The sequence below is a fragment of the Amycolatopsis sp. NBC_01480 genome (genome assembly GCF_036227205.1).
Classification (GTDB): domain Bacteria; phylum Actinomycetota; class Actinomycetes; order Mycobacteriales; family Pseudonocardiaceae; genus Amycolatopsis.
Window position 1 is genome coordinate 4,358,297 of the sequence record NZ_CP109442.1, and the last position, 55,893, is coordinate 4,414,189.

Below are 55,893 nucleotides of genomic sequence, written 5' to 3' on the forward strand. Positions count from 1 at the left end.
CCTACTTCCGGTCGGATCAGTAACGCGTGGAACCGGCCCGAAGGCGTGAGCACCCTCATAGCCGGGTGGCCGGATTACCGTCATACTCGCCGGTAACCCAGCGCCGGGAGCCGGCGTCGCCCGCCGAAGGGAGCTGTGATGGCCCGCCTTGCCCAGACCGCCGGCCTGACCGACGTGCAGTCCGAGATCCTCGCGACGGTCCGTTCGTTCGTGGACAAGGAGGTCATCCCGCACGCGCAGGAGCTGGAGCACTCCGACACCTACCCGACGGAGATCGTCGAGGGGATGAAGGAGATGGGCCTGTTCGGGCTCACCATCCCGGAGGAGTACGGCGGGCTCGGCGAGTCGCTGCTCACCTACGCGCTGGTGGTCGAGGAGATCGCGCGCGGCTGGATGAGCGTGTCCGGCGTGATCAACACGCACTTCATCGTCGCGCACATGATCTCCCGCCACGGCACCGGGGAGCAGAAGCAGCACTTCCTGCCGCGCATGGCGACCGGCGAGGTCCGGGGCAGCTTCTCGATGTCGGAGCCGGACCTCGGCTCGGACGTCGCGGCGATCAAGACCCGCGCCCGGCGCGACGGCGACGACTACGTGATCGACGGCGCCAAGATGTGGCTGACCAACGGCGGCAGCTCCAACCTGATCGCCCTGCTGGTGAAGACCGACGAAGGCGCCGAGAAGGCCCACCAGAACCTCACCACCTTCCTGGTCGAGAAGCCCGAGGGCTTCGGTGAGGTGGCGCCGGGGCTGACCATCCCGGGCAAGATCGAGAAGATGGGCTACAAGGGCGTCGACACTACCGAGGCCGTGTTCGACGGCTTCCGCATCGGTGCCGACAAGGTCCTCGGCGGCGCGCCCGGCAAGGGCTTCTCGTACATGATGGACGGGGTCGAGGTCGGCCGCGTGAACGTCGCCGCGCGCGCCTGCGGGATCGCGATCCGCGCGTTCGAGCTGGCCATCGACTACGCCCAGCAGCGCAAGACCTTCGGCAAGCCGATCGCCGAGCACCAGGCGATCGCGTTCAAGCTCGCGGAGATGGCCACCAAGGTCGAGGCGGCGCACCTGATGATGGTGAATGCCGCGCGGCTCAAGGACTCCAGTGCCCGCAACGACGTCGGGGCCGGCATGGCGAAGCTGATCGCGAGCGAGTACTGCGCCGAGGTGACGCAGGAGTCGTTCCGCATCCACGGCGGTTACGGCTACTCCAAGGAGTACGAGATCGAGCGGCTGATGCGCGAGGCGCCGTTCCTGCTCATCGGCGAGGGCACCAGCGAGATCCAGAAGACCATCATCAGCCGCGGCCTCCTGCGTGAGTACAAGGCGAAGTCCTGACTCGCGTGCCTGCGCAGGCGGTGGTGGACTTCGTCGCCCGCTGAGGTCGCCCGCGAGGAGCCGGTGAACGCCCTTCACCGGCTCCTGCGCCGCACGCGGTTCGCACGGTTCGCCGGTTCTTGACAAGATGGAGTTCCCGGTCCGGACGAGTGCGCAGGAGACGATGGTGAGCAGTCCCTTTGGCGGCGGAAGGCCGGCAGCCGGGCTGCCGCGGCTCCCGACCCCGCCCACCGGCTGGCCGATCGGCTCGTACGGCACGTACCACGAAGCCCAGCAGGCGGTGGACTTCCTGGCCGAGAGCGAGTTCCCGGTCACCGACGTGACCATCGTCGGGGTGGACCTGATGCTCGTGGAACGCGTGATCGGCCGGATGTCCTGGGGCCGGGCCCTGGGCGCCGGCGCGGTTTCCGGCGCGTGGTTCGGCCTCTTCGCCGGACTGCTGCTCGGGATGTTCGTGAACCAGGGCTTCCCGTTGCAGCTGCTGACCGGGCTGGTGCTCGGCATACTGGCCGGTCTGCTGTTTTCCGCCCTCGGCTACGGCATGTCGCGTGGCCGCCGCGATTTCTCCTCGGCAAGCCAGCTCGTCGCCGGCCGGTACGACGTGTTGTGCCAGCCGCGCACGGCCGAGCAGGGCCGTGGGCTGCTGGCCAAACTGGCGTTGAAGCCACCCGCCGCGCCCGCCTGACGCCATTCGCGGCGGGCCGGGAATTCCGGCGGAATATCAGTGCCGCGACGCTATTGGTGTTTTCCGATCGGCTTCGGCAAAACCGGGGAAGGGTGCCGCGGTGCGGGTTTTACTGACCGGCTTGCCTATTCGTTCGCATCTCGTGCCGTTGGCGTCTTCGCTGTTCAACGGGTTGACCAACGAGTACGGCGGTTATCTGGCCGCGGAGATGCTCGGCCTGCCGCTGACCGTGCTCGACATCGCGCCGCGGGTCCGAGCTGATGCGCAGCGCCGTGGACGCGCTGGGTTCGCTGCCGGTACGGGCGGTGGCCGTGCTCGGCAGCGACCAGGCCGTGTCCGGGTGGACCGGTCCGCGCCCGGCCAACGTGCACCTGGCGTCGTTCGTGCCGCAGCGCTCGGTGCTCGGCGCGTGCGACCTGCTCCTCACCCACGCGGGGTCCGCGAGGCGTTGTCGGCCGGCGTGCCCATGGCGGCCGTGCCGCTGTTCGCCGAGCAGCCCGAAAACGCGGCCCGGGTCCACGGGCTGGGACTGGGCGTCCACATCGATCCCGCCGGGCTCACGCCGGACGCCTTGGCGACCGGGATCGAACGGGTGCTCGACGAGCCGTCCTACCGTTCCGCCGTGCGCTCCTTCCAGCGCCGCATCCTCGGCCTGCCCGCCCTGGCCGCTTTCACCAGCGCGCTCGCCTCACTCGTTTGAGGTAGTGGGATCGCCGGAATTCCGCGTAACCGCAGAGTTTCCCGCGTTTCACCCGGCACAGGGCTGAATCGTTACCGATACTGCTTGCGGGGTGTGATCGCCCGGCATAGGTTGTCCGACACCAAGTCGGGTGGTCGCAGTTCTGCACTGCGACCGGCCGATCACTGGCACGTCGGGGTGCTGGCGCGGTTTGCCTCATCGCGTCGTGATGCCTGGGGGCGTCACGGTAACTGACGTGCATGCGGGTGAGGAGGCAATTTCATGGGGAAGAAAAGGCTGCGCGGGCGTTCGCCCGCGCGTGCCGCCGCGCTACTGGCCGCAGGGCTGGTGACGACGGGACTGGTGGCCGGCTGCGGGGCCGGCTCCGGCATCAAGATCAACGTCTACTACGCGCCCGAGGACAACTTCCAGACCGTTGTCGACAATTGCAACAAGGCGGCGGGCGGGCGCTACGAGATCGTTTACAACAAGCTCCAGCGCGGCGCCGACGACCAGCGCATCCAGATGGCGCGCCGGCTCGCGGCCGGTGACACGTCGATGGACGTGCTCGGCCTCGACGTCACCTGGGTCTCGGAGTTCGCCGAGGCGGGCTGGGCCCAGGAGTGGACCGGGGCGGACAGGGCGGCGGCGTCGGCCGGGGTGCTGCAAGGCCCGATGGAGACCGCCACCTACAACGGAAAGGTCTACGCCGCACCGAAGAACACCAACATCCAGCTGCTCTGGTACGACGACCGCATCACCCCCACCCCGCCCAAGACGTGGGATCAGATGATGCAGATGTCGCAGCAGCTCAAGAGCCAGCACAAGCCGTACAGCATCGTGTTCACCGGCGCGCAGTACGAGGGCCTGGTGGTCGTCTACAACACGCTGGTCGACTCCCTCGGTGGCCACATCCTCTCCGACGACGGCAAGTCCGTGGTGATGGACGCCGGCGCGGTGCAGGCGCTGCAGCTGCTCAAGCAGGTCTCGTCCTCGGGCATCACCGACCCGTCGCTGACCAATCAGAAGGAGGACGACGTCCGCCAGACGTTCCAGCGCGGTGACGCCGCGTTCGAGCTGAACTGGCCGTTCGTCTACGCCTCCTACGCCAAGGAGAAGCCGCAGGACCTGTCCCACTTCAAGTGGGCGGTGTACCCGGAGGCCAAGGCGGGCATGCCGGCGAAGACCACCATCGGCGGCTATGACCTCGCAGTGAGCACGTACTCGCCGCACAAGCCGCAGGCTTTCGAAGCGGCGCTGTGCCTGCGCAGCGCGGAAAGCCAGAAGTTCTCGGCGATCAACGACGGCGTGCCGCCGACCATCGAGTCGGTGTACCACGACGACGTGCCGGTGGACGCGGCGAAGCCCGCGTCGGCCGACAACCCGAACATGGCGATGAAGTACCCGATGCGCGACACCATCCTGAACGCGCTGAGCACCGCCGCCGTCCGCCCGCTCACCCCCGCGTACCAGAACGCCGCGACGGTGATGGCCAAGATCCTGTCCCCGCCTTCGGACATCGACCCGCAGGCGACGGCGGAAAAGCTGCGGCAACAGCTCAGTGACGCGCTCCAGTCGAAGGGAGTGATCCCGTGACCGTCCAGGACCCCGCAGCGGACGCGTCGGCCACGCATCAGGCGGCGGCCCACCGCCGCAAGGGGAAACCCGCGCTCAGCGAAGGGAAAAAGGCCGAGCGCCGGCTCGGGCTCTGGCTGTGCGCACCGGCCTTCATCGTGATGGTGGCGGTGACCGGCTACCCCATCGTCTACTCGGTGTGGCTCTCGCTGCAGCGTTACGACCTCCGGTTCCCCGCGCAGCAACAGTTCATCGGCCTGTCCAACTACGCGGCCGTGCTGTCCAATTCGTACTGGTGGACGGCGTTCGGCACCACGATGTTCCTGACCGTGGTGTCGGTGGCCATCGAGTTCGTGCTCGGCATGCTGCTCGCGCTGATCATGCACCGCACGTTGGTCGGCCGGGGGCTGGTGCGCACTGTCGCGCTGATCCCGTACGGCATCGTCACGGTGGTCGCGGCGTTCTCGTGGTACTTCGCGTGGACGCCGAAAACCGGCTATCTGGCGAACGCGCTCGCCTCAGGTGGCGCGCCGCTCACCGAGCAGTGGCAGTCGCTGTTCATCATCATCTCCGCCGAGGTGTGGAAGACCACGCCGTTCATGGCGCTGCTGCTGATGGCCGGGCTCGCGCTGGTGCCGGAAGACCTGCTCAAGGCCGCGTCGATGGACGGCGCCACGGCGTGGCAGCGGTTCACCAAGGTGATGCTGCCGGTGATGAAGCCGGCGATCCTGGTGGCGCTGCTGTTCCGCACGCTGGACGCGTTCCGCATCTTCGACAACATCTTCGTGCTGACCAACGGCGCGCAGGACACCGGATCCGTGTCGATGCAGACCTACGACAACCTGGTCAAGGGCCTCAACCTCGGCATCGGCTCCACCATGGCGGTGCTGATCTTCATCACGGTGGCGATCATCGCGTTCATCTTCATCAAGGTGTTCGGCACGGCCGCACCCGGTAGCGACGACGGGGGTAAACGCTGATGGTCATGGGTGGAGCGGTCACGACCGGCCGCAAGATCCGCTGGGGCCTGGTGGACATCCTCGTGGTGGTGTTCGCGCTCGTCCCGGTGCTGTGGGTGGTTTCGCTGTCCTTCAAGACGAAGGACACGCTCACCGACGGTTCGTTCATCCCGAAGGCGTGGACCTTGAAGAACTACGCCGACATCTTCCAGACCTCGGAGTTCATCCGGGCGCTGGTGAACTCGATCGGCATCGCGGTGATCGCCACGGTGATCGCGGTGGCGCTGGGCACGATGGCGGCGTACGCCATCGCGCGGCTCGACTTCCCCGGCAAGCGCGTGCTGGTGGGGCTCTCCCTGCTGATCGCGATGTTCCCGCAGGTTTCGCTCGTCACGCCGCTGTTCAACATCGAGCGCGGCCTCGGCCTGTTCGACACCTGGCCGGGGCTGATCCTGCCGTACATCACGTTCGCGCTGCCGCTGTCGATCTACACGCTTTCCGCGTTCTTCCGGGAAATCCCGTGGGAGCTGGAGAAGGCGGCGAAGATGGACGGGGCCACCCCGGCCCAGGCCTTCCGCAAGGTGATCGCGCCACTGGCCGCGCCAGGCGTGTTCACCACGGCGATCCTGGCGTTCATCTTCTGCTGGAACGACTTCCTGTTCGCCATCTCGCTGACGTCCACCACGGCGTCGCGCACGGTGCCGGCCGCGCTGTCGTTCTTCACCGGGTCCTCGCAGTTCGAGGACCCGACGGGTCAGGTGAGCGCGGCCGCGGTCGTGATCACCATCCCGATCATCCTGTTCGTGTTGTTCTTCCAGCGTCGCATCGTGGCGGGGCTGACGTCCGGTGCGGTGAAGGGCTGATCCATGGCTGAGATCGTTCTCGACAAGGTTTCCAAGAAGTACCCCGACGGCGCGCTCGCGGTGTCCGAAGTGGACATCACAATCGCGGACGGCGAGTTCATCATCCTCGTCGGCCCCTCCGGCTGCGGGAAGTCGACCACGCTCAACATGGTGGCGGGGCTGGAGGACATCTCCTCCGGCGAGCTGCGCATCGACGGCGATCGGGTCAACGAAAAGGCGCCGAAGGACCGGGACATCGCGATGGTGTTCCAGTCCTACGCGCTGTACCCGCACATGAGCGTGCGCGAGAACATGGCGTTTCCGCTGCGGCTGGCCAAAGTGGACGACGCCACGGTGAAGGCGAAGGTGGAGGAGGCCGCGGAGATCCTCGACCTGACCGGCCACCTCGACCGCAGGCCGGCGAACCTGTCGGGCGGACAGCGGCAGCGGGTGGCCATGGGGCGCGCGATCGTGCGCAACCCCAAGGCGTTCCTGATGGACGAGCCACTGTCCAATCTGGACGCAAAGCTGCGCGGCCAGATGCGCACCTCGGTGTCGAAGATCCAGAAGCAGCTCGGCACCACCACGCTGTACGTGACGCACGACCAGACCGAGGCCATGACGCTGGGCGACCGCGTGGTGGTGCTGCGCGGCGGCTACGTGCAGCAGATCGGCTCGCCGCAGTTCCTCTACGACAACCCGGCGAACCTGTTCGTGGCCGGGTTCATCGGCTCGCCGTCGATGAACTTCGTGCCGGCGACGCTGGAGAACGGCGAGCTGCACAGCGCGCTGGGCACCACGCCGCTGACCGACCGGATCCGCCGGATGGCCGAGGCGGCGGACGCGCCCCGCGAGGTGATCATCGGCGTGCGGCCGGAGCACTTCGAGGACGCGTCGCTCATCACCGACGGGCAGGGCAGCGGCGGCACGTTCACCGCGCACGTCGACGTGCTGGAGTCGATGGGCTCGGAGAAGTTCGCGCACTTCACGCTGGAGGGCGAGGCCGCGACCTCGGCCGAGCTGGCGGAGCTGGCCGCGGACAGCGGTTCGGCCGACGTGCCGGGCGCGGAGTCCCAGGTCGTCGCGCGGCTTTCGGCGGCCTCCCCGGCGCAGGAGAACGCCGACGTCCGGATCTGGTTCAACCCGGACAAGATCAAGCTGTTCGACCCGGCGAACGGCCGCAACCTCACCTACAGCGAGTAGCGACCGGGTGCCGTCAAGGCCTCCTTGCCCGCGTCGCACGCGGGTAAGGAGGCCTTAGCGGACTTCACGGGATCTTCGCGAAGACGACGGCCGCGGCGGTGCGGGCGTCGGGGCAGGCCGCGGCGCCGGACGAGCCGCTGGTGTCCACGACGTCGACCTCCGCCTGCTCGCTGCGGCCCGCGGCGCCGGGAGCCGGCTGCACGGTGGTGACGCGGCAGAACGCGCCGTCGGTGCTGACCCGCGACGTCCGCCCGCCGAGCAACTCGGCCGGCCCGGCAGGTGCCGAATCCTCGACCGAGAACTGCACGCTCACCCGGCCGCGGATGCAGGAGTGCCCGGACAGCCCGCCGGACGGCTGGGCGCCGGCACCGCTGGTGGCGTCGAGATCGTGCGCGCTCAGCAGCGCGCACGCGTCGACGCGGCCCCACGAGCGGTCCGCGAAGGCCTGGTGCCGCACCTGCTTCCCGCTGATGGCGGCGAAGACCCCGCCGACGGCCGCGTCGGCGTCGGCGCAGCGGTCGTCGGATGCCGAGGGGCCCGCGGTGTCGGTGACCGCGACGTTCAGCCGGATGCCGTCGGCGAAGGTGATCACCCGGCCGCACGAGGCCGCGGCGTTGAAGCTCGACTGCGCCACGGCCATGCCGTCGGGGACCGCGCCGGCGTAGTCGTAGGGCTTGACGTTCGGGTCGCTGTCGGCGGCCAGCGGGCCGACGGCCACCTGCCGGTGCTGGCCGTTCTGGATGAATTCGCCGTGGCAGGAGTCGAACGACGAGTCGGGCTGGTCGGCCGTGGCGCTGCGCAGGCGGCTGACGTCGAGCAGGCTGCAGTAGTCGAGCGTGGTGAACTCGCCGAGCGCGGCGCTGGCCGTCAGCGGCGTGGGCGGGGAGTCGTCGGGCGCCGCCGCGGGCGTACTGGCACAGCCGGCCAAGGCGAGGGCGCCACCGAGCGCGACGACAACAGGTCCGAGTGGGTTACGCACGGGGTGAAGTATCACCACGAACGGCCGAAAAGCCAGCCTTCAACTTAGGTTGATTTGGCATGGACGGCTTCGAAAAGGGGCCTGGGCCTGGATCCTTGCAGGTCCAGGCCGGGTATTGCGCACGGTAAGGCTTGATCGACTACATGAGGGGTCCAACAGTGACCCTGAGACCAGCGGACTGCTGGTAGCCGTGCCGTGGATAAGAGATTGACAAAGAGGGCGGCCCGGAGCGCTACAGGGGAGCTGGTCGCGGGTCGAACTCAAGGACCACATGACCGCCCAGGTAACGACGGGCGCCGTGGCCGGGATCATGCTCGGCGGCGGCACGTACATCGCGCTCGCCGCGGCGCTGGCCTAAATCTCCGGGCATGTGCGAAGTGCCGGCCTGGTTGGGCCTCGACTGAACGCGGCGGCGCCGCCACCGTGTCCGCTCAGCGGTCCCGCCAGGCCAGTGGGGACACGGTGACGGCGACTTCGGCGATACGTCGGCCGGTCTCAGTCGCGAGCCCCTTGCGGGCAGAGTCGATCCACCCGGCAACACGCTCGACTCCGATGTCCCGGTATTCGACGGCTTGGAGCAGCATTTCGAGCTTGTCCGCGTCCTTCGCGCACCGGGCCTCAGGGGACTGCCGAGTCTCGTACTCGTCGACCGCCGCCCGGACCAGGTCACGGCATGTCTCCGGCAGGGCAGCCGTCTGATCGTTGGTGATCTCGCGCGGCTCGGGCTTGCTCATGTACTTGGCCGCGGTGTGCGGGATGTCCCCGGTGCGGGTCTCCTGCGTGTCGTGCCAGAGAGCGAGGAATGCGGCTCGCTCAGGATTGGCGCCTTCCTCCGCAGCGAGCAAGGCCGCGATCTGCGCCGCGCGCAAACTGTGTTCAGCGACCGATTCCGGGTCCCGGACACCGGCGTGCCACCATCCCGCCCGGCGAATCCGCTTGAGCAACCCGAGTTCGTAGCCAAACGCGGCGAGTGCGGCAGGTTTATCTGACATGAAGGTGTTCTCCCTAACGGTCGGCGAAACGCAGAGCGTAGTGAAGTCCCGGCGACCTGGTCGCGTCCGTTACGAGTCAGCACGTCGCCGGAAGCGAGCGTATCCAGCACTCCTGACAGCGCCTCACGGGCGATGGACGGTGTCCCCAGCAGAGCGGGACGGCTTGCCATGAGCGTGTGCACGGTGTGCAAGTTGAGCGGCAGGTGAGGTGAGGACGGGTCGAGACGGCTCACCAGGTGGTCGAAGAGCCGAACGCCAGACCAAGGGGTCGTGTTGTCTGCGACCATGAAGGTGTCGTCGGTTTGGTCGTCGTTGAGTTCGCCGATCCAGTGCGCCCAATAGTTGAGGTTCGCAAGCTCGGCGTTGGTATCGGCGGTGCGCGCGACGAAGTCGTGCAAGTAAGTCCCATCGCCGGTGGAGGCCAGCGCGATCGACGCGGATCGGGCACCAAGCAGGTTGGTCACGTCGCCATCGGCGATCGGGCGACGGCCGGCGTTTTCCCATTCCTCGCGCAACCACTGCGCCGCCTGGTGGCGTTCGTCGTAGCCCAGCAGGTACACCGCTTGTCGGCGTAGCAGTGCCTCGGCCGGACGCACGCCGCGTTCCGCGACGGTCATCAGGTGATCGAAGAACCGGACCCGCTCGTCGGAGCTCAGCGTGGGACCGGAAGCGACCGGCCCGCGGCGCGGAACCTTCGGTACGAAGCCACGCAGATCAGGCGGCGGGTCTCCGGTGAACGGCCAGGTGACCAGGTTGGTGAGCGTCCTGCGGTGCACGCTCGCGCCTAACGGATGCACGTCAGGGTCAACCCATACGCTACCCGCGGTGACTCCAGCCGAAAGGACAAGATCGGCTTCGACGGACCCGAACGTCATCGAGGCCGACCCGGCGAACGGGTTGCCGTCGGGCGGCTCGTCCTGATCCCCCGGTCGCCGAGCTGTCTCTCCGGCCGGCCCGGCGGCCGGGTTCCACCACTAATGGAGAGGATTGAACATGCGAAAAATATGGATTCTCGCCGACGAAGTCGAACGATCGGACGACGAGTGAGGTTACATCACAAATTCTATCTGTTCGCGGATCTATTCAACTTAGATTTGACTGAAGTATTTCCATTTGCCGCCCGCCGCGCTTTTCCCACTTGTGCGGCGGGCGGCTTCAAAATTCCTTGCACGCCTGGAAAAAACGCCATCTGGAAGGTGTAGAAATGGCCCGAGAAACCTCCAATGACGACACTGAACCGTACTTCGAGAATTACGAAGCAGACACCAGCGACGGTTCCCTTATCGACGAGCCGGTCTGCGGTGGCGACGAGTGAAGCCGCCCTGTCCGGCGTGCTTCAAAGTCGCCCCGGACGACATCGCCCTGCCCGACGGATGGGAGGAAGTGTGCGAATCCTGCGCGCGTTTCGTCGCCCAAATCAGTGGGCTCATGGGCCGGTTCCTGTCCGTCATGCTCGCTGGCTGCCTGGGTGACGCGTCAATCTCCGACGGCACCGCGAACGGCGATAAGGCACCGCGCTCTTGGCCTCCGGCCGCCGCGCAGCTGCACGCCCCTCGACAGTAGTAGGGCGGCCGGGTTCCGGCTTCCTCTTCGGTTCCCGACTTATTCGAATACTCAAGTTGAAATTCCAATTTAATACAATAAAGGAAGTGGACACTAATGAATTTCGGCAGCGACTATTCGAATAACGAGGTCCCTCCGCGTTCGCCGTTGAGGATCACCGCAAAGTGGCTTGGCGGCTCACCAGCGGAGGTTCAGCTATTCATTGTCGAAACGGACATGGGTTTCGCGACCGGCTTGCGCGTTGGTCATGGTCGGCTGGCGATACTCGATGACGCAGCGGTCGCCTGCTTATGGCAACTGCTGGAGGAGAACCGTGCTGCGATCGACGTTGAGAACCGCACGGCTGAGTCTGCCGGTGACGAGTAAAACTGGGCTGCGGTCACATTGAGGGCGAGTCGCAGCTTCGCAACGGGCGCAGCCGGGTGGCCGACGCAGTTCGAAGTACTCCTTTTGGGTGACGGCTAGGTCACTTTTCGGAATCCTGCCTGGTGGGCCGCCTGGGGGCTACACTCGGCAGCCGGACGCACACGGCAACGTGCGGGCAAGGACACCGGCCGCTGTGGGAGGGGGTACCGGGTGGACAAGAGCGCGCGGAAACGGCGCGTGCCGGCGGTTTTGGATGCCGATGAGGTGCATTACATGCCGCCGGAGGTGTGGGTGCCGATCCGGCCACCGGCTGAGGGGGCCACGGAAGTCGCCTTGGAGCTGCGTGAGACGGCGTCCAATGGCCTGGCATTGGTGGCGTTCTCCTCGGCCGAAGCGCTGGTGGCCGGGTGTGGCTCGGGACAGCCGTTCGTCACCGTCCCGGCCGCGGATTTGAAGCGGCTTCGTCACCTGGTGGGTTTCAGCTGTGTGGTGCTGGACCAGGGACTGCCAGAGCAAGCGCAGGATGCGCCGTTGCCGGAGGTCGTCGCCGACGACTCACTCACCTCGGGCATGGTGTATCTGCCGTCCCGGCCGCACCGCCTGGGCGCGAGCCACGCTGACATCAAGCTGTTTGAACTCGAAACCGGTGAGATCGCCATGCTGGCGTATTCGTCGCCTCAGCAGCTACGCGCGTGCCGTGGTGTGAAGCAGCCATGGGTTTCGATCCCGCCCGATACGGTGGAGGAGACGTGCTACCAGCTGGGCGCTGACATCGTGGTCTTCGACCACAAACCGTAACGAGGAGGGGATCCGCCATGACCGGATCTGGCGGCTATCGCGTCGACCCGGGCGGGCTCGATGGATTGGTGCGTGAATTGCACAGCGGCGCGGACGCGTTCAACGGCCTGGCCAACCAGGCACCGGTGACGCCGGACTGCGGAGCGAGCACTGAACTGGTCGGCAAGGCCCTGGCGAAGCTAGTCGGGTCGGGCGCTGGGCTGGGTGGAATCCTGGTGCAGACCGCGGACAAGATCCACCGCTCCAACGGCAGTTACGGCAACGTCGAGAATGTGGCCGCGAACAGGCTCGACAAGGGCATGCACGGCCGCCAGTAGTGAGGAGGGGAACATGGGGAGTTTGATCCTCGACACGCAACTCAAGGGCGACTCGGCGACAGTGCGGGCGACTGCGGACTGGCTCGGCCGCCTCATTGGTGCCGAACACGAGGCCGTCACCGCTTGCAACAACGTCCGGGCTCATTCTCTCCCCGTCTGGGAAGGGCCGGCCGGGGACATCATGCGCCACGATCTCGCCGAAACCACGCAAGGTGGTGACACACTGGTCGACCGGAGCGAGGAGTACCGGCGAGGATTGCTCACGTTCGCTGACCGCCTCGACACCGTGCGCGGCAAAATAAATGACGCTCGCGGCAAGGCCACCGCCGTCGGCCTCAAGGTCACCCCGGGCGAGATCTACCCACCCGCACCCGCGCCTCCAGGCCCGCCGATGGACAGCGGACGTTCACCCCAATAACCGGCCGACGCACAGCGGATGGCGATCGAGCACAACGCGGCCATGGCCCAGTACAAAGCCGACCTCGACCGGGAGAACAAACAAGCTCCCGTGTACAGCGAATGCCGCGACCTCGTGGCCGACGCACGCGAACTCGAACGCACTGCCCACGAGGATCTCGACAAGCTCTCCACCGGCATCGACGGCTGGGTGAAGGACCTCAAAAAGATCAGCCTCTTGGTGCTTGGCGGCGGCCTTGACGCCATCAAAGGCTCCCAAGAAGCGGTTAACGACCTCACCCGACTCTCGGTGGAGCTCAGCGACTCGGCAGAGGTTTTCAACAAGATCGCCAACGGTAAATACCTCACCGACAGCGATAAAACTGTGCTCAGCGCTTGGGAAGCCGACTCCAACGCCAAATCAGGAGCAATGACAGCCCGCGCCGACGGCATCGGCCGCTGGATGAACAAAATCCCCGAAGGAACTCGACAGTTTATTGTCACAAATCCGGGATCACTACTTGGCGAGTCTGCCAATGTGTTCGCGAAGGGTGGTAAGGTTGTCCTGAAGGGACTTCCACTTGTGGGTACCGCCGTTACCGTCACAGGCGCCGTTGCTGATGTAGCGATGGGCGAAGATCTGGGAAAGGTGGCCGTGTCGACCATTGCGTCGACCGGTGGGCAGATCGCCGGAGGGTGGGCCGGAGGTGCCCTGGTGGGCGCTGCGATGGGCTCCGAAGTACCCGTGGCTGGCACAGTGGTTGGTGCCGTTGTCGGGGGCATCATTGGCGGCATGGCCGCTGATAAAATTGTGGAATCGAGCTACGATAATGGCTGAAGATCCCGGCTTCCCTCGTCCGCTTGATCCGCACCAGGGTGAACATTTTGGAGACCATTGGCTCCCAGTTAAGCCCAACTCTGAGACTGGTCAGCCTTTCCCGCCTCACGCACCGGGGTACATGCGGGCAGGCAAGGGAACGCCGGAGCACGACAGGGGGCGTGACACTACGAATTCTCGGAAGCCACGCCCGCCAGCAGGACAGGGGCCGACTCTTGTCTGGTATCGAGCCAGCAAGCGCAAGGCGGTCATTTTTGCGATAGGACTGTTTGTTTTCGTCGGCATCTTCCTGTTTATTTCACGAGGTTTTCAAGTCAACTGGCTACCTTATTGGCAGGTTTGGGTGGCCTTGATTTTCTTTGCTGTGCTGATGTACTTCAGTGCCAAAGCGGCCAACTGCGCGGCAGGGGTCGAGTGGGTGATGGAAGGAAAGTCGTGGGTTCGGGTCTACGAGCTTAAATCCATCAAGGCGTACACTTACGGCAATGACCTAAATTTACATCTTATCGATGCTGACGGCCGTAAAATGCAGGTCAGTGTCACCCTGCTTCAAAGCGACCGTCAAATTTGGGACCTGACCTACAACGGAATCCTGCACTCGGCTATCAAGAACGGCGCGGAAACGAATCAACTTGCTCGTGGCACGCTCAAACTTCCGAGAGAGGGCTAGACCGTCGCTCGGCCAATGAGTGGCGGGAGCTCTTCCGGCATCGATACGTGGCCTCGCATCCTGGCCTACCTGGAGACCGAGGCTGAGTCGAAGGCCGAAGTGATCAGGATCGCGGCCCTACTGGGGGGCGGTCCCGACGACCTGGCGGGGGGAGAACAAGATCAAGGTCTACGCGCGCTACGGCATCGACTTCACGGCAATCCCTGAGTTGAGGTTCTGACCTCAGGACTGGTTACACTCCGCGACTCCGGTTCGTCGTTGAGTGAGAATACGGTTCAGGCTTGCGACCATGTCGGTTGAGGAGCCGCCCGGGATGGCGGCTCTTCAACCGAGCTACAGCTTCTGACCTGCATGAATCCGGCCCGGCCAGCTAGCCCCCTAAGCTGAAACTTGACTAAGCCAGCCCTGACAGGGAAATCCCACTTTCCCTGAGATCGTCTGCGCAGGTCAGCGCCGAAAAAACCGGTAATCGGCGGATGATTCCGCCCGCGCGGCCCGCATCCCTTAGGGGCCCGGATCGTCCCGCGGGGCGATGTGCGCGCCCCGCCTGCCGTGGTCACATGGGAACAAGCACCCAACGGGAGGGGAAGACGATGACCGCATCCGTCACGCGCAGGCTCAGCCGTCCGCGGAACGACCGCATGATCGGCGGGGTGTGCGCCGGTCTGGGCCGCCGCTTCGGCATTTCGGCGGGCAAGGTGCGGTTGCTGGCCCTGCTGTCCTGCCTGCTGCCGGGCCCGCAGTTCGTGGCCTACCTGATCCTCTGGGCGATCATCCCCAGCGAGTGACCTTTACCGGCTCGTGAGTGTTCATGACGGTTAGAACCGGCATAGGCACTCACGAGCCTTTTGTCGCGGCCGGGTGCCGCGGCTGCCGCCACGCGCACATCGCCTCGTCGATCTCGGCCTGGTTCAGGCCCGGGTGGGGCAGGTCGGACGAGCGGCCCGGCTCGGCGCGCAGGCCGTCCAGGATCAGGGCCAGGCAGCGGCGCCACAGGTGCGGCTCGACCAGGCTGGTGTACTCCACGACCGAGCCGACCATCTGGTGGATCAGCGGCAGGTCGGTCGGCACCACGTCGGCGCGCAGCCGGCCCGAGGCCTGCGCCCGCTCGACGAGCTGAGTGATCAACGGCACCATGCGCTCTTTGACCTCGGCGACGTGCCCGTGCCCGAACGCCTTGGACAGCATGACCTCGCGCAGCCCGCGGTCGCACGCGGCCATCTCGGCCGCCTGCCAGATGAACCCGGCGAAGCCCTCCCACGGGTCTTCGTTCTCCAGCGCCTTCGCGGCGAGCTCCGTCAGCTCTTCCATCCGGTCGGCGAACATGGCCTCGACCAGGTGTTCCTTGCTGGGGAAGCGCCGGTAGACGGTGCCGACGCCGAGGCCGGCGTGGTGGGCGACGTCGTCCAGCGTGGCTTCGAGGCCTCGTCGTCGGAAGACGGCGCGCGCGGATTCGAGCATCCGCCGGCGGTTGAGTTCGGCATCACGCCGCAGCGGCCGCGCCGGTGCGGCGGGAGCAGCGTCCCGTGTCATGACGAACAGGTTACCAAATTAAGTCGAGGCATGTTCTCCGCTTTTTGTGTACCTTGGTCGACGTAAGGGGAGGCACCTACTCCACATAGCGCCGCGATCACTATCCGTGAGGTATGCACCGCAATGACTGAGTCAACGGCCACGCTCGAACGTCCGGGGGAGGACGCGCCGAGCCATGCCGACAACCCGCACCACGCCAGACGCTGGCTGATCCTCGTGGTGATCGGCCTCGCCCAGCTGATGGTGGTGCTGGACGCCACCGTCGTGAACATCGCCCTGCCCTCCGCGCAGGCTGACCTGGGCTTTTCCGACGACGCCCGGCAATGGGTCGTCACCGCGTACGCGCTCGCGTTCGGCAGCCTGCTGCTGCTCGGCGGGCGGCTCGCGGACCTGTTCGGCCGCAAGAACGCGCTGCTGGTGGGCCTCGCTGGGTTCGCCGCGGTGTCCGCGATCGGCGGCTTCGCCGGCAATATCGAGATGCTGCTGATCGCCCGGGCGGCACAGGGAGTGTTCGGCGCGCTGCTCGCGCCGGCCGCGCTTTCCCTGCTCACCACCACGTTCACCGACCCGAAGGAGCGCGGCCGCGCGTTCGGCGTGTTCGGCGCGATCGGCGGCGGGGGTGCCGCCGTCGGCCTGCTGCTCGGCGGCGTGCTCACCGAGTACCTGGACTGGCGCTGGTGCATGTTCGTGAACATCGTGTTCGCGGTGGTCGCCTTCATCGGCGGCGCGATCCTGCTGCGCCGCCACGAGTCCGACGGCCCGCGCCCGAAGCTCGACCTGCCGGGCACGCTCACCGCGTCGGCCGGCCTGTTCGCGCTCGTCTACGGCTTCTCGAACGCCGAGCACGACTCGTGGGGCTCGGTTTCGGTGTGGGGCTTCCTGGCCGCCGGGCTGGTGCTGCTCGCGGCGTTCGTCGGGCTGCAGCAACGCGTCCGGCATCCGCTGCTGCCGCTGCGCGTGCTGCTCGACCGGGACCGCGGCGGCTCATACATCGCGATGTTCCTGCTCGCCATCGGGATGTTCTCGATCTTCCTGTTCCTCACGTTCTACGTGCAGCTGAACCTGAAGTTCACCCCGATCCAGAGCGGGTTCGGCTTCCTGCCGATGGTCGCGACGCTGATGATCGCCGCGACCACCGCGACGAGCGTGCTGCTGCCCCGCTTCGGCACGCGGCCGCTGGTGCCCACGGGCATGCTGATCGCGGGCGCCGGGCTGTTCTGGCTGAGCGGCATCGACGTCGGCAGCACGTACGTCGGGGGCGTGCTGGGTCCGCTGATGGTGATGGGCGTGGGCATCGGCCTGGCGATGGCGCCCGCGATGAGCGTCGCGACCTTCGGCGTCGACATGCACGACGCGGGAGTCGCGTCCGCGACCGTGAATACGATGCAGCAGGTCGGCGGCTCCATCGGCACGGCGCTGCTGAGCACGCTCGCGGGCAACGCGGCGTCGTCCTTCATCGCCGGCCGCACGCCGACGCCGCAACTCGCGGCCGAAGCCGCCGTGCACAGCTACACCACGGCATTCACCTGGGCGGCGGCGATCTTCGTGGCCGGCGCGGTGATCACGGGCCTGCTCCTGCGCCCGGGCGCGCCGAAGCAGCAGGCCGCGGTGGCCGCGGTGCACATGTAGGTGTTCGACCGGGGGCGGACGGGCCCCTCCCGACTTCGGTTCGGGAGGGGCCCGTCCTTTTTTTGTCCGGCGTGTGGCCGTTCGCCATTTGCGACGACTGGCACGCGGCTGAAGACCTGGTGCAGTCCATGGTCGTGCGGCTATACGGGGCGGGAGGCAGGTCTGGCTGGAGACCGTCGACGCCTACGCGCGCCGGATCCTGCTGAACGGCCTCCTCTCTGAGCGGCCTGCGCGCCCTGCGCACGAGCGGGTGGACCTGGAACGTGTGCTCGGCACCCTGACCCCTCGCCAGCGCGCGATGGTCGTGCTGCGGTTCCTGGAAGACCTGCCAGTCGCGGAGGTGGCCGGCCCGCTGGGCGTCGCCGAGGGCACGGTCAAGAGTCAGACCGCTCGCGGCGTCGAGGCCTTGCGCGCCGTCCTGCCCGCGCCGGAAACCCCTGCTGTGCCAAAGACTTCGAAGACCAGGGAGTGCTGATGGAAGACCTCGACGTCCGGTCCGCGCTCAGCTCCTACGTCACCGAGGACGAGCCGCCCATCGGCCTTTCCGGCGCCGCCGTGCTGGCCGCCGGCCGTCGCTCGCGTCGACGGCGGTTGGTGGCCGCGACCGGGGGAGCGGTGGTGGTGCTGGTCGCCGCGGTCACGCTCGCCGTCAGCGGGCCCGGACCGCAGGCACCACCGCCCGCCTCGGGGACCGCCTGCGCGACGAAGTCCGCGGACACCCGCACGCGGTTGGCCTGCGTGATCGGTGACGCCGTGCGGTCGCGGCTGAGCCCGTCGGCGAGAATCGAGCGCCTCACCATCCCCGGCGAAACCGCGCCCGCGGACCCGTTTCTCCCGGCAGTCACCGGCGAGTCGATGTACCAACTGGGCGTGCGCGTCACGGACCAGCACGGCGCCGGCGCCGTGTACGTCCAGCTGATCGCCGTCGACGGGCTTTCGGTGCCGCGCTGCACCGAGGTCAGCCCGCCGAATCCGGACGGCTGCGGGGTTTCCCAGCTTTCGCAGGGGGCGCTGCAGACCATCACGTACCGGCGCGGCGGGCTGATCACGTACGAGGCCCGCCTGTCCGCGCCGGGCTGGCTGGCCGTGGTCACCACCAACAACAGCGGCGTCCTGCGCCACGGTCTGGCCGACGCCGTGGCCGTGCAGAGTCCGCTCCCGCCGCTGACCGCCGAGCAGGCCGCCGACGTCGTGCTGACCCGCGGGCTGATCCCGTGACCCTCCGAAGTGGACGGTCACACAGGCACACGGTCACAGGTCCGCGGAGAACCGTTCCCACGCCGATTGCCGTGTCACGCCGAGGGCCTCGCCGATCCGGGCCCAAGCCACGCCGCGGGTGCGCAGCAGGTCCACCAGGGTCTGGATACGACGGTCGGCCTGCGCGCTCACCATCGCCATCCGGGGCAGGCTCTCGAGGATCTCCTCGTCGGTCTTCCGCTCCCACAGCATCACTTCGGGGGTGGAGCCGTCGCCCTCGGCGATGATGGTGATGCACAGGTCCACGCAGTTGTTGCAGATGTAGACGCCGGGCCCGGCCACCAGCTTGTCGACGTCGTCCTGCGGCTTCGCGCAGAACGAGCAGTACAGGCCTTGGATCGTGGTCATGGGGATCCTCCCTCTTGTCAGGATGGACCTGACAGTAGGGCGTCAGGGCAATCCTGACAAGGGGTCAGTGCTGCCGCGCTCGCAGCGCCTCGATCACCTCGTCGTCCCAGCGGTGCGTGCGGATCAGGCGGTAGCGCTCCGAGGCCACCCACATGTAGGCCTCCGCGTCGGTGCGGTCGCCGACCAGGTCGGCCTGCCGGAGCATGCCGACCACGGGCGTGTACTCCTCGTCGAACCAGCGCTGGGCGATCGTGGCGCGCTCGGTGAAGCGGCCCTCGTCCTGCATCAGCCGGAAGCCCCACGCCTCGACGTGCTCGCCGAGCCGCGCGTAGTCCCACGGGTCCGAGACGATCACCGACGCCCGCGCGTGGCCGGTCAGCGGCACGCGCTCCAGGAACAGCCGCCGGTAGTCCTTCACGATCAGGTCGCCGCGGTAGCGGATGCCGCTCGGGTCCAGCTTCGTGCGCACCACCGTCACGAAAGCCTCTATTGTGGACAGTCCCTGCGCCAGCGCGACGGAGACGCGGTGGTGGCCGTCGATGATGAAGTGCAGCTCGCCCACGCGGTACACCTCGATCGGCGGGATCTCCTCGCCCCGGCGGGCGGCCAGCGCGAGCCGCTCCCAGCGCTCGCGCACGCGCCCGGACGTCGGGCGGAAGCGGCGGTCGAAGTCGCGGCTGCGGTCCACCGTGCCGGCGATCGAGTCCAGCCGGATCACCCGCAGCCCCAGCCGCGCCTCACCCGCGTAACCCAGTGCCTCCACCACTTCGTGGAACGGCAGCATGATGTTCACGTCGTCCGGCTCGCGGCGCAGCCAGGTCGCCAGTCGCGAAAGGACCTGGCTGCGCCGGGCCCGGAGGAAGTCGTGCTCGGCGTCGGCGCGCGGGAAACCGGTGGGTCTGGTCATCGCGGGAACTCCATGATCTGGTGGCCCACCACGTTGCGCACCGTGGTGCCGCCGACCACTCGGTCCGGCACCGGCTCACCGTGGGGGTGGATGTGGCCGTGCAGCAGCCAGCGCGGCCGCAGGGTCTCGATGGTCCGGTGCAGGCACGCGAAACCGTGGTGTGGCGGGTCTTCGCGGTCGCCGAGGCGCCGGGGCGGGGAGTGGGTGAGCAGCACGTCGACCGCCCGGCCGTCGCGCCACTGCCGCCACCGCGCCCGCCGCTCGAGCCCGCGGGCGCGGCGCGAGGCCTGCCGCTGCGTCCACTGGTTCGGGCCGTTGTTGTACCGGATGGACCCGCCGAGCCCGGCGAACCGGATCCCGGCGACGTCCACCACGCTCCCGTCGGCGTTCACCGCGCCCGCCGGGCCGGGCCACGCGGTCGGGAAACCGTCCTTCATGGACAGTCCGCCGTAACGCGTGTAGCCGGTCAGGTCGGGATCGTGGTTGCCGGGCACGAAAACGCACGGCACGTCGAGGGTGTTCGCGAGGAACTCGAGATAGTCGTACGGCAGATCGCCGGCGCCGACGACGAGGTCGACGCGGAGCGCGCGGACCGCATCGGTCCACAACCGCTCGTCGACCTCGTCGGCCACCACCAGCGCTTTCGGCATGCGCCCAGGGTACGGCGCGCGGCGCTACTTCATGCCGTGCGAAAACCCCGGGTTGAGGCTGATCACGGTGACGATGCCGACGATCCAGGCGAGGCTGAGGGTGACGGCCCAGAACTTGAGGTTGGTCAGCAGACGAGGCATGGGAGTACTCCTGCAGTGCTACCGGGGTGGAAGAAACGGGAGAGGCGTCCGGCCGGCTCAGAGCCAGCCGTTCTTCCTGAATATTCGGTAGAGCAGCAGGCAGATCGCGAAGATCACGCCGACGGCGAGCGGGTAGCCGAACTTCCAGTGCAGCTCCGGCATGTAGTCGAAGTTCATCCCGTAGATGCCGGCGCCCATGGTCGGCACGGTGATGATCGCCGCCCACGAGGTGATCTTGCGCATGTCGGTGTTCTGCTGCAGCGAGATCTTCGCGACGGTGGCGTCGACCAGGGTGCTCAGCAGCTCGTCGAACGCCGCCACCCGCTCGGACACGGTGGCGAGGTGGTCGGCGACGTCGCGGAAGTAGGAGCGGACCTCGTCCGGCACCAGCCGGGTGTAGCCCTCGGCCAGGCGCGAGACCGGCGTGCCGAGCGGCATCACCGCGCGCCGCAGCTCCAGCACCTCCCGCTTCATCAGGTAGATCTGCTCGGCGCTCACCAGCGAGCGCGGCGCGAAGACCTGTGCCTCGATCTCGTCGATGTCGGACTCGATCCGGCTGGTGACCTCCAGGTAGTGGTCGACCACGTGGTCGGCGATCGCGTGCACCACGGCGGCAGGCCCCAGGGCCAGGCGCTCCGGGTCGTCGTCCAGGTCACGCCGCAGCCGGGCCAGCCCGGAGTGGTTGCCGTGCCGGACGGTGATCACGAAGTCGCGGCCGAGGAACACCATCAGCTCGCCGGTCTCGACGATCTCGTTCGCCGTGGTGGGCGACTCGTGCTCCACGTAGCGCACGGTCTTGACGACCATGAACAACGTGTCGTCGTAACGCTCCAGCTTGGGCCGCTGGTGCGCTTCGAGCGCATCCTCCACGGCCAGCTCGTGCAGCCCGAACGTGTCCGCGACGCCCTGGATCTGCTCGGCGTCCGGCTCGTGCAGCCCGATCCAGACGAAGCCCGCGTGGCGCTTGCGGACCTCTTTGATGGCCTCGGAATGCGTCCATCGCCCCGGCAGCCGTTTGCCCTCCACGTACACCGCGCAGTCGACCACATAGGCGGACAGCGGAACGGGGATCGGGCGCGGGGCCGCCGCCTTGGCGCGGTTGCCGCCGCGGCCTCGAAGGCCGCCGAGCGAGGGAATGGCAGGCATGGGATCTCCTGGGGCTGGCGTCGTGTGGAGCACGAAGACGACGGCCAGGCGGACTCGGGCGTCCGTCCGGCATCACCGGCGTTCCCGGATCGCCAGGCCTACCAGGAGGGGGAAAGAAGGCCGGCCGGCAAAGGGGGAACGCTGGGACTACTAGGGAGCGGACTATCGCCACTACTCATGGGGCGTTCCTCACCTCCTTCAGGCCGGCGCGGCCTCGAACCGCGGAGAGTGGTGGGGCTCGCGTTGACGCACGAACACCAATGGTCGAGGGTACTCCTCACCACGAATACGTGTCGCACGCGGCTCAGGCGGCGTTACTCGGACGGAGGCCCACGGGTGCAGTTCGGTCGGTACTACGAGGAGTTCGAGGTCGGTGCGGTGTACAAGCACTGGCCGGGCAAAACGGTCACGGAGTACGACGACCACCTGTTCTGCCTCCTCACGATGAACCACCACCCGCTGCACCTCGACGCCCACTACGCGGGCGAGACCACGGATTTCGGCAAGAACGTCGTGGTCGGCAACTACATCTACTCGCTGCTGCTGGGCATGTCGGTGCCCGACGTGTCCGGCAAGGCGATCGCGAACCTCGAGGTGGAGTCGCTCAAGCACGTGAAGCCGACGTTCCACGGCGACACGCTCTACGGTGAGACCGAGGTGCTCGACAAGACGCCGTCGAAGTCCAAGGACGACCGTGGCGTGGTGTACGTGGAAACTCGTGGCTACAAGCAGGACGGCACGATCGTGTGCACCTTCCGCCGCAAGGTGATGGTGCCGAAGCGGTCCTATGGCGACACCCGCGGCGGCGAGCAGCCCGGCCGCCCGACGCCGCACGAGTGACACACCGGAACGAGGAGCACGGGTGGCCATCGCCCTGGAACAGATCAAGCAGACCCTGCGCACCTTCGCGGAGGTCGAAGCCCGCGGCGTATCCCCGCTGTACGACCACCTCGCCACGAAGGCGGCCGAGGACGACGACGTGGCCGGCTTGCTGGCCGGCGCTCGCGGCGGCGAGGCCCGCGGCACGCTGCTGATGGCCGCCGCGCACCGGCTCGTCCAGGCCGACCCGATCCACCCGCTGTCGCGCTACTACCCGTCGCTGGGCGGGTTCGACGGCGTGGACGGGGAGACCTGGCCGTTGTTCCGCTCGTTCCTGCTGGAGCGCGCGGACAAGGCGCGGGAGATCATCGCGTCCCGCTACACGCAGACCAACGAGGTGCGCCGCGCCGCCCTCGTCTACCCGGCCATCTCGGCGGCGGCGAAGGAGGCGGGCGGCAAGATCGCGCTGCTGGAGGTCGGCTGCAGTGCCGGCCTGCTGCTCGGCCTGGACCGCTTCGCGTACCGCTACCAGTGCGACGGCGGGGAACAGCTCGTCGCCGGTCCCGCGAAGGCCGCGGTGGGGTTGCATTGCAGCCTCGATCTCGCGCCAGGCGCCGTGCTGCCGAAGCTGCCGAAGAAGGTCGCCATCGGCGCCCGCGCCGGCCTGGACCGGGCCCCCGTAGACCTTTCCGACGAGGACGAGCTGGCCTGGCTGGAAGCCTGCGTCTGGGCCGACCAGCCCGACCGGATCCGCCTGCTGCGCACGGCCGCCGCGGAACAGCGCAAGCACACCCCGACCCTGATCACCGGCGACGGCATCGACGACCTGGCCTCGGCCGCCGCGACCCTGCCGTCCGAGCTGCCCTTGGTCGTGCTGACCAGCCACGCCCTGGCGTATTTCGGCGACCGCCGCGCCGCCTTCGTCGAGGAGCTGGCGAAGCTGTCCGCGGACCGCCCGGTCTGGTGGGTGACGGAGGGCTTCTACGGCGCCGCCCTCGACCTGGTCCTCCCGGATCGCCCCGACCTGGCCGCCGCGGTCCCCGGCACAGGCGAGATGTGCGTCCTCGGCCTGATCCACTTCACCGACGGCAAACCCGAGGCCCGCGCCCTGGCCCGCACCACCCCGCACGGCCAGCGGATGACCTGGCTACCCGCCTGACGGCTACCCGCCTGACGGACGGTCCCCGCTCGACGGCCCCCTACAGCTCGGCCTGTCCGCACCCCTGCGGTCCGCAGGTGACCTGGTTGCCCGCGCGGTGGACGGCCGCTGCTCGACGCCCCCGACGGCTCGGCCTGCCCGTACCCCCGCGGCCAGCGGGATGACCTGGCTGCCCGCCTGACGGGACGGCCTTGCCCGGCGCCTCCACGGGCTCGGCCCGTCCTCCCCGCCGTCCGCCCACCGACGGCGTGAAGCGCCCCAATGTGGCGTTGGTTGCGTTGAGCGCACCCAATGTGGCGTTGGTTGCGTTGGACGCACCGAACGCCACATTGGGGCGCATCAGACCGGACCTGGCCCGCGGGCCCGCCGACTCAGCCTGTCGAGCCGACCCGAGTCCGCCCGCCGAGTCCGCCCGCCGAGTCCGTCTGCCGAGCCCGCACACAGGGTCACATGTGTCACTTTCACCCCACCGGTCACATCCGAGCCCGCCAGAGCCCGCCAGTCCGATCCCGAGCCGCATGCGCATCAGGTGATATCGAATACCCGTTTAACCCTATTCACAGTGCTCAGCTGGCGAATAAACCCCATTAACCCACCGCGCCGATCGCCAGCGATTTCCGAATGCAATCACAGTGCCCCGGAAATGCGACCACTGCTAATCAGGCTCGCGGGAGCACTCCCCAGTCACGCAATGTCACGAAAAGCAATTCCGCGAGCTGCCCCGAGGTGTCCATCGCGACCAGTTCGGCGGAGCCGACCCAGCGTGCGGCGTCCGCGTCGTCGCCCGCTGTGAGCGTGCCGCCGACGACAGTGCAGGCGTAGTCGTGGATTTCGTAATCGCCGCGGACGGCCGTGCCGACGAATGTGGCCGGTCTCACGTCCAATCCGGTCTCTTCGCGCAGCTCGCGAACAACCGCGACGCTGTCCGTTTCATCCTTTTCCACGCGTCCGCCGGGTACCGACCAGAGGCCCTTGCCCGGCTCGTGGCCGCGCTGGATCAGCAGGAGTCTGCCCTGGTCGTCGAACACGATGCCGCCGACGCAGCGCACGCGGGGGTTCATGGCCGCCGACAGTAGCCAGCCCACCCCTATGCCTGAAATCGTGCTGCTGTACACGGAGAGTAGTCATACGGTACACTCCGGACGCCCTGCTGACCCATGCGCGGGACTTTCCTCCCGCGTGGGCGGTCGGTGCGGTACAACGTAGAAAGTCAGTTTTTCCGGGTGTCACGTAAGAGACGGGATTGATCGCTGTGAACGCGAAGAAGCTTGCGGGTCTCGTGGGTATCGCGTTGGTGCTGTTCTTCGTGATCGCACAGCCGGGTCAGGCCGCGGGGCTCGTCGGCAACATCGTCGGCTTCCTCCGCAGCTCGGCTGAATCGGTGATCACGTTCGTCAGCAACGTCTTCCACGGCTGAGGAGGGGCTACCCTCGAACCATGTTCGCGCCACGCGACCCCGACGAGTACCTCCTCGACACCGAGCGGCGGGTCATCCGTATCCGCCGCCATTGGGCTGTGCTCCTCTGGGACACCTTCGAAGCGGCTGCCCTGCTCGCCGTCTGCGTGCTCGTGTCCTACCTGCTGCCGCCTTCGCTGTGGGTAGTGCAGAACATCCTCTGGTACGTGGCGCTGCTGGTCGTGCTGCGGTTCGCCTACGTGGTGGTCGAGTGGTGGGTGGAACGGCTGGTCGTCACCGACAAGCGGTTCGTGATGACCACCGGCGTCTTCACCACCAAGGTGCTGATGATGCCGATCAGCAAGGTCACCGACCTCACCTACCAGCGTTCGGCCTGGGGCCGCATGCTCGGCTACGGCACGATGGTCGTCGAGTCCGCCGGTCAGATCCAGGCGCTGAACAAGATCGACTACCTGCCCCGGCCCGAGGAGTTCTACGACACGATCTCCGAGCTGGTGTTCGGTGACAAGCAGAAGCAGGCCGAGCGCTTCTCGATGATCAAGGCGCAGCGCGCCGCCCGCGGCAAGAAGCCCGTCGGCTGACTTGCGGGCCGTTCTCCCAGGTACCGGCTCCGCTGTGACGCAGCGCATCGTCGATGATGGACACGATGCGCATCGACCTGCACGCCCACTCCACGGCCTCCGACGGCACCGACAGCCCAGCTGAGCTGGTCGCTGCCGCGACGCGGGCCGGTCTCGACGTGGTCGCGATCACCGACCACGACACCACCGCGGGCTGGGCGCCGGCGTCCGAAGCCGTGCCGCCCGGGCTCACGCTCGTGCCCGGCGCCGAGCTGTCCACGGTCTCCGACGAGCCGGATCGGCCGTACCCGGTCAGCGTGCACCTGCTCGCGTACCTCTTCGACCCGACTTCGCCCGCGCTGGTCGCCGAGCAGGCGCGGCTGCGGGCCGAACGCCGTACGCGGCTGCGCACGATGGCCGACCGCATGGCCGCCGACGGCCTCCCGATCGACGCCGACGAGATCATGGGCCTGCTGCCCGCCGACTCGCCCGCCGGCCGTCCGCACCTCGCGCAGGCGCTGGTGCGCGCGGGCCTGGTCGGCAGCGTCGACGAGGCTTTCGCCGACTACCTCAGCAGCCGCCGCGGGTACTACGTGTCGCGCCGGGACACCCCCGTCGAAGAGGCGATCGACATGATCGCGGCCGCGGGTGGCGTCACGGTGATCGCGCACCCCTTCGCGTACAGCCGCGGGGCGACGATCAGCGAGGACACCCTGCGCGACCTCGCCCGCCACGGCCTCACCGGCGTTGAGGTCGACCACCCCAACCACACCCCGGAGACCCGCGTCCGGACCCGCGAGCTGGCCGACGAGCTGGGGCTCATCCGCACTGGTTCGAGCGATTACCACGGCACCAACAAGACGATCGGGCTCGGCCAGGGCACCACCGACCCCGGCCAGTTCGAGGAGCTCGTCGCGCGCGCCACCGGTTCCCAGATCGTGAAGGGGTGAGATGTCGATCTCGGACTTCTTCGACGCGAAGCTCTTCATCAGCGCCACCATCACGCTGGTGGTGATCATGGACCCGCCGGGCACCGTGCCGGTGTTCCTGAGCCTGGTCGGCCGCAAGCCGATGGCCACGCGAGTGAAGGCCGCGCGGCAGGCGGTGCTGGTGTCGCTGCTGGTCATCTCGCTGTTCGCGGTGGCCGGGCAGGCGATCCTGGCGTACCTCGGCATCGGCATCCCCGCGCTGCAGGGCGCCGGCGGGCTGCTGCTCCTGCTCATCGCGCTCCAGCTGCTCACCGGCAAGGGCGGCAACGAGCCGGAGGCCAGCGACGACGTCAACGTCGCCCTGGTCCCCCTCGGCACCCCCTTGCTCGCCGGCCCGGGCGCGATCGCGGCGACGATCGTCTTCGTGCGCCAGGCCGACGGCCACATCGGCGCGTACATCGCGCTGGCGCTGGCGATCGTCGCCGTGCACTTCGTGCTCTACACCTGCATGCGCTTCTCGGGCGTGGTCATCCGGCTGATCAAGGAAAGCGGCATCACGCTGCTGGCGAAGATCGCAGGCCTGCTGCTCGCGGCCATCGCGGTGGAACTGGTGGCCAACTCCGTCAAGGGCTTCATCGACGGCGCCTTCTAGGCCGGTTCAGGGCTCGGCCAGCAGCGCGCTCGCCGCGTCGTTGACCTTGGCGAGCGCCGTGATGAGGTGCTTGCGCTCGGCTCCGGTCAGGTCCGCCAGTACCTTCTCCTCGATCGCCTGGCGCTCCGCCTCGACGGGCTCTTGGAGCGCGCGTCCGGCGTCCGTCAGCCACAGCCGTACGAGCCGGTTGTCCTTGTCGTCGCGGCGGCGGGTGAGCAGCCCGGTGGCGGCCATGCGGGTGGCCATCTTGACGACGGTCGGGGTGGTGACGTGCAGCTTCGCCGCGATCTCGCCCGGGGTGGCTCCGTCGGTGGTCCAGAGCACGCTGAGCAGCACGTTCTGGCCTTCGTGCAGGCCGTGCCGGCGCATCGCGGCGTCGGCGAGCGCGCGGACCGCCTTGTTCGTCCGGCCGTGCAGGTCAAGGAACTCGGGCACCGCGCCCTCCGGGTCGATTGACGGCTAATCATTTACCGGCTAGCGTTTCTCGGGAAGTCATTAGACGGCAAACGACTTGGGGAACTCATGTTACTGGTTACCGGAGCCACCGGAGACATCGGCGGGCACCTCGTCCGCGCGCTGGTCGACGCGGGTGCGGACGTCCGCGCCCTGACCCGCGACCCCGCCCGCGCCGCCGGCCTGCCGCCGCAGGCCGAGTGCGTCGTCGGGGATCTCGGGGAGCCCTCGACACTGCCTGCCGTGTTCGCCGGGATCGAGCGGTTCTTCCTGCTGACGCCCGGGATGGGGACCGCGAACGTCGCGAACGCGCTTGCGGCGGCGCGAGAGGCCGGCGTGCGGCACGTGGTGCACCTGTCGTCCGACAACGTGCTGGGCGATCCGATGCTGATGATGGGCCGCTGGCACCACGAGCGGGAGGAGTCCGTGCGGGCGTCCGGCATCCCGTTCACCATCCTGCGGCCGGGCGGGTTCATGTCGAATGCCTTGCAGTGGCGGGATTCCGTGCGCGAGGGGTACGTGCTGGACCCGTCCGGGCCGGGCCGGTACGCGCCGATCGACACGGCGGACATCGCGGCCGTCGCGGCGGTGGCACTGACGTCGGACGAGCATGAAGGTGCGGAGTACGTGCTGAGCGGCGGTGAGCTGATGACGTGCGCGGATCAGGTGAAGATCCTCGGCGACGTGCTCGGGCGGGAAATCGAGGTGCGGCAGGCAGGTTCGCCGGAGGAGGTCGTGCGGGCGCGGTTTGCTGCGGGGGCGCCGAAGGTGCTCGCCGAGGCTCTCGTGGAGGCTTACACGAGGCTGCGTGCGGACGTCACGGGCTCGCGATCGGGCACCGCTGCCCGTCTGCTGGGCCGCCCGACGGCGACGTTCAGGGACTGGTGCGAGCGCCACGCCGACGCGTTCTGAGGGCCGACCCGCGCCGGAAAGTGTCGGTGGTGGTGCGTAGCGTGGGCATCGGCTCCAGGAGAGGGGGTGCTCGTGAAGGAACAGCTGGGGTTCGACTTCGGGGTCGAGCAGCCGCAGCGGCTCACCAAGGTGTCGCCGGCGCGGTTGAGCACGTTCGAAGACTGCCCGCGCCGATACCGCCTGAACTACCTGCAACGGCCGACGCCGCAGCGCACCGGGCCGTGGGCCCACAGCACCCTGGGTGCGGTGGTGCACAACGCTTTGCGCGCGCTGTTCGACCTGCCGGTCGCGAAGCGCACGGCGCAGCGGGCCATGGCGCTCGTGGCCGAGTACTGGAAGGACGCGGGCTTCGCCGACGCCGAGCAGGCCGCTCGCTATCGGGCCCGGGCCAAGGGCTGGGTCGGTGAGTACGTGGAGGACCACGACGTCAGCGAGGACCCGATCGGGCTCGAGCGCTGGGTGTCGGCGCCGGTGAGCCCCGCGGGCGGGCCGCCGTCGCTGATCATCGAAGGCCGGGCCGACCGCATCGACCAGCGTGGCGGCGAGCTGGTGATCGTCGACTACAAGACGGGCCGCCGGGAGCCGGACGAGTACGAGGCGCGGGCGTCGCAGGCGCTGGCGATGTACGCGGTGGCGTCGTCGCGGACGTTGCGGATGCCGTGCACGAAAGTCGAGCTGCACCACCTGCCGACCGGCACCGTCGCGGCGGCCGAGCACACCCCGGAAACCCTGCGGCGGCACCTGGAACGCGCCGAAGAGACCGCCGGGGACATCCGCCTCGCGACGGATACCCTGGACGCAGGCGGCGACGGCGACGTCTTGTTCCCCGCCCGCCCCGAGCGCCGCTGCTCCTGGTGCGACTTCCGCCCGAGCTGCGCCGAGGGCCAACAGGCGGCACCCGGTTTGCAGTCCTGGGAGCTGCTCGCCCCGTAAGCCTGCCCGCCCCGGCCCTCGCTCACCCCCGGCCGCCCGAGACGACGATTGGACGACGAGAACGTGGCGTCACCCGACACCGAGAACCTGGCGACCGTCCCCCTGCCCACCGACGAGCTTCCCGGCCCGGACGCTCCTGCAGCGGGGGAGAGCGCGACTGCTGAGCTGCCCACCGGCACCGGCACCGGCACCGGCACCGGCACCGGCACCGCCACCGGCACCCCCACCGGCACCGGCCCTGGCGCCGACAGTGGCACTGGCACTGGCGCTCCCCGGAGGCCGGGGAAGACTCGGCGTGCCGGGGGGTCCGCCGGTGGCAACGGCCACGCGCCTGGAGCTGGTGTTGGGCGCGCGAGCGGTTCTGGCAATGGCCAAGCTTCTGTGGCTGGGGCAGCCGTCGACCCTGCTGCTGCGGCGGTCGACAGCCGGGCTGCGACCGCGCAGTTGCCCACCGGCGGTGCCGTAGGAACTGCTGTCGACGGTGCTCCGGCCGGGACCAACTCCGTGACCGACACCAGCGTCGGGAGCGAGACCAGCGCTGTGGCCGAGACGACCGGGACTCGCATCGATGCCGGGACCAACTCCGTGACCGGGAGCAGCATCGGGACCGGCAACGGTGCAGAGAACCGGACCAGTGCGGGGGCCGAGGCAGTAGCGGTTCCCGAGGTTGGCGGCCGAGGGGCGAAGGAGCGGGGCCGGTGGTGGCGGGGGTTCACCGGTTCGGTTGCGGCGGGGCTGGCCGTGCTGGCGGTCGGGGTGCTGGGCGTGGCCGGGGTGTGCTTGCTGACCAATGCGCCGGGACCGGGGCTGTTCCTGTTGGTCGGCCATCCAGTCGCGGCGGTGGTGGCGCTGCTGGTCCAACGCGTCGCCGATCGGCGGAATGGGGCGGTGGCCGGAGTGGCCGGGGTCGGGGTTTTGGTGATCGCCTTTGTGGCGTTGACGTTGTTCTGGTGGGCCTGACGCTGCGTGCAAAGCGCTGGTGGACTGATGGTCGGGCAAAGCTCTGACCGGGCGCAATGCCCTGGTGGGCCTGACCCGGCGCGTAAAACAGTTGGCCCGGCGCCCGGTCTTCCGGTGAGACTGGCCGGGTGTTCTCCGACGCCGATGCCGCCGAGCTGTACGACACGCTGAATCCCTGGGATGGCAGCCGCTTTCCGGCGGATGCGTTTTACGACGGGCTGGTGACGGCCGCCGGATCCGTGCTCGACGTCGGGTGCGGGACCGGGGCCATGCTGCACCGGGCGCGTGAACGTGGGCACCGGGGGCGGCTCGTCGGGATTGATCCGGATCTGGCCGCGCTGGAGCGGGCCCGACGGCGCGCCGATGTCGAGTGGATCGCCGGCACCGCCGCGGAAATCGGGCTGCGGCAGGAGTTCGAGCTGGCCACCATGGTCAGCCACGCGTTCCAATGCCTCGTCGCCGATGACGAACTGCGACGGTCGCTGACGGCCGTTCGCGGGGCGTTGGCGGACGGTGGGTGTTTTGCCTTCGAGACACGCCATCCGCAGGCAAAGGCTTGGCAGGGCTGGAATCCCGCCGAAGTCACCGAAATCGCGGGGCTGCGGATGTGGCACGAGGTCGAGTCCGTCGAGGACGATGTCGTCACGTTCACCGAGACCACCGCCGGGCCGGACGGCACGGTGCTGCGCATCGACCGCACCGCCTTGCGGTTCCTGGATGTCGCGCCGCTGAACGCCTTCCTCGCCGAAGCAGGCTTCGAAGTCACCGAGCAATACGGCGACTGGCAGCGCGGCCCGCTAACCGGCGCCAGCCGAGAGATCGTGACCATCGCCCGACGCGTCGGCTGAGCGATCGGCCACCAAGCAGACAGCGGGCCCAGCGGGGCGCGGCTGGCCGGAGAGCAACAGCCGGGCGCCGCCGGAGCTCATTCAGCGTCGCCAGGACAAGGCAGCGCCGTGCCGGTAGCGCCGGGTCACCTCACCGCCACGGCGGCCCGTGTTGTTCCGGCAGCGCCAGGGTTGCCTCAGGGCCGCGATGACGGGGCGGGGTTCCTCCGGCGGTGCCAGGTGCTTCATCACCGCCGCGGCGGGGCCTCGTGTTCCGGCAGCGCCAGGGTTGCTACGGCGGGCCTCGTTGTTCCGGCTGCGCCGGGGGTATCTCAGCGCTGCCACAACGGGCCGCATTGTTCCGGCTGCGCCCGGGTCGCTTCAGCGCCGCCGCAACGGACCGCGCTGTTCCGGCAGCACAGCGCCGCCACGTGGTGGTCGCGGTGTTCCAGCGGCCTTCAGCGCGACCTTCACGGGGCCGCAGTGTTCCGAGCGGCGCCGGAATTACTTCAGTGCCGCCAAGGTTGGGCCGCGTTGTTCCAGCAGCACTGGGCCCAGCGCGGTCAGCCGGACAACCCCGCCATAGCTGCCGCGGTCGACGCCGACGGTGCGGAGTGTCGAGCCGTTCGCCTCGTTCAGGACGGCCAGGCCGCCCTTGATCGGGACGACCAGTTGCTGCGCGAAGGTGATACCCGGGCCCATGGTGCCGTCGAGGGTCCAGCGCGGTGTCAGGTCGTCGCGGGAGAGGGCGACGGTTTTGGTGCCGGTGAACCAATAGATGCCGCTGTCGGTGCGGGAGGTCTGCTCGACGCCGCCCGCGGGGTCGGCCGCGAGGTCGCTCGGCGGCAAATCCATCGGGTACGCGGACTTCTCGTTGCCGTCCGCGCCGTAGATGACCAGCAGCTTCTGGTCCGGCAGCAGCACGGCCGTCAGGTCGCCCGACATCGCGATCACTCGCGCGCGCGAGCCGGCCAGCACCGAGCTGAACACCACGGGCGGCTCGTCCTCGTGCTCGCCCGTCGCCTTGTAGACGGTGAGACGGTCGTGCGGGTCGCCGGGACAGCGCTCGATCACGCCGACCTTCTCCGCCGCCGCGGCCACTGTGCCGTACGTGCAGCCGGTGCGCGGCTGCTTGTTCGGGTTCACGATCGCCGGGACCTGGCCGTACTCCATGCTCTTCACCAGGTCGTCGCGCCAGGTGTCGAGCAGCCGCTTGCCGGTGGTGGTCACGTGGCTGCCGTCGCTGACGAGCTGGGTGCCGAGCTCGGCGTCGCCGTTGCGCTGGGCCGTGATGTGCCCGGTCGACGGGTTCAGCTGCGTGACCTCGCTGCAGCCCTGCGACTTGTGGTAGACGGCGTTCACCCGCCCCCACGCACTGTCCACAGTGCACAGTTGCAGGTTCTCGCGTGTGTAGTGCCAACGGATCTGGCCGGTGAGCGGGTCGCGGCCGGCGACCTCGCCGTTGTCGGCGGTGACCGCGTTGCCGCCCTCGCCGATCGGCACGGGCGTGGCGGAGCTGAGGGCCTGCCACAGCTGGGCCATCGACCCGGGCACCGCAGCGGGCGCGGGCGGCAGCGCCGGCGGCGGTTCGGCGATCGCGCGGCTGGTGTGCAGGTTGTCGCTGTTGACGGCCACGATCAACGCGACCACCACCACGACCACCGCGATCAACGCCGCGATCACGCGGTCGCGGCCTCGGTTCCACTGAGACTTCCGCGCCTTCACCGGCGGTGTGGTGCCCCGGCCCGCCGCGACGTCGTGCCGCGCCGGGATCAGGACGTCCTCATCGCCGTACACGGGTGGTTCGGCGTTGTGCCGCTTCGCGCTGTACGCAGCGGGCTCTGCTTCGTCGGACTCGTCGCTGTACGCGGCGGGCTCGGCGTCGTGCGCTTCGTCGCTGTGCGCGGCAGACCCTGCATAGCCAGGTTCGTCGCTGTGCGAAGCAGGCTCTGCCTCGTACCGCGCTGCGGAGACGATGCCGGAAGGCTGTTCTTCGCCGAAGCGCCCGGCGCCGAGTTCCTCAGCGCCGGGCGATCCGGTGTCCTGCTGGCCGTCGGCGGGAGTGCCCGCTACGTCCGATCCGGGCTGTTCCGGTGCGTTGTGCTCCGCACCGTCCCCGTGGTCGTTCACGTGCCTTGCTCCTGCCGTCGGCTCCGCTTGTGCCCCTCAGTCTGCCGACGCAGGTGTATCAGACGTCGCGGAGGGGCGGCGACGACGGCGCCGGCGGGCCGGGCGTTCGCCGTTGTCGCTGGAGTCCTTCTCGGCCGAGCCGGCGGGGCCGGTGGCTTCGGGGCTCGAGTTCGCGGCACCGCGCGTGCGACGGCGGGAGCGGGTGCGCTCGCCACCCTCGGCGGTGTCGGAGTCAGAAGGGGCTGAAGCTGTGGCGTCGGCGGCTTCCACGGCCTCGGCCGCACGCGAGCCGCCGCGGGTCCGCTTGCGCGGGCTGCGGTTGCGCTTGCGTGGCGCTTCCTCGGCGTCGGAGGACGAGGAGGAGCCACGGCCAGGGCCACTACGGCCACGGCGCTTGCCACCCAGGTCTTCTTCCTCCTCGGCGGCCAGGCCGGCGCGGGTGCGCTTGGACAGCGGCAGCCGCCCGGTGGTGCCCTCCGGGATGCCCAGGTCGCTGAACAGGTGCTTCGACGACGAATACGTCTCCACCGGCTCTGGCTTGTCCAGGCCGAGCGTGTCGGAGATCAGCTTCCAGCGCGGCATCTCGTCCCAGTCGACCAGCGTGACGGCGACACCGGTGCGGCCCGCGCGGCCGGTGCGGCCGATGCGGTGGACGTAGGTCTTCTCGTCGTCCGGGCACTGGTAGTTGATCACGTGCGTGACGTCGTCGATGTCGATGCCGCGGGCGGCCACGTCGGTCGCGACCAGCACGTCGACCTTGCCCGAGCGGAACGCGCGCAGCGCCTGCTCCCGCGCGCCCTGGCCGAGATCGCCGTGCACGGCGGCGGCCGCGAAGCCGCGCTCCACCAGGTCGTCGGCCACCTTCTGCGCGGTGCGCTTGGTGCGGCTGAAGATCATCGTCAGGCCGCGGTCCTCGGCCTGCAGGATGCGGGCGATCACCTCGGGCTTGTCCATCGAGTGCGCCCGGTAGACGAACTGGGTGGTGCGCTCGTGGATCGCGCTCGCGTCGTTCTCCTCGGCGCGGATGTGCGTCGGCTGGCGCAGGAAGGTGCGGGCCAGCGTGATGATCGGGCCGGGCATGGTGGCCGAGAACAGCATGGTCTGCCGCTCGTCCGGCACCATCCGCAGGATGCGCTCGATGTCGGGCAGGAAGCCCAGGTCGAGCATCTCGTCGGCCTCGTCGAGCACCAGGCCGCGGACCTTGCCGAGCACCAGGTCCTGCCGCTCGGCCAGGTCGAGCAGCCGGCCCGGGGTGCCGATCACGACGTCGACGCCCTTGCGCAGCGCGTCGATCTGCTGCTCGTACGGGCGGCCGCCGTAGATGGCCAGGGTGCGGATGCCGAGGTGCTTGCCGGCGCCCTTCAGGTCGTTCGCGACCTGGACGCACAACTCGCGGGTCGGGACCACGACCAGCACCTGCGGGGTGCCGTCGCCGGGGACCTCGACGCGGTGCAGCAGCGGGACGCCGAAGCCGAGCGTCTTGCCCATGCCCGTGCGGGCCTGGCCGATCAGGTCGTCGCCGGCCATGGCGAGCGGGAGGGTGAGCTCCTGGATGGCGAACGTGCGCTCGATGCCGGCCTCGGCCAGCGCGCGCACGATCTCCGGCTTGACGCCGAATTCGGCGAAGGTGGGCGCCTCCGGGGTCACCGGGGCCCCGGCCTGCAGCGGGTGCGAGGTGTCGAGTGCGGCCGGGCCGTTCTCGCTGTGCTCGAGGGCCACCGCGGCGGTTTTTTCGGTAGTGGAAATTTCTGCGGTCAGGGTGATCGCCTCTCTCGTGACCAGCGCGCACAGGCCGGTTTGTCACTCGACACTCGACCGGGGGCTCGGGCTCGCACCGTCTGGCGATGTCGGAGCCGTCCACCCGGGAATGCCGCTGGAGGCGTGCACGCACAATTTGCGGCGAACCCCGGCAGCCCTGGTGGCGCCGGTCGCCCGCCTGGTTCCCGCAGCCCGACGGCGTGCGGAAGCTTTGTCAATCTCTTCGGCAGTGTACCTGGTCAGGAGTTTTTCAACAGTACCGGGCGCGCCGGGGCCGGGTGGGATCGGTCTCTTCCCGATGGCCGGGGCTCGTTCGGCGATACCCTCATCGCCGTGAGCGAGCCGAAAGAGATCAGCGAAGGCGTCGTCGACCTGCTCGGCGTGATCGCCTATCTCGAACTTTCCGCGTTCGACCGGATGGCGGAGGACGCCCGCAAAGCGCCGACGCTCGCCGGCCGCGCCGCGCTGGCGTCGATGGCCGCGGCGGAGATCGGCCACTACGACCTGCTGGCCGCGCACCTGGCGGGCGGCGGCGTGAAGGTCGAGGACGCGATGGGCCCGTTCGTCGCGCAGGTGGACGCCTGGCACGCCTCGACGCGGCCGAAGTCGTGGCTGGAGTCGCTGGTCAAGGCCTACGTCGGCGACGGGCTGGCGGCCGATCTGTACCGCGAGATCGCCAGCTGGCTCGACGCGGAGACCAAGGACCTGGTGCTCACCGTGCTGGCCGACACGGGTCATTCCGCGTTCGCCGAGCGCGAAGTCGCCGCCGGCATCAAGGCCGATCCGAAGACGCGCGACAAGCTCGCGCTGTGGGGCCGCCGCCTGCTCGGCGAGGCGCTGACGCAGGCCCAATACGTGGTCGCCGAGCGCGATGGCCTGGCGGAACTCATCGTGGCCGGGTCGGGTGACCTGTCGGGAATCGGCGCCCTGTTCCGGCGGTTGCAGCAGGGGCACACCAAGCGCATGCAGGCGCTCGGACTCGGGTGAGGTCGTTTTATCGCGCGGACGCGCGACACCGGAGCGGAGCGGTTCGGCTAGCCTTGCCAGGCGTAACCCCATCGAATTTCCAGCGGAGGTCCCACGTGGAGGTCAAGATCGGCATCAAGGACACCCCGCGCGAGCTGGTGGTGTCCAGTGGCCAGACCGCCGACGAGGTGGAGAAGCTGGTCGCCGAAGCCCTGACGGCCGGTGACGGGCTCTTCCGCCTCAACGACGAGAAGGGCCGCAAGTACCTCGTGCCCGCCGACCGCATCGCGTACGTCGAGATCGCCCCCTCGGACGCCCGCAAGGTCGGCTTCGGCGTCGGCGGCTGAGGTCCGGCTGCTCCTGTACGCGAGGAAGGCCGCTCCGGGGATTCCCGGGGCGGCCTTTGTCGTGTTCGGGGGTTGCCCCTAGCTGGTTTGTCAGGTCACGGCTCGCGGGGGCGGGTATCGGGTGGGTTTGGCGCGGAGCATGGCGGACAGGACGTCGCGGTGGGGACGGGCCAGGCAGGTCAGTGCGGCGGGCCACATGGATCGGTGCGGCGGGCTACGCGGATCGGTGGGGCGGGCTAGACAGATGAGTGCGGCGGGCCAGGCAGGTCGGTGCGGCGAGTTCGTCGAGCATGACCTGCAGCCTGGGCTCGCTGCCGAGCAGCGGTTCGTCATGCAGCCGCTCGCCGTCCGGGTGAGACCGCGTGGCCGACGTCCTGTCCGGAACCCCCACCCGCCGCGGGTTTGCCCCCCGCCGGAAGGGTTGCCCCCACCCGCCACCGGGGGGCGTCCCATGCCCAGTTTACCGGCGGGGGACGACGGAACCGGGTGGAACGGCGTGGGGTGCGGGTGCTGTCCACAATTGGCCGGGGGTGTGGACAAACGTGGGTGGGGTGGGTCGAAAGGCGAGGGTCAGGCGTTCAGGTCTTCGAGGGTGGTCGGGACCGCGAACGGTGGGGTCGAGGTGCCCATGACGCGGTAGCGGCCCCACGGGTCGGGGTCGGAGAGTTCGCCGGGGGCGGTGCGGTCGGCGATGCGGATTTCGCACGGTGTCTTCTTGCCGCCGGCCAGGTCGGTGACGGCTGGGGTGGCGGAAATCCGGCCGTACCAGTGGTAGTAGCCGTCGATGGGCTGGAAGTAGCCGCGCAGGTCGACCTCGATCGGGAGTTCCCGGCCGTTGGCGACGAGGGTTGCGGGGCCTGCGTAGCCGTCTTCGTCGTGCTCGCTCATGAAGGTGCTCCTCTGCTCATCCGACGCCGCATCCAGCGCCCTGATCCAGCGATTCAGCCGGCGTCGCTGTCGGCTGGGGTTCCGTCGTCATTCGACCGCCCCAGCTGGACGACCTTGTTGGCCTCCAGTGGCAGGCTCGGGTCGATCACCACGCCGTGCTGGCGGGTCAGGCCGTCGATCGCCGCCCAGATGATCTGGGTGAGGTACTCGACGACCGAGTCGCGGCTCATCGAACGGCGGTCGAGCCACCATTCGCCGGTGCTCTGGACCATGCCGACGATGCCGTGCGCCCACGGCTCCGCCGCGCCGGAGTCCATGTTGAACATCCGCATGTAGTCGCCGAGCAGGGCGGTCAGCGCGGTGGCGATGACCTCCTTGTCCTCGGCCACGACGTCGGCGTCCACGACCTTGCCCGGCAGGCCGCCGTGCGCCAGCAGGCGGTACAGGTTCGGGTGCTCCTCGATCACGGTGAAAAACGCGTCGAGCGCCATCCGGATCCGTGGCACCGGCGCCAGCTCGGCGTTGATGGCCGGGATCAGCCGCTCGAAAAGGATCTCCGTGCCGCGCTGGCCGAGCGCCACGTACAGGTCGGCTTTGTCTTCGAAATGCCGGTACAGCACGGGTTTCGTGACGCCGGCCTCCGCGGCGACGTCCTCCATGCCCAGGTCCGGGCCGTGGCTGTCGAGCGCCCGCAGCGCGGCTTCGACGAACTCGGCGCGCCGCGCGATGCGGTGCTTGCGCCACCGGTCGCGGCGGGCGTCGCCGGTCGCCGCCTCGCCGGAAGCGGGCTGCTTGCCGGACTGCTTGCTGGAGCGCTTGACACGTTCGATCACGCGGGTCATGCTACCAGAGGTAACTGTTACCTCGGGTTACATGTATGGCAGTGGCGATTGCGGCACCGGCGCCGGAAGGGGCGAGTCATGACGCGGACGCTCAAGGACACGGACCGGGACAGGACCGCCGAGCGGCTGCTGAAGTCCTCGGCGAACAAGTTCTACGACCCCGACGTCGACATCGACTGGGACGCGCCGCTGGTCGAGGGCAAGCGGTTCATCCTCGACGAGCGCTCCTCCCTCTACGGCACCGAGCTGTGGGACAAGCTCACCCCGGAGCAGCGGATCGAGCTGGGCAAGCACGAGGTCGCCAGCGTGGCGACCACCGGGCTGTGGTTCGAGATCCTGCTGATGCAGATGCTGCTCAAAGAGGTCTACGAAGAAGACCCCACGACCGCGCACGCGCAATTCGCGCTCACCGAGATCGCCGACGAATGCCGTCACTCCACGATGTTCGCGCGCATGGCCTCGCGGATCGGCTGCCCCGCGTACGGCCCGGTGCCGCTGTTGCGCCGCTTCGCGAAGCTGATGCCGTCGTTCTCCTACGGCCCCGCGCGGTACGGCGCGATCCTGGTCGCCGAGGAGGTGCTCGACCGGCTGCAACGCGAGCAGATGGTCAGCGAAGACGTGCAGCCCCTGGTGCGCATGGTCAACCGCATCCACGTGCTGGAGGAGGCGCGGCACGTCACGTTCGCCCGCGAGGAGGTGACGCGCGGGATGGCCAAACTGTCGAAGGCGGAGATCGTCTACCAGCAGTTCATCATCGCGCTGATCTCGTACTTCGTGACGCGCGCGTTCATCAACCCGAACGTCTACAAGGCCGTCGGCATCCGGCCCCGCGACGGCGTCAAGGCCGCGCTGGAAAACCCGAAGTGGCAGGGCACGATCGCCTGGGCCGGGGAGAAGATCATGCCGTTCCTGCAGGAGTCCGGCCTGGTCGGGTGGCCGGGGCGGTACTTCTGGCGCAAGTCGTTCCTGCTGCCGAAGGGCAAGTAGAAATGACCACCGTCGAACGTTTGCGTCACCCGGCCCGTGAGCACCGGTTCGTCGCGAGTGACGGCTGTGCGCTGCACGTCGAGGCGTCCGGTCCGGCCGACGCCGCGGTGACGCTGGTGCTCGTGCACGGCTGGACGCAGGACCACCGCACCTGGGACGGGGTGGTGGCCGCGCTCGGCCCGGGCACCCGCGTCGTGCGCTACGACCTGCGCGGCCACGGTGGATCGGCGCCGGCCCGCCGGGGCACCGCGACGATCCCGCGCCTGGCCGACGATCTCGCCGAGCTGATCGCCGCGCGCGTGCCGTCCGGGCCGATCGTGCTCGCCGGGCACTCGATGGGCGGGATGACCGTGATGGCGCTGGCCGAGCGGCATCCGGAGCTGGTGTCCGAGCGGGTGGTGGGAGCGGCTTTCGTGGCCACGTCTTCGGGCCAGATGGACCGGATCACGTTGGGGCTGCCCGGATTGGCCGGGGAGTTCTCCGTGCGGTTCGAGCGGCGGATCGCGAAGGCGCTGGCGCACCGGCGCGGCGAGCGGCTGCCGTTGAGCCCGGCGCTGGTGCGTTCCGGCGCCCGGTTCCTGGTGTTCGGGGACCATCCGCGACGGGCCGACGTCCGGCTGGTCGCCGATCAGCTGCTGTGCGCGCACCCGGCCAGCCTCGGCGAGTTCCAGGACGCCATTTCCACACACGACCGGCGGGTGGCGCTGGCCGCCCTGCGCGGCGTGCCGACGCTGGTGCTGGCGGGGGAGAAGGACCGGCTGTGCCCGTTGCCGCACGCCAAGGTGATCGCCGACGAGCTGCCGGACGCGGAGTTCGTGCGTTATCCGGGGGCCGGGCACATGCTGCCGCAGGAGCGGGCGGGCGAGGTGGCCGTGCGGATCGGGGCGCTGGTCCGGGCGGCCGCACGCTGAACCGGCGGCCGCTTCGTCGTGGCAGGGGGACGAGGCGGCCGCTTTTCCTTTCACGGCAAGGGAAAGTCAGCTGTCCTTGAGGGGGAAGCCACCGCCGACGCCGCGCCAGGCCAGGTTGGCGGTCAGGGCCACGGCCTCTTCCTTGCTGATCGACTGGTTGTGCTGCAGCCAGTACCGCGCGCTCACCTGGCTCATCCCGACCAGGCCCACGGCCAGCAGCCGCGCCTTGTCCTCGTCCAGGCCCGCGTCCGCGGTGATCGTCTCGGTGATCGCCTCGACGCTGGCCGAGGTGGCCCGGTCCACCGCCTCCTGCACGGCGGGCTCACCGCGCAGGTCCGACTCGAAGACCATGCGGAAGGCGCCCGCGTCGTTGTTCACGAAGTCGAAGAACGCGGCGACGGTGGCGGGCACGCGCTGGCGGTTCTCGGTGGTCGAGTCCAAGGCGCCCTTCACCCGGCCGACCAGGTCGTCCACGTGGCTTTCCAGCAGCGCGATGTACAGGTCCAGCTTCCCGGGGAAGTGCTGGTAGAGCACCGGCTTGCTGACGCCGGCCTCCTCGGCGATCTCGTCCATCGCCGCCGCGTGGTAGCCGTTCTCCGCGAAGACCCGTTGCGCGGCCGCCAGGAGCTGGGCGCGGCGTTCCGTCCTCGGCAGCCGGACGCCCCGTTGCTGCAGTCGCGCCATGTCCGTCATTGTTCCTCCCGTCCGCGGCTTCGACGGGCGGGGGTCACCACCGCGTGAAGTGGTTTTGAGATTACTCGTCGGTACGCCCGAAACGCCAAGTGTCGGGCATTCTGGATCCGTGACCCTTCCGACCACGCGCCCGGCGGTGCCGGCGGCGAGCCGCGCGCCGCTCACCCACGTGCCCCTCTCCACGCGGCCGCTGCCACCGCTCGAACCGGTGCTCCCGCCCTGGCCGGGCGCGGTCGAGGAGGTCGGCGGCGTGGCGCTGAACGTCCGCCGCACCCCGGGCCCGGACGGCTCGGTCGCGGTCTACGTCCACGGCCTCGGCGGCTCGTCCAGCAACTGGACGGACCTGGCCGCGCTGCTCTCGCCGGTCGCCAGCGGACGGGCGATCGACCTGCCCGGCTTCGGCTACTCCGAGCCCGAGGCGGAGTTCGACTTCAGCCTCGACGCGCACGCCGGCGTCCTCGCGAAGTACGTCGAAGGGCTCGGCGCCGGCCCCGTCCACCTGCTCGGCAACTCCATGGGCGGCGCGGTCGCCCTGCTCGTCGCGGCGCGGCGGCCGGAGCTGGTCAAGACGCTCACCCTCATCTCGCCCGCGATGCCGGACCGCCGCCCGGACCCGCGCCGGCTGTCGGACCCGATGATGGCGCTCGCGTACCTGCCGCTGGTGGGCACGCGCGTGCGGCGGCGGATGGCCGGGCTGACCGCGCGGGAACGCGCCGCGCAGGTGATCAAGCTGTGCTTCCGCGACCCGTCGAAGTTCCCCGATTCCCGGCTGGACGAGCTGGCCGCGGAGCACGGTGCGCGGGCCGGGTTCGCCTGGGCCGCGCCGGCCATGGCTCGCAGTACGTTCGGCATTTTCCGCGCTTGGTCCGCCCGCGGGGACGCTTCGCTGTGGGCAGTCGCTCCTCGTGTGACGAGCCCGACACTCGTCGTCTGGGGCCTGCACGATCGGGTGATATCGGCCCGCCGCGCGCCCCGCACCGCCCGGCTGCTCCCGCGCGGGCGGCTGCTGGTGCTTCCCCGGACCGGCCACGTGGCGCAGATGGAACGCCCGAACGTCGTAGCCCGGGCCGTGCTCGGACTCTGGGAGTCCGCAGAAAACGGTCAATGGTAGTCCGATCGGGTGAAAGATGATCTCTCGGTAATCCGCCAGTCGCTTTCAGCATCACCGTGCGGTTATGGCACCCTGGGGCCGTGGACCGGCTTAAGCACGACGCTCGAGGAGATGACCGGCGGGCTTCGTACGCCGGGTCGTCGCGACGCACGTCGTCCGGGGCCGCGTCTTCGGGCTCCTCGAAGAAACCCGCGAACTCCCCGCTGACCGACACCGGCTCGCCGCGCGTCGGCCAGTTCCGCCCGTCGAAGCCCCCGGCGCAGCGCGTCGGCGAGGACCGCTACCGGCCCGGCACCCGCCGCACCAGCGCGGAGCCGCTGCGCGCGTCGTGGAAGCCGAAGGGCGAGGACGAGCCGGAGCGGCCCGCGCGCCGTCCGGTCAAGAAGTCCGGCGGCGGCATCGGCAAGTTCGTGAAGACCTACGGCTGGCGCGTGTACGCGCTGCCGATCCTGGTGGTGATCACCGCGCTGGTGGTGTTCAACACCGCCACCGGCCCGCCCGAGCCCGGCACGCCGGCCGGGGCCGCCGCGGGTGAGGCGGCCGTGGGCGATTCCTCGGCGGGCGCGATCGACGGCAGCGACGGCATCCCGGAGAACCCGGCGAAACCGGTCGACGTCAACGTGCCGACCGCGGAGCTGCCGAACGGCGGCGACTACACCCAGGACGGCAAGGGCACCTGGCACGTCGTGCCCGGCTCCGGCCCGGTCGTCGGCAAGGCCGGCAAGCTCTACACGTACACCGTGGCGGTCGAGGACGGCATCGACCCGGCCAGCTACGCCGGCGACGACAGCTTCGGCACCGCGGTCCAGGGCATCCTGTCCGACCCGCGCAGCTGGACCTGGAACGGCGAGATCCGGCTGCAGCGGGTCGACGCGAGTTTCCCGGACCCGAGCTTCCAGGTGAGCCTGACCTCGCCGAACACCACGCACCGGGCCGACGCGTGCGGCTTCCAGATCAAGTTCGAGGCCTCCTGCTACCGGCGCAGCATGGGCCGGGTGCTGATCAACCTGGCCCGCTGGGTGCGCGGCGCGAAGGTCTACGGCGCGGACATGACCGGCTACCGCCAGTACGCCATCAACCACGAGGTGGGTCACGCGCTCGGCAACATCCACGTCGGCTGCCCCGGCAACGGCCAGCCCGCGCCGGTGATGATGCAGCAGTCGTTCGGCGTGGCCGACGACTACGTGGCCGCGCTGAACAACATCCCCGGCGGCGACAAGGGCAAGGTGGCCCCTGACCACCGGGTCTGCGTGCCCAACGCGTGGCCGAACCCGACCCCGCCGCAGTAGCCGTACAAAGCAACCCCCTTCCCACGATCTGGACCCGGGGAAGGGTGGCTTGCGTGTGCGCGTTGTAGATACTGGGATCGACAACGCGATCCGCGCGAGATGGAGGACCCGATGTCAGACACGGCACTGCCGCCGCTCGTAGAGCCGGCTGCCGAGCTCACCAAGGAAGAGGTGGCCCGGTACAGCCGTCACCTGATCATCCCCGACGTCGGGGTGGTCGGGCAGAAGCGGCTCAAGAACGCGAAGGTCCTGGTCATCGGGGCCGGCGGCCTGGGCAGTCCCGCGCTGCTGTATCTCGCCGCGGCGGGGGTGGGCACCCTCGGCATCGTCGACTTCGACGTGGTCGACGAGTCCAACCTGCAGCGCCAGGTGATCCACGGCATCTCCGACGTCGGCAAGCTCAAGGCCGCCTCGGCGCAGGAGTCGATCGCCGAGATCAACCCGTTCGTCAAGGTCTACCTGCACACCGAGCGGCTCGAGTCGGCGAACGCGCTGGAGATCTTCGGCCAGTACGACCTGATCGTCGACGGCACCGACAACTTCGCCACGCGGTACCTGGTGAACGACGCCGCGGTGCTGCTGGGCAAGCCCTACGTGTGGGGCTCGATCTTCCGGTTCGAGGGCCAGGTCAGCGTCTTCTGGGAGGACGCGCCGAACGGCAAGGGCCTGAACTACCGCGACCTCTACCCCGAGCCGCCGCCTCCCGGCATGGTGCCCTCGTGCGCCGAGGGCGGCGTGCTGGGCGTGCTCTGCGCGTCCATCGGCTCGATCATGGTGACCGAGGCGATCAAGCTGATCACCGGCATCGGCGAGCCGCTGCTCGGGCGGCTGATCAGCTACGACGCGCTGGAGATGAAGTACCGCGAGGTCAAGATCCGCAAGGATCCGGAGACCCCGAAGATCACCGAGCTGATCGACTACGAGGCGTTCTGCGGCGTGGTTTCCGACGAGGCGGCCGAGGCCGCTTCGGGCAGCACGATCACGCCCGCGGAGCTCAAGGCCAAGTTCGACAACGGCGAGAACTTCGCCCTGATCGACGTCCGCGAGCCGCACGAGTACGAGATCGTCAACATCAAGGGCGCGACGCTGATCCCGAAGGACCGGATCCTCTCGGGCGAGGCGCTCGCGGAACTGCCGCAGGACAAGCCGATCGTGCTGCACTGCAAGTCCGGTGCGCGGTCCGCGGAGGCGCTGGCGGCGCTGCACGCGGCCGGGTTCAAGGACGCCACGCACCTGGGCGGCGGCGTGCTGGCCTGGGCGCGGCAGATCGACCCGAGCCTGCCGACGTACTGACCGTAGTGCTCCGTTAAGGCCTCCTTACCCGCGTCGTACGCGGGTAAGGAGGCCTTGACGGCTTTTTGGCGGTGAACGTCCGGGTCCGAGAAAACGGTGTGTGACCAGCGCGTCTTCTCGTTCGTGGCGGAGTGGCCGGGGTACCGTTTCCTGTTGTGCGGTCCACTCTCGAACGGCCTTCCGAGCGCGTGTGCGCAGCCTTCGGCGGCGAGCTGGACGGGGCTTCGGCCCTGCCGGACTCGTCCGCCTGGCATTGCGGTGACCTGGTGCTCAAGCCGGTCACCGACAAGTCGCGCACGCTGTGGACGGCGCGGGCGCTGGACCACATCGACGAGCCGGGCCTGCGGGTCGCCAAGCCGGTGCGCTCGCGTGACGGCCGCTGGATCGTCGGCGACTGGTCCGCGTGGCGGTATGTCTCCGGCACGCCGGAGCACCGCTGCGACGAGGCCGTGCTCACCGCGGTGAAGCTGCACCGCGCCACGGCCGACCTGCCGCGGCCGGACTTTTTGAGCGCTCGCAAGGACATCGACGCGGTCGCGGACCGGATCGCGTGGGAAGAGCTGGACCGCCCGCTCGACGAGGCCAAGGGCGGCCGCTGGTTCGAGATCCTGGCCCCGGCCCGCCGCCCGGTGAAGCTGCCCCCGCAGATCGCCCACGGCGAACTGCTCGGCGGCGTCCTGTTCGACGGCCCCGCGGCCCCGGGCATCGTCGACTTCGTCCCGTACTACCGCCCGGGCGAATGGGGCGCCGCGATCGCCGCCGTCGACGCGCTTTCTTGGGGCGGCGCGACGGCCGCGCTGATCGACCGGTGGGCCCATCTGCCGGAATGGCCGCAACTGCTGCTGCGTGCGGTGCTCTTCCGGTTGGCCGCGAACGCGCTCAATCCGCGTTCGACGGGGGCCGCCTTGGACGGGCTGCGGGCAGCGGCTCGTGAGGTCAGCGCCGTCCTCTGACCGGCACAGACCTCACCGGCTGGCCCGCGCACGGCGGCGAGATATGTCAACTCGTCGAAACATTCGGGAGTTTCCAGGTAACACGGCGTCCTTAGCGTCGGGGTCATCGCCGATCCCGAGGAGTGCCCGTGGCCGTGCCGCCCGTCGACACGCATTGCCCGTACTGCGCGTTGCAGTGCGGGATGCGGCTGGCGGGGTCGCGGGTCGAGCCGCGGGACTTTCCGGTCAATGCCGGGGGACTGTGTCAGAAGGGCTGGACGTCCGGTGACCTGCTGACGTCCGGGCGCAGGCTGACGACGCCGCTCGTCCGGCGGGGTGGGGAGCTGAAGCCCGCGAGCTGGGACGAGGCGCTGGACGTCGTCGCCGGGAAGTTGCGGGGGCTGCGGGAACAGCACGGGGCCGATTCCGTCGCGGTGTTCGGCGGGGGTGGGCTGACCAACGAAAAGGCTTACCAGCTCGGCAAGTTCGCCCGGGTCGCGCTCGGGACCTCGCAGATCGACTACAACGGCCGGTTCTGCATGTCTTCGGCCGCGGCGGCCGGGCTCCAGGCCTTCGGCGCCGACCGCGGGCTGCCGTTTCCGGTCACCGACCTCGGCGGCGCCGACGTGGTGCTGCTGGCCGGAGCCAACCCGGCCGAGACGATGCCGCCGTTCGTGCAGCACTTGCGGGGCGCGGACCTGATCGTGGTCGACCCGCGCCGCACGCCGACCGCCGAGCTGGCCGGACTGCACCTGGCCCCCGCGCCGGGCACGGATCTGGCTCTGGCACTAGGCATCCTGCACGCCGTGGTCGCCGAGGGCCACCTGGACAAGTCCTTTGTGGACCTCAGGACCGCGGGGTTCGACGAGATGTGGCGGATCGCCGCCGCGTGGTGGCCGGAGCGGGCCGAACGCGTCACCGGCGTCTCCGCGGCTGACCAGCGGGCCGCCGCGGCCAAGCTGGCGGGCGCTCGTAATGCGTACGTCCTCACCGCGCGCGGGACCGAACAGCATGCCACGGGCACGGCGAACGTCGGCGGCTGGATCAACCTGGCGCTCGCGCTCGGGCTGCCCGGCCGCGAGGGCTCCGGCTTCGGCTGCCTGACCGGGCAGGGCAACGGCCAGGGCGGCCGGGAGCACGGGCAGAAGGCCGACCAGTTGCCCGGTTACCGCAAGATCACCGACCCTGCCGCCCGCGAGCACGTGGCCGCGGTGTGGGGAGTGACGGCCGACAGCCTGCCCGGGCCGGGACGGTCGGCCACCGAGCTGCTCGAAGCGCTCGGCCACGACGACGGTCCTCGCGCGCTGCTGGTCTTCGGCAGCAACGTGGTGGTGTCCGCGCCGCGCTCGTCGGGCGTCCAAGAACGACTGTCCTCATTGGATCTCCTGGTGGTCGCCGACCTGGTGCTGTCCGAGACGGCCGCGCTGGCGGACGTGGTCCTGCCCGTGACGCAGTGGGCCGAGGAGGACGGCACGCTCACCAGTCTGGAGGGCCGGATCCTGTTGCGCCGCAAGGCACTCGACGCGCCGCCGGAAGTCCGCACCGACCTCGAGGTGATCCACGGCCTCGCCACCCGGCTCGGCCAGCCGGCCGCGCGGTTCCCGGTCGACGCCGAGACCGTCTTCGAGGAGTTGCGCGCCGCGTCTAAGGGTGGCACCGCGGACTACTCCGGCGTCACCTACGAGCGGCTGCGCGCGGGCGAGGCACTGCACTGGCCGGTGCCGGGCGAAAACCACCCCGGCACCCCGCGGATGTTCCTCGACCGGTTCGCACACCCGGACGGACGCGCCCGCTTCGCCGCCGTCGACCACACCGGGCCCGCCGAGTTGCCCGACGCCGACTTCCCGTTGCAGGCCACCACCGGACGGGTGCTCCAGCACTACCAGTCCGGCGCGCAGACCCGGCGGATCACCGAGCTGATGGACGTCGTGCCGGAGATGTTCGTCGAGGTCCACCCGGACACCGCCGCGCGCTCCGGACTGGCCGACGGCGAGCGCGCGCTGGTCCGCTCACGGCGCGGCGAGACCGTGGCGAAGGTGCGTTGTGTCGGCTCACTGCGGCCCGACCTGGTGTTCCTGCCGTTCCACTTCCCGGGTGAGGGTCGCGCGAACCTGCTCACCAACCCCGCGCTCGACCCGGTCAGCCGGATGCCCGAGTTCAAGGTGTGCGCGGTGGCACTGTCCAAGGCGGACACATGAGCGCCCGGCAGGTGGTGATCGCCGGTTACGGCATGGCCGGCGCGCGGCTCGCGGACGAGATCCGGCGACGCGACCCGGCCGGGGAGCGGGTGCGGCTCACCGTGGTCGGCGCCGAACCGCATCCGGCGTATAACCGGGTGCTGCTGTCGTCGGTGGTCGCGGGCGGGCTGAGTGCCGAGATGGTCCGGCTGCACGACGAGGAATGGGCCGCGCGTACGAGCGTCGACCTGCACCTGGACACCTCAGTCACCGCGATCGACCGCAAGAACCGTTGCGTGGAAACAGAAGCCGGCCCGCTGGCTTACGACGCGCTGGTGCTCGCCACGGGCGCGACGCCCTGGCTGCCTCCGGTGGAAGGGCTCGAGCCCGGCCCAGACGTCGTAGCCTTCCGGACGCTCGACGACTGCGCCCGCATCCTCGACGCCGCCCGTCCCGGCGCGCCCGTCGCCGTGCTCGGCGGTGGCCTGCTGGGGCTGGAAGCCGCCCGCGGGCTGGCCGGCCGCGGCGCGAACGTCACCGTGGTGCACCCGCGGCGGCACGTGATGGAACGCCAGCTCGACCCCGGCGCCGGGCGGGTGCTCGCGCGCCGGCTCGCCGAGCTCGGCGTCACGTTCCGCTTCGAGGCGACGGCCGCGCGGTACCTGCCCGGCGACGGGCTGAAGCTCGACGACGGCGCGCTCGTCCCGGCCGACCTCGTGGTGGTCGCCGCCGGCGTCCGGCCGGAAACCGCGCTGGCCGAGGCCGCCGGGCTGGCCGTCGACCGGGGCGTGCTGGTCGACGATCTCTTACGCACCAACGACGGCCGGATCCACGCCCTCGGTGACTGCGCGCGGCACGCGAACGCGCCCGCCGGGCTCGTGCAGCCCGCGTGGGAACAAGCGGCGGTCCTCGCCGACCTGCTCACCGGCGCCGACACCGCCGCCCGCTACCGCGGCACCACCGCGGTCACCCGGCTGAAGGCGCGCGACGTCGACCTCACCGCCGTTGGCGAGACCCACGTGACCAGCGAGGACGACGACGCGGACGTGCTCACGTTCGACGATCCGTCCGGCGGCCGTTACGGCAAGCTGGTGATCCGCGGCAACCGGGTCACCGGCGCGATCCTGCTCGGCCTGCCGGACGCGGCCGCCATCGTCACGCAGTTCCACGACCGCGGTATCCCGCTGCCCGAAGACCGGCTCGCGGTGCTGCTCGGCCGCGCGCTGCCCGCGGGCACCCCGGCCGCCGCGAGCCCGGCCGAGCTGCCTGCTTCGGCGCTGATCTGCCGGTGCAACGCCGTCACCAAAAGCCGGCTTGTCGACGCCTGGCGCGGCGGGGCGACCGACGTCGCCGCGCTGGCTCGCGTCACCCGCGCCACCACCGGCTGCGGCGGCTGCCGGGACACCGTCGGCGCCGTCGCGGATTGGCTTGCCGCGCAATGAAAGCCCCTGCCGACGAAAGAACCGTCAACGAGGAGGACGCCATGACCACCACGGCCCACCGGGGCGCCCGCTGGATCGAGCGCTGGGAGCCCGAGGACGAGGGTTTCTGGGCGGCCACCGGGAAGAAGATCGCCTCCCGCAACCTGTGGTTCTCCGTGTTCGCCGAGCACATCGGGTTCTCGATCTGGACCCTGTGGTCGGTGGTCGTGCTGTTCATGGGCCCGGCGTACGGCTTCTCGGCCGCGGACAAGTTCCTGCTGGTGTCCACGCCGACGCTGGTCGGCGCGCTCATGCGGCTGCCCTACACCTTCGCCGTGGCGCGGTTCGGCGGTCGCAATTGGACGGTCGTCAGCGCGGCCCTGCTGCTGATCCCCACGGTGCTCACCGCGATCGTGCTGCATCCCGGCACGTCACTCGGCACGTTTGTGGTGATGGCCGCGCTGGGCGGGGTCGGCGGCGGCAACTTCGCATCGTCGATGACCAACATCAACACCTTCTACCCCGAGCGGCTCAAGGGCTGGGCACTCGGCCTCAACGCCGGCGGCGGGAACCTCGGCGTGGCGGTGATCCAGCTCGTCGGGCTGCTGGTGATCGCCGTGGCCGGCGCGACCCAACCGCGGCTGGTGCTCTACATCTACATTCCGCTGATCGTGATCGCGGCCGGCTGCGCGGCGCTGTTCATGGACAACCTCGCCACCGTCCGCGGTGACACCAAAGCGATGCGCGAGGTCGTCCGGCACGGCCACACCTGGGTGATGTCGCTGCTGTACGTCGGCACGTTCGGCTCGTTCATCGGGTACAGCTTCGCGTTCGGGCTGGTGCTGCAGAACCAGTTCGGCCGGACGCCGCTGCAGGCCGCCGCGGTGACGTTCCTGGGCCCGCTGCTCGGCTCGCTGTCGCGCCCGCTCGGCGGACGGCTGTCCGACCGGATCGGCGGCGGCCGGGTCACCTTCGTCACGTTCGCCGCGATGGCGGTGGCCACGGCGGTGCTGATCCTGGCCTCGTCGGCGAGGTCGCTGGCCCTGTTCACGGTCGCGTTCATCGTCCTGTTCATCCTGACCGGGGTCGGCAACGGCTCGACGTACAAGATGATCCCGGCGATCTTCCGCGCCAAAGCCCGCGCGGCCATCGACGAGGGCGCCGACGAGACCGCCGAGCTGCTCAAGGCCCGCCGCCTGTCCGGCGCGCTGATCGGGCTGGCCGGGGCGATCGGGGCGCTGGGCGGGCTGTTCATCAACCTCGCCTTCCGCCAGTCCTTCGCCGACGCGCACAGCGGGGTGCCCGCGTTTGTCGCGTTCCTGGTGTTCTACGCGGTGTGCGTGGCCGTCACCTGGGCCGTTTACCTGCGCAAGCCGGTGGCCCAGGTGAAGCCGGCGCTGGCGGGGGTCTGATGCGCACGCTGGTGGTAGCCGGGCACGGCATGGTCGCGCACCGGCTCGTCGAGGCGGTGCGCGCGGCGGATACGGACGGACAGTGGCGGGTGGTCGTGCTCGCCGAGGAGCCGCGGCCGGCGTACGACCGGGTCGCGCTGACGTCCTATGTGGACACGTGGGACCCGGCGGCGCTGGCCCTGCCCGGCTCCGACTACGCCGGTGACGACGCGGTCGAGCTGCGGCTGGGCGACGCGGTGACGTCGGTGGACCGGGCGTCGAAGACCGTCACCACGGCTTCGGGTCATACCCAGCCGTACGACGCGCTGGTGCTGGCCACCGGGTCACGGCCGTTCGTGCCGCCGGTGCCGGGGCGGGACCTGCCGGGCGTGTTCGTCTACCGGACCATCGAAGACCTCGACGCCATCCGGGCGGCCGCTTCCCAGCCCGGCCGGGGACGCCGTTCCGCCGTGGTGATCGGCGGTGGCCTGCTCGGGCTGGAGGCGGCGAAAGCGTTGCGGGACATGGGACTGTCGCCTCACGTGGTCGAGATGGCGCCGCGGCTGATGCCGTTGCAGGTGGACGAGGGTGGCGGCGCGCTGCTGCGTCGGCTGATCGCGCGGCTCGACGTGACCGTCCACACGGGAACGTCCACGGACGTGATCGAGGCGGACGGTCCCCGGCTGCTGGCGAGGCTGGGCAACGGGACCGAGCTGGACGTGGACCTCGTCGTGTTCTCGGCGGGCGTGCGGCCCCGCGACGATCTGGCGCGCGAGTCCGGTCTGGAGGTTGGCGGGCGCGGCGGCGTGCTCGTGGATTCGGCTTGCCGGACCAGCGACCCGGCGGTGTACGCGATCGGCGAGTGCGCGGCGGTCGAGGACCGGGTGTACGGCATCGTCGCGCCGGGGTACGCGATGGCGGAGGTGGTCGCGGCCGGGCTGACCGGTGGCAGCGCGACGTTCCCGGTGCCGGACACCTCGACCAAGCTCAAGCTGATGGGCGTGGACGTCGCGAGTTTCGGCGACGCGCACGCGGCCACCGAGGGCGCGCTGGAGGTCGCGGTCAACGACGCGGTGGCCGGCACGTACAAGAAGCTCGTGGTCACCGACGACGGCAAGACGCTGCTCGGCGGTGTGCTGGTCGGCGACGCGGCGGAGTACAACACGCTGCGCGCACTGGTCGGCAGCCCGCTGCCGGCCGAGCCGGGTGCCTTGCTGGCACCGGCCGGTGGGGCCGCTTCGGTGGGTGTGGACGCGCTGCCGGACGAGGCGTTGATCTGTTCGTGCAACGGCGTTTCCAAGGGCACGCTGACGCGGGCGATCACCTCGGACGGCTGCGATTCGGTCGGCAAGCTGAAGGCGTGCACCCGCGCGGGCACGTCGTGCGGCTCGTGTGTGCCGATGCTGAGCAAACTGCTGAACGCTTGTGGCGTCGAGCAGTCCAAGGCGTTGTGTGAGCACTTCGGACAGTCGCGGGCGGAGATCTTCGAGATCATCCGGGCCACGCGCATGACCACGTTCAGCGAGGTCATCACGCGGTACGGCACGGGCACGGGCTGCGCGGTGTGCAAGCCGGCCGTCGCGTCGATCCTGGCCACGCTCGGCAACGGGCACATTCTCGGCGGCGAGCAGGTCACGCTGCAGGACACCAACGACAAGTTCCTGGCCAACATCCAGCGCAACGGCAGCTACTCCGTGGTGCCGCGGATCCCCGGCGGGGAGATCACCCCGGACAAGCTGATGGTGATCGCCCAGGTGGCGCAGGATTTCGGGCTGTACACCAAGATCACCGGCGGGCAGCGGATCGACCTGCTCGGCGCGACCGTGGACCAGCTGCCGGGGATCTGGCGGCGGCTGGTGGACGCCGGGTTCGAGTCCGGGCACGCGTACGGCAAGGCGTTGCGGACGGTCAAGTCGTGTGTCGGGTCCACCTGGTGCCGCTACGGCGTGCAGGACAGTGTGGCACTGGCGATCGAGTTGGAGCTGCGCTACCGCGGGCTGCGCTCGCCGCACAAGATCAAGTCCGGCGTGTCCGGGTGCGCGCGGGAGTGTGCGGAGGCGCGGAGCAAGGACTTCGGCGTGATCGCCACGGAACACGGCTGGAACCTGTACGTCGGCGGCAACGGCGGGGCCACGCCGCGACATGCCGAGCTTCTGGTGTCCGATGTGGACACCGAGACGCTGATCCGGACGATCGACCGGTTCCTGATGTTCTACGTGCGCACGGCCGACCGGTTGCAGCGCACGGCGCCCTGGATCGAGGAGATGGACGGCGGCCTCGACCACCTGCGCGCGGTGATCGTGGACGACCGGCTCGGCATCTGCGAGGACCTGGACGCGGCGATGGCCAAACACGTCGAGGGTTACACCGACGAATGGCGCGGGGTGCTGGAGGACCCGGAGAAGCTGGCGCGGTTCAGCTCGTTCGTGAACGCGCCGGGCACGCCGGACCCGTCGATCTCGTTCCGCGAGGAGCGCGCGCAGAAGGTGCCCGTGATGCTGGGTGTGCCGGAGGTCAGGCGATGACGGTGTCGATCGAGCGGACCTGGACCGCGGTGTGCCCGGCCTCGGCGGTCCCGGAGTTCTCCGGGGTCGCGGCGCTGGTGGACGGCGAGCAGGTGGCCGTGTTCCATGTGGACGGTTCAAACTGGCACGCACTGTCCAACTGGGACCCGTGCAGCGGGGCAGCGGTGCTCTCGCGTGGAATCGTCGGTGACTCCGGGGGAATCCCGGTGGTCGCGTCGCCGGTGTACAAGGACCGGTTCGAGCTGGCCACGGGACGCTGTCTGGAGCACGAAGGCGTTCAGGTGACGGTGTACTCCGTGCGGGTGCGCTCGGGTGTGGTCGAGGTGGGGTCGTCGTGACGGACGTACGGCCGCTGGCCGGGTTTGTGGTCGGCATCACCGCGGCGCGCCGGGCTGAGGAGCTCGGCGCGCTGTTGGTGCGTAAGGGCGCGGAGATCCGCTACGGGCCGGCGATCCGGATCGTCCCGCTGGCCGACGACTCTGAACTGCACACGGCGACACTGCGGCTGTTGGAGTCCTCTGTGGACGCGGTCGTGGCGACTACCGGCATCGGCTTCCGCGGCTGGGTGGAGGCGGCCGAGGGCTGGGGGCTCGGTGAGGCGCTGCTGGAGTGCCTCTCCCGCTCGTCCCTGCTGGCGCGTGGTCCGAAGGCGACCGGCGCGTTGCGGGCGGCCGGGCTTTCGGAGGACTACTCGCCGGCGTCGGAGAGCAATGCCGAGGTGCTGGAGCACCTGCTGGAGTCCGGTGTGGACGGACGGTCGATCGCGGTGCAGCTGCACGGCGAGCCGCTGCCGTACTTTGTGGACACCCTGCGCGAGGCCGGCGCGGAGGTGATCGAGATCCCGGTGTACCGCTGGGTCGGCCCCGCGGACCCGGGCCCGTTGGACCGGCTGCTGGACGCGGTGCTGGACGGCGCCGTGGACGCGCTGCCGTTCACGAGCGCGCCGGCGGTGGCGTCCGCGCTGGCGATGGCGCGGCGGACCGGGCGGCTGCCCGCGCTGGTGGACGCGCTGTCGACGCGGGTGGTGGTCGCGTGCGTCGGCCCGATCACGGCGGGGCCGCTCGCCGCGCTGGGCGTGCCGACGGTGCAGCCGCAGCGGTCCCGGATCGGCGCGCTGGCCCGGACCACTTCGGAAGCGCTGGTTGCCCGTTCGCCGCGGCTGTGCGCCGCCGGGCACGCTATCGAACTACGCGGCCAAGCGGCCATTGTGGACGGTGAATGGTGTGACGTCGCCCCGGCTCCGATGGCGCTGTTGCGTGCGCTGGCCCGTTCGCCGGGCCGGGTCGTCTCGCGGCGTGAGCTGACTTCGGCGTTGCCTGGTGGCGGTGAGGAGCATGCGGTGGAGACGGCGATCGGGCGCCTGCGCACGTCGCTGGGTGGTGGTGGGGTGGTGCAGACGGTGGTGAAGCGCGGGTACCGCTTGGCGGTGGACTCGTGAGTGTTTATGCCGGTTAGAACCGTCATAGGCACTCACAAGCTTTTAAGCCCAGGTCACGGTGTGCGTGTCGTAGCCGCGTGCGGTGGCCACGCGTGCCGCTTCGTCCTCGGCGGCCGTGCGGTCCGCGCGCTGGAGCGGCGTGAACGGAGCGATCGTCAGGGTCAACCGCTTGCCGCTCGCCTTCGCGCGCCAGGTGCCCAGCAGCTCACCGTCGACGAGCAGGGCGCCGGGGCTGCCGAGGATTTTCCAGACCTCCTTGGCGTACGCCTTGTCCGGGACCAGCACGGACTTGTCGCGCGCCTGCGTGAACGGGTCCCACGGCGGCAACAGCCGGACCAGCGACGGCGACGGCGGGTTCTCCAGCGCGGCGACCCGGTCCGCGGGCAGGGAGGCGCGGCGGCCGTCCACCCGGACCTCGACCAGGTCGTCGGGCCAGGTCTGCTTGAGCACGCTCTTCGCCGTGCCCGCGAAACCGGCGGCGTCGCCCTGGGTCGCGGGGCCGTTCAGGCGCAGGTACCGCTCCAGGACGCGGGACGCGGCGGCCGGGTCCGGGCGCGTCGAGACCCGTCCGCGGTCCTCCAGCGGTGCCAACGTCGCGGGGGACTGGTCGGCCTCCAGGCGGAGGCCGCCGTGCAGTGCGGCGACCCGCATGAGCTGCTCGTAGACGTGCGTGGCCTGACAGCCCCGGCACGCGTACGAGAACGAGTCCGGCAGCAGCTTCGTCACCGCGGTGCTCGCGGCGCCCTTGGACATCGTCTTCGTCACGACCTTGCGCAGCGCCCGCGCGGTGGTGAAGAGAACGTCCACTGCGGACAGTCCGGTGGCCTGTAGTTCCTTCTGCTGCCACAACATCCGGGCCAGCGCGTCCGCCTCGTCCAGCGGGACCAGCGACGCGACCAGCTCCGGCAGGTCCGCGCGCCGGTGGAAGTGCGGTGCGCCGCGGTGCGACCACACCAGCGTCAGGCGGGGGTCTTCGGCCAGCGTCGTGGGGACCACCGGCCCGGCCGAACGCGCGGCGAGGCCGAGCAACGCCGTGTCACGCATGCTGTCCTGGAGCCCGAGGTCGAACACGGCCAGCTCGAGCGGGTCCGCCGAGCCGCGGTGCAGGCCGTGTTCGGCGATCCGGTACGCCATGACCTGCTGGCGTGACACGTCGAGCACTTCGGGCCCCTTTCGCTCAGAGCCGGTAGTCGAAGGTGTAGGACATGGCCGGCTCACCCATCACGCCGTCCACCGAGCCCGTGCCGGTGAGCCCGGCCAGCTCCCCGGTCGCGGAGCCGGGCACGACCTCGAACTTCGACTGGATGCCCTTCGGGTCGAAGCCGACCTCGTGCCGCACGACAAAGGTGCCGCGACGGCCATCCA

At 69.6% G+C, this 55,893-nt stretch carries 58 protein-coding genes (1 of these 58 running past the window's edge); 42 read left to right on the top strand and 16 right to left on the bottom strand.

Annotated elements, in window-relative coordinates; translation table 11 throughout:
- Positions 1 to 138 precede the first annotated feature (138 nt).
- The 7 genes from OG371_RS20980 (at position 139) to OG371_RS21010 (ending at position 7,278) form a co-directional block, all read left to right on the top strand.
- Positions 139 to 1,335, top strand: a complete 1,197-nt coding sequence (locus tag OG371_RS20980; protein ID WP_329071718.1) for an acyl-CoA dehydrogenase family protein — start codon at positions 139 to 141, stop codon at positions 1,333 to 1,335.
- A 163-nt stretch (positions 1,336 to 1,498) separates the two neighbouring features.
- A complete protein-coding gene (locus OG371_RS20985; RefSeq protein WP_329073227.1) occupies positions 1,499 to 2,020 on the top strand; it encodes a general stress protein in 522 nt (173 codons plus the stop codon).
- 409 nt (positions 2,021 to 2,429) lie between these two features.
- On the top strand, positions 2,430 to 2,720 hold the full coding sequence (locus OG371_RS20990) for a glycosyltransferase (RefSeq protein ID WP_329071720.1): 291 nt from the start codon (positions 2,430 to 2,432) through the stop codon (positions 2,718 to 2,720).
- A gap of 261 nt (positions 2,721 to 2,981) precedes the next feature.
- Positions 2,982 to 4,295, top strand: a complete 1,314-nt coding sequence (locus tag OG371_RS20995; RefSeq protein WP_329071722.1) for an ABC transporter substrate-binding protein — start codon at positions 2,982 to 2,984, stop codon at positions 4,293 to 4,295.
- Complete coding sequence (locus OG371_RS21000; protein WP_329071724.1) at positions 4,292 to 5,254, top strand: carbohydrate ABC transporter permease; 963 nt, start codon at positions 4,292 to 4,294, stop codon at positions 5,252 to 5,254. Before OG371_RS20995 ends, OG371_RS21000 begins: the two co-directional genes overlap by 4 nt.
- Positions 5,254 to 6,096, top strand: a complete 843-nt coding sequence (locus OG371_RS21005) for a carbohydrate ABC transporter permease (protein WP_329071727.1) — start codon at positions 5,254 to 5,256, stop codon at positions 6,094 to 6,096. The genes OG371_RS21000 and OG371_RS21005 overlap by 1 nt, the downstream gene beginning before the upstream one ends.
- Positions 6,097 to 6,099: 3 nt before the next feature.
- Positions 6,100 to 7,278 carry an ABC transporter ATP-binding protein gene (locus tag OG371_RS21010; protein ID WP_329071728.1) on the top strand — a complete coding sequence of 393 codons (1,179 nt, stop codon included), beginning with the start codon at positions 6,100 to 6,102 and terminating at the stop codon, positions 7,276 to 7,278.
- Positions 7,279 to 7,342: 64 nt separating this feature from the next.
- On the opposite strand, the gene OG371_RS21015 is transcribed toward OG371_RS21010, so the two are convergent.
- Positions 7,343 to 8,257, bottom strand: a complete 915-nt coding sequence (locus tag OG371_RS21015) for a hypothetical protein (RefSeq protein ID WP_329071731.1) — start codon at positions 8,255 to 8,257, stop codon at positions 7,343 to 7,345.
- A 431-nt stretch (positions 8,258 to 8,688) separates the two neighbouring features.
- Positions 8,689 to 9,249 carry an HD domain-containing protein gene (locus OG371_RS21020; RefSeq protein WP_329071733.1) on the bottom strand — a complete coding sequence of 187 codons (561 nt, stop codon included), beginning with the start codon at positions 9,247 to 9,249 and terminating at the stop codon, positions 8,689 to 8,691.
- 302 nt (positions 9,250 to 9,551) lie between these two features.
- Between OG371_RS21020 and OG371_RS21025 the strand changes: the two genes are divergently transcribed.
- The 8 genes from OG371_RS21025 (at position 9,552) to OG371_RS21060 (ending at position 14,985) form a co-directional block, all read left to right on the top strand.
- On the top strand, positions 9,552 to 9,824 hold the full coding sequence (locus tag OG371_RS21025) for a hypothetical protein (protein WP_329071735.1): 273 nt from the start codon (positions 9,552 to 9,554) through the stop codon (positions 9,822 to 9,824).
- A gap of 1,084 nt (positions 9,825 to 10,908) precedes the next feature.
- Complete coding sequence (locus OG371_RS21030; RefSeq protein ID WP_329071737.1) at positions 10,909 to 11,178, top strand: hypothetical protein; 270 nt, start codon at positions 10,909 to 10,911, stop codon at positions 11,176 to 11,178.
- 210 nt (positions 11,179 to 11,388) lie between these two features.
- Entirely contained in the window at positions 11,389 to 11,976 is a 588-nt protein-coding gene (locus tag OG371_RS21035; RefSeq protein ID WP_329071739.1) for an SAV_915 family protein, read from the top strand.
- A gap of 17 nt (positions 11,977 to 11,993) precedes the next feature.
- The gene (locus OG371_RS21040) at positions 11,994 to 12,293 is read left to right on the top strand and encodes a hypothetical protein (protein ID WP_329071741.1); all 300 of its coding nucleotides are present in this window, start codon (positions 11,994 to 11,996) and stop codon (positions 12,291 to 12,293) included.
- Between the two features lie 13 nt (positions 12,294 to 12,306).
- A complete protein-coding gene (locus tag OG371_RS21045; protein WP_329071743.1) occupies positions 12,307 to 12,711 on the top strand; it encodes a hypothetical protein in 405 nt (134 codons plus the stop codon).
- An 18-nt stretch (positions 12,712 to 12,729) separates the two neighbouring features.
- On the top strand, positions 12,730 to 13,527 hold the full coding sequence (locus OG371_RS21050; RefSeq protein WP_329071745.1) for a hypothetical protein: 798 nt from the start codon (positions 12,730 to 12,732) through the stop codon (positions 13,525 to 13,527).
- Positions 13,520 to 14,197, top strand: a complete 678-nt coding sequence (locus OG371_RS21055; RefSeq protein ID WP_329071748.1) for a hypothetical protein — start codon at positions 13,520 to 13,522, stop codon at positions 14,195 to 14,197. The genes OG371_RS21050 and OG371_RS21055 overlap by 8 nt, the downstream gene beginning before the upstream one ends.
- Before the next feature lie 593 nt (positions 14,198 to 14,790).
- Positions 14,791 to 14,985: a PspC domain-containing protein gene (locus tag OG371_RS21060; protein WP_329071750.1), complete on the top strand. Its 195-nt coding sequence runs from the start codon at positions 14,791 to 14,793 to the stop codon at positions 14,983 to 14,985.
- Positions 14,986 to 15,034: 49 nt separating this feature from the next.
- Here OG371_RS21060 and OG371_RS21065 read toward each other — a convergent pair whose 3' ends face one another.
- Positions 15,035 to 15,730, bottom strand: a complete 696-nt coding sequence (locus OG371_RS21065; protein ID WP_329071752.1) for a TetR/AcrR family transcriptional regulator — start codon at positions 15,728 to 15,730, stop codon at positions 15,035 to 15,037.
- Positions 15,731 to 15,853: 123 nt separating this feature from the next.
- Between OG371_RS21065 and OG371_RS21070 the strand changes: the two genes are divergently transcribed.
- The 3 genes from OG371_RS21070 (at position 15,854) to OG371_RS21080 (ending at position 18,577) form a co-directional block, all read left to right on the top strand.
- A complete protein-coding gene (locus OG371_RS21070) occupies positions 15,854 to 17,359 on the top strand; it encodes an MFS transporter (protein WP_329071754.1) in 1,506 nt (501 codons plus the stop codon).
- Positions 17,360 to 17,609: 250 nt separating this feature from the next.
- Positions 17,610 to 17,834 (top strand): RNA polymerase sigma factor, encoded by a 225-nt coding sequence (locus tag OG371_RS47440; protein ID WP_442876127.1) that lies wholly within the window; start codon positions 17,610 to 17,612, stop codon positions 17,832 to 17,834.
- Positions 17,834 to 18,577: a hypothetical protein gene (locus tag OG371_RS21080; protein WP_329071755.1), complete on the top strand. Its 744-nt coding sequence runs from the start codon at positions 17,834 to 17,836 to the stop codon at positions 18,575 to 18,577. Before OG371_RS47440 ends, OG371_RS21080 begins: the two co-directional genes overlap by 1 nt.
- A gap of 33 nt (positions 18,578 to 18,610) precedes the next feature.
- Here the strand turns inward: OG371_RS21080 and OG371_RS21085 are convergent, their stop codons facing one another.
- The 4 genes from OG371_RS21085 to corA all read right to left on the bottom strand — a co-directional run bounded on the left by OG371_RS21085 (position 18,611) and on the right by corA (position 21,808).
- Positions 18,611 to 18,964: a ClpX C4-type zinc finger protein gene (locus OG371_RS21085; protein WP_329071757.1), complete on the bottom strand. Its 354-nt coding sequence runs from the start codon at positions 18,962 to 18,964 to the stop codon at positions 18,611 to 18,613.
- A gap of 64 nt (positions 18,965 to 19,028) precedes the next feature.
- Positions 19,029 to 19,871: a chromosome partitioning protein ParB gene (locus OG371_RS21090; protein WP_329071759.1), complete on the bottom strand. Its 843-nt coding sequence runs from the start codon at positions 19,869 to 19,871 to the stop codon at positions 19,029 to 19,031.
- The gene (locus OG371_RS21095) at positions 19,868 to 20,521 is read right to left on the bottom strand and encodes a metallophosphoesterase family protein (RefSeq protein WP_329071761.1); all 654 of its coding nucleotides are present in this window, start codon (positions 20,519 to 20,521) and stop codon (positions 19,868 to 19,870) included. Before OG371_RS21095 ends, OG371_RS21090 begins: the two co-directional genes overlap by 4 nt.
- 198 nt (positions 20,522 to 20,719) lie before the next feature.
- Positions 20,720 to 21,808, bottom strand: a complete 1,089-nt coding sequence (gene corA / locus OG371_RS21100; RefSeq protein WP_091626161.1) for a magnesium/cobalt transporter CorA — start codon at positions 21,806 to 21,808, stop codon at positions 20,720 to 20,722.
- A 336-nt stretch (positions 21,809 to 22,144) separates the two neighbouring features.
- Between corA and OG371_RS21105 the strand changes: the two genes are divergently transcribed.
- Together OG371_RS21105 and OG371_RS21110 are read left to right on the top strand one after the other, a co-directional pair.
- Positions 22,145 to 22,648, top strand: a complete 504-nt coding sequence (locus tag OG371_RS21105) for a MaoC family dehydratase (protein WP_091626159.1) — start codon at positions 22,145 to 22,147, stop codon at positions 22,646 to 22,648.
- Positions 22,649 to 22,670: 22 nt separating this feature from the next.
- A complete protein-coding gene (locus OG371_RS21110; RefSeq protein WP_329071764.1) occupies positions 22,671 to 23,786 on the top strand; it encodes a DUF2332 domain-containing protein in 1,116 nt (371 codons plus the stop codon).
- A 659-nt stretch (positions 23,787 to 24,445) separates the two neighbouring features.
- Here the strand turns inward: OG371_RS21110 and OG371_RS21115 are convergent.
- On the bottom strand, positions 24,446 to 24,847 hold the full coding sequence (locus OG371_RS21115; RefSeq protein WP_329073229.1) for an NUDIX hydrolase: 402 nt from the start codon (positions 24,845 to 24,847) through the stop codon (positions 24,446 to 24,448).
- Between the two features lie 191 nt (positions 24,848 to 25,038).
- Between OG371_RS21115 and OG371_RS21120 the strand changes: the two genes are divergently transcribed.
- The 4 genes from OG371_RS21120 (at position 25,039) to OG371_RS21135 (ending at position 27,344) form a co-directional block, all read left to right on the top strand.
- A complete protein-coding gene (locus tag OG371_RS21120; RefSeq protein ID WP_329071766.1) occupies positions 25,039 to 25,203 on the top strand; it encodes a hypothetical protein in 165 nt (54 codons plus the stop codon).
- A gap of 20 nt (positions 25,204 to 25,223) precedes the next feature.
- Positions 25,224 to 25,784: a PH domain-containing protein gene (locus OG371_RS21125; protein WP_329071768.1), complete on the top strand. Its 561-nt coding sequence runs from the start codon at positions 25,224 to 25,226 to the stop codon at positions 25,782 to 25,784.
- Positions 25,785 to 25,849: 65 nt separating this feature from the next.
- Positions 25,850 to 26,713 (top strand): PHP domain-containing protein, encoded by an 864-nt coding sequence (locus tag OG371_RS21130; RefSeq protein WP_442876128.1) that lies wholly within the window; start codon positions 25,850 to 25,852, stop codon positions 26,711 to 26,713.
- Position 26,714: 1 nt separating this feature from the next.
- Positions 26,715 to 27,344, top strand: a complete 630-nt coding sequence (locus OG371_RS21135) for a MarC family protein (RefSeq protein WP_329071770.1) — start codon at positions 26,715 to 26,717, stop codon at positions 27,342 to 27,344.
- A 6-nt stretch (positions 27,345 to 27,350) separates the two neighbouring features.
- Here OG371_RS21135 and OG371_RS21140 read toward each other — a convergent pair whose 3' ends face one another.
- Positions 27,351 to 27,779, bottom strand: coding sequence for a MarR family winged helix-turn-helix transcriptional regulator (locus tag OG371_RS21140; protein ID WP_329071772.1), 429 nt, complete (start codon positions 27,777 to 27,779; stop codon positions 27,351 to 27,353).
- Positions 27,780 to 27,866: 87 nt separating this feature from the next.
- Here OG371_RS21140 and OG371_RS21145 point away from each other — a divergent pair, with 87 nt between their 5' ends.
- The 4 genes from OG371_RS21145 (at position 27,867) to OG371_RS21160 (ending at position 31,450) form a co-directional block, all read left to right on the top strand.
- Positions 27,867 to 28,709: an NAD(P)H-binding protein gene (locus tag OG371_RS21145; protein WP_329071774.1), complete on the top strand. Its 843-nt coding sequence runs from the start codon at positions 27,867 to 27,869 to the stop codon at positions 28,707 to 28,709.
- 72 nt (positions 28,710 to 28,781) lie between these two features.
- Entirely contained in the window at positions 28,782 to 29,642 is an 861-nt protein-coding gene (locus OG371_RS21150) for a RecB family exonuclease (protein ID WP_329073233.1), read from the top strand.
- Positions 29,643 to 30,182: 540 nt separating this feature from the next.
- Entirely contained in the window at positions 30,183 to 30,602 is a 420-nt protein-coding gene (locus OG371_RS21155) for a hypothetical protein (protein WP_329071776.1), read from the top strand.
- Positions 30,603 to 30,730: 128 nt separating this feature from the next.
- A complete protein-coding gene (locus tag OG371_RS21160; RefSeq protein WP_329071778.1) occupies positions 30,731 to 31,450 on the top strand; it encodes a class I SAM-dependent methyltransferase in 720 nt (239 codons plus the stop codon).
- 483 nt (positions 31,451 to 31,933) lie between these two features.
- On the opposite strand, the gene OG371_RS21165 is transcribed toward OG371_RS21160, so the two are convergent.
- The gene (locus OG371_RS21165; RefSeq protein WP_442876129.1) at positions 31,934 to 33,559 is read right to left on the bottom strand and encodes an Rv3212 family protein; all 1,626 of its coding nucleotides are present in this window, start codon (positions 33,557 to 33,559) and stop codon (positions 31,934 to 31,936) included.
- A gap of 36 nt (positions 33,560 to 33,595) precedes the next feature.
- A complete protein-coding gene (locus tag OG371_RS21170; RefSeq protein ID WP_329073235.1) occupies positions 33,596 to 35,206 on the bottom strand; it encodes a DEAD/DEAH box helicase in 1,611 nt (536 codons plus the stop codon).
- 444 nt (positions 35,207 to 35,650) lie between these two features.
- On the opposite strand from OG371_RS21170, the gene OG371_RS21175 reads away from it, so the two are divergent.
- Both OG371_RS21175 and OG371_RS21180 read left to right on the top strand, forming a co-directional pair.
- On the top strand, positions 35,651 to 36,304 hold the full coding sequence (locus OG371_RS21175; RefSeq protein ID WP_091626138.1) for a ferritin-like fold-containing protein: 654 nt from the start codon (positions 35,651 to 35,653) through the stop codon (positions 36,302 to 36,304).
- A gap of 95 nt (positions 36,305 to 36,399) precedes the next feature.
- Positions 36,400 to 36,630: a DUF3107 domain-containing protein gene (locus OG371_RS21180; RefSeq protein ID WP_329071781.1), complete on the top strand. Its 231-nt coding sequence runs from the start codon at positions 36,400 to 36,402 to the stop codon at positions 36,628 to 36,630.
- Between the two features lie 570 nt (positions 36,631 to 37,200).
- Here the strand turns inward: OG371_RS21180 and OG371_RS21185 are convergent.
- Together OG371_RS21185 and OG371_RS21190 are read right to left on the bottom strand one after the other, a co-directional pair.
- Positions 37,201 to 37,518 (bottom strand): DUF4873 domain-containing protein, encoded by a 318-nt coding sequence (locus tag OG371_RS21185; protein ID WP_329071782.1) that lies wholly within the window; start codon positions 37,516 to 37,518, stop codon positions 37,201 to 37,203.
- Between the two features lie 53 nt (positions 37,519 to 37,571).
- Entirely contained in the window at positions 37,572 to 38,360 is a 789-nt protein-coding gene (locus tag OG371_RS21190) for a TetR/AcrR family transcriptional regulator (RefSeq protein ID WP_329071784.1), read from the bottom strand.
- Positions 38,361 to 38,438: 78 nt separating this feature from the next.
- Here OG371_RS21190 and OG371_RS21195 point away from each other — a divergent pair, with 78 nt between their 5' ends.
- Together OG371_RS21195 and OG371_RS21200 are read left to right on the top strand one after the other, a co-directional pair.
- Complete coding sequence (locus OG371_RS21195) at positions 38,439 to 39,347, top strand: AurF N-oxygenase family protein (protein ID WP_329071786.1); 909 nt, start codon at positions 38,439 to 38,441, stop codon at positions 39,345 to 39,347.
- A gap of 2 nt (positions 39,348 to 39,349) precedes the next feature.
- The gene (locus OG371_RS21200; protein ID WP_329071788.1) at positions 39,350 to 40,258 is read left to right on the top strand and encodes an alpha/beta fold hydrolase; all 909 of its coding nucleotides are present in this window, start codon (positions 39,350 to 39,352) and stop codon (positions 40,256 to 40,258) included.
- 66 nt (positions 40,259 to 40,324) lie between these two features.
- Here the strand turns inward: OG371_RS21200 and OG371_RS21205 are convergent, their stop codons facing one another.
- Positions 40,325 to 40,951, bottom strand: a complete 627-nt coding sequence (locus OG371_RS21205) for a TetR/AcrR family transcriptional regulator (protein ID WP_091626123.1) — start codon at positions 40,949 to 40,951, stop codon at positions 40,325 to 40,327.
- A 109-nt stretch (positions 40,952 to 41,060) separates the two neighbouring features.
- Here OG371_RS21205 and OG371_RS21210 point away from each other — a divergent pair, with 109 nt between their 5' ends.
- The 10 genes from OG371_RS21210 (at position 41,061) to OG371_RS21255 (ending at position 54,528) form a co-directional block, all read left to right on the top strand.
- Complete coding sequence (locus OG371_RS21210) at positions 41,061 to 42,062, top strand: alpha/beta hydrolase (RefSeq protein WP_329071791.1); 1,002 nt, start codon at positions 41,061 to 41,063, stop codon at positions 42,060 to 42,062.
- Between the two features lie 80 nt (positions 42,063 to 42,142).
- On the top strand, positions 42,143 to 43,351 hold the full coding sequence (locus tag OG371_RS21215) for a DUF3152 domain-containing protein (RefSeq protein WP_329071793.1): 1,209 nt from the start codon (positions 42,143 to 42,145) through the stop codon (positions 43,349 to 43,351).
- A gap of 111 nt (positions 43,352 to 43,462) precedes the next feature.
- Complete coding sequence (gene moeZ, locus OG371_RS21220) at positions 43,463 to 44,644, top strand: adenylyltransferase/sulfurtransferase MoeZ (protein WP_329071795.1); 1,182 nt, start codon at positions 43,463 to 43,465, stop codon at positions 44,642 to 44,644.
- A 155-nt stretch (positions 44,645 to 44,799) separates the two neighbouring features.
- Entirely contained in the window at positions 44,800 to 45,597 is a 798-nt protein-coding gene (locus tag OG371_RS21225) for a TIGR02569 family protein (protein ID WP_329071797.1), read from the top strand.
- A gap of 134 nt (positions 45,598 to 45,731) precedes the next feature.
- Entirely contained in the window at positions 45,732 to 47,774 is a 2,043-nt protein-coding gene (locus OG371_RS21230) for a molybdopterin oxidoreductase family protein (RefSeq protein ID WP_329073236.1), read from the top strand.
- Positions 47,771 to 49,195 (top strand): FAD-dependent oxidoreductase, encoded by a 1,425-nt coding sequence (locus tag OG371_RS21235; protein ID WP_329071799.1) that lies wholly within the window; start codon positions 47,771 to 47,773, stop codon positions 49,193 to 49,195. Before OG371_RS21230 ends, OG371_RS21235 begins: the two co-directional genes overlap by 4 nt.
- 41 nt (positions 49,196 to 49,236) lie before the next feature.
- Entirely contained in the window at positions 49,237 to 50,586 is a 1,350-nt protein-coding gene (locus OG371_RS21240) for a nitrate/nitrite transporter (protein WP_329071801.1), read from the top strand.
- Positions 50,586 to 53,090, top strand: a complete 2,505-nt coding sequence (nirB, locus tag OG371_RS21245; RefSeq protein WP_329071803.1) for a nitrite reductase large subunit NirB — start codon at positions 50,586 to 50,588, stop codon at positions 53,088 to 53,090. Before OG371_RS21240 ends, nirB begins: the two co-directional genes overlap by 1 nt.
- Positions 53,087 to 53,428 (top strand): nitrite reductase small subunit NirD, encoded by a 342-nt coding sequence (gene nirD / locus OG371_RS21250; protein WP_329071805.1) that lies wholly within the window; start codon positions 53,087 to 53,089, stop codon positions 53,426 to 53,428. The genes nirB and nirD overlap by 4 nt, the downstream gene beginning before the upstream one ends.
- Positions 53,425 to 54,528 (top strand): uroporphyrinogen-III synthase, encoded by a 1,104-nt coding sequence (locus OG371_RS21255; protein ID WP_329071807.1) that lies wholly within the window; start codon positions 53,425 to 53,427, stop codon positions 54,526 to 54,528. The genes nirD and OG371_RS21255 overlap by 4 nt, the downstream gene beginning before the upstream one ends.
- 42 nt (positions 54,529 to 54,570) lie before the next feature.
- On the opposite strand, the gene OG371_RS21260 is transcribed toward OG371_RS21255, so the two are convergent.
- The gene (locus tag OG371_RS21260; RefSeq protein ID WP_329071809.1) at positions 54,571 to 55,689 is read right to left on the bottom strand and encodes a winged helix DNA-binding domain-containing protein; all 1,119 of its coding nucleotides are present in this window, start codon (positions 55,687 to 55,689) and stop codon (positions 54,571 to 54,573) included.
- A 16-nt stretch (positions 55,690 to 55,705) separates the two neighbouring features.
- A protein-coding gene (locus OG371_RS21265) for a DUF3224 domain-containing protein (RefSeq protein WP_329071811.1) crosses the window boundary here: on the bottom strand, positions 55,706 to 55,893 show its 3' portion. Its footprint extends 208 nt past the window's final position; only the last 188 of its 396 coding nucleotides appear in the window; the start codon falls outside the window, past its right edge; the stop codon is at positions 55,706 to 55,708.

Bases quoted from the DNA above. Each gene is read 5' to 3' on its own strand.
- OG371_RS21055 (WP_329071748.1), top strand. From the start codon at position 13,520: ATGGCTGAAGATCCCGGCTTCCCTCGTCCGCTTGATCCGCACCAGGGT.
- OG371_RS20995 (WP_329071722.1), top strand. From the start codon at position 2,982: ATGGGGAAGAAAAGGCTGCGCGGGCGTTCGCCCGCGCGTGCCGCCGCG.
- OG371_RS21240 (WP_329071801.1), top strand. From the start codon at position 49,237: ATGACCACCACGGCCCACCGGGGCGCCCGCTGGATCGAGCGCTGGGAG.
- OG371_RS20980 (WP_329071718.1), top strand. From the start codon at position 139: ATGGCCCGCCTTGCCCAGACCGCCGGCCTGACCGACGTGCAGTCCGAG.
- corA (WP_091626161.1), bottom strand. From the start codon at position 21,808: ATGCCTGCCATTCCCTCGCTCGGCGGCCTTCGAGGCCGCGGCGGCAAC.
- nirB (WP_329071803.1), top strand. From the start codon at position 50,586: ATGCGCACGCTGGTGGTAGCCGGGCACGGCATGGTCGCGCACCGGCTC.
- OG371_RS21235 (WP_329071799.1), top strand. From the start codon at position 47,771: ATGAGCGCCCGGCAGGTGGTGATCGCCGGTTACGGCATGGCCGGCGCG.
- OG371_RS21200 (WP_329071788.1), top strand. From the start codon at position 39,350: ATGACCACCGTCGAACGTTTGCGTCACCCGGCCCGTGAGCACCGGTTC.
- OG371_RS21095 (WP_329071761.1), bottom strand. From the start codon at position 20,521: ATGCCGAAAGCGCTGGTGGTGGCCGACGAGGTCGACGAGCGGTTGTGG.
- OG371_RS21080 (WP_329071755.1), top strand. From the start codon at position 17,834: ATGGAAGACCTCGACGTCCGGTCCGCGCTCAGCTCCTACGTCACCGAG.
- OG371_RS21050 (WP_329071745.1), top strand. From the start codon at position 12,730: ATGGCGATCGAGCACAACGCGGCCATGGCCCAGTACAAAGCCGACCTC.
- OG371_RS20985 (WP_329073227.1), top strand. From the start codon at position 1,499: ATGGTGAGCAGTCCCTTTGGCGGCGGAAGGCCGGCAGCCGGGCTGCCG.
- OG371_RS21010 (WP_329071728.1), top strand. From the start codon at position 6,100: ATGGCTGAGATCGTTCTCGACAAGGTTTCCAAGAAGTACCCCGACGGC.
- OG371_RS21085 (WP_329071757.1), bottom strand. From the start codon at position 18,964: ATGACCACGATCCAAGGCCTGTACTGCTCGTTCTGCGCGAAGCCGCAG.
- OG371_RS21195 (WP_329071786.1), top strand. From the start codon at position 38,439: ATGACGCGGACGCTCAAGGACACGGACCGGGACAGGACCGCCGAGCGG.
- OG371_RS21130 (WP_442876128.1), top strand. From the start codon at position 25,850: ATGCGCATCGACCTGCACGCCCACTCCACGGCCTCCGACGGCACCGAC.
- OG371_RS21005 (WP_329071727.1), top strand. From the start codon at position 5,254: ATGGTCATGGGTGGAGCGGTCACGACCGGCCGCAAGATCCGCTGGGGC.
- OG371_RS21145 (WP_329071774.1), top strand. From the start codon at position 27,867: ATGTTACTGGTTACCGGAGCCACCGGAGACATCGGCGGGCACCTCGTC.
- OG371_RS21185 (WP_329071782.1), bottom strand. From the start codon at position 37,518: ATGAGCGAGCACGACGAAGACGGCTACGCAGGCCCCGCAACCCTCGTC.
- OG371_RS21060 (WP_329071750.1), top strand. From the start codon at position 14,791: ATGACCGCATCCGTCACGCGCAGGCTCAGCCGTCCGCGGAACGACCGC.
- OG371_RS21065 (WP_329071752.1), bottom strand. From the start codon at position 15,730: ATGACACGGGACGCTGCTCCCGCCGCACCGGCGCGGCCGCTGCGGCGT.
- moeZ (WP_329071795.1), top strand. From the start codon at position 43,463: ATGTCAGACACGGCACTGCCGCCGCTCGTAGAGCCGGCTGCCGAGCTC.
- OG371_RS21115 (WP_329073229.1), bottom strand. From the start codon at position 24,847: ATGAACCCCCGCGTGCGCTGCGTCGGCGGCATCGTGTTCGACGACCAG.
- OG371_RS21190 (WP_329071784.1), bottom strand. From the start codon at position 38,360: ATGACCCGCGTGATCGAACGTGTCAAGCGCTCCAGCAAGCAGTCCGGC.
- OG371_RS21205 (WP_091626123.1), bottom strand. From the start codon at position 40,951: ATGACGGACATGGCGCGACTGCAGCAACGGGGCGTCCGGCTGCCGAGG.
- OG371_RS21070 (WP_329071754.1), top strand. From the start codon at position 15,854: ATGACTGAGTCAACGGCCACGCTCGAACGTCCGGGGGAGGACGCGCCG.
- OG371_RS21125 (WP_329071768.1), top strand. From the start codon at position 25,224: ATGTTCGCGCCACGCGACCCCGACGAGTACCTCCTCGACACCGAGCGG.
- OG371_RS21045 (WP_329071743.1), top strand. From the start codon at position 12,307: ATGGGGAGTTTGATCCTCGACACGCAACTCAAGGGCGACTCGGCGACA.
- OG371_RS21090 (WP_329071759.1), bottom strand. From the start codon at position 19,871: ATGACCAGACCCACCGGTTTCCCGCGCGCCGACGCCGAGCACGACTTC.
- OG371_RS21030 (WP_329071737.1), top strand. From the start codon at position 10,909: ATGAATTTCGGCAGCGACTATTCGAATAACGAGGTCCCTCCGCGTTCG.
- OG371_RS21040 (WP_329071741.1), top strand. From the start codon at position 11,994: ATGACCGGATCTGGCGGCTATCGCGTCGACCCGGGCGGGCTCGATGGA.
- OG371_RS21135 (WP_329071770.1), top strand. From the start codon at position 26,715: ATGTCGATCTCGGACTTCTTCGACGCGAAGCTCTTCATCAGCGCCACC.
- OG371_RS21020 (WP_329071733.1), bottom strand. From the start codon at position 9,249: ATGTCAGATAAACCTGCCGCACTCGCCGCGTTTGGCTACGAACTCGGG.
- nirD (WP_329071805.1), top strand. From the start codon at position 53,087: ATGACGGTGTCGATCGAGCGGACCTGGACCGCGGTGTGCCCGGCCTCG.